Source organism: Chryseobacterium sp. FW101-FHT12H09, assembly GCF_058790395.1.
Map to the genome: position 1 here is coordinate 1 of NZ_JBYTCP010000004.1, position 57671 is coordinate 57671.

General features: G+C 36.3%; 48 protein-coding genes (1 of these 48 running past the window's edge). 14 read left to right on the top strand and 34 right to left on the bottom strand.

The genetic code is table 11. The features are described from left to right. Window positions 1–396: 396 nt before the first annotated feature. Both AC3WRL_RS15605 and AC3WRL_RS15610 read left to right on the top strand, forming a co-directional pair. Window positions 397–1809 carry an aminotransferase-like domain-containing protein gene (locus tag AC3WRL_RS15605; RefSeq protein WP_214824873.1) on the top strand — a complete coding sequence of 471 codons (1413 nt, stop codon included), beginning with the start codon at window positions 397–399 and terminating at the stop codon, window positions 1807–1809. Window positions 1810–2213: 404 nt separating this feature from the next. Beyond that, complete coding sequence (locus AC3WRL_RS15610; protein ID WP_214824876.1) at window positions 2214–2558, top strand: mannan-binding lectin; 345 nt, start codon at window positions 2214–2216, stop codon at window positions 2556–2558. Window positions 2559–2894: 336 nt separating this feature from the next. Here the strand turns inward: AC3WRL_RS15610 and AC3WRL_RS15615 are convergent, their stop codons facing one another. Continuing rightward, window positions 2895–3983, bottom strand: coding sequence for an alpha/beta hydrolase (locus AC3WRL_RS15615; protein WP_492330695.1), 1089 nt, complete (start codon window positions 3981–3983; stop codon window positions 2895–2897). A gap of 201 nt (window positions 3984–4184) precedes the next feature. Between AC3WRL_RS15615 and AC3WRL_RS15620 the strand changes: the two genes are divergently transcribed. Further along, entirely contained in the window at window positions 4185–4718 is a 534-nt protein-coding gene (locus AC3WRL_RS15620) for a carboxymuconolactone decarboxylase family protein (RefSeq protein ID WP_492330696.1), read from the top strand. Between the two features lie 64 nt (window positions 4719–4782). On the opposite strand, the gene AC3WRL_RS15625 is transcribed toward AC3WRL_RS15620, so the two are convergent. After that, window positions 4783–5640 carry a LysR family transcriptional regulator gene (locus AC3WRL_RS15625; protein ID WP_214824884.1) on the bottom strand — a complete coding sequence of 286 codons (858 nt, stop codon included), beginning with the start codon at window positions 5638–5640 and terminating at the stop codon, window positions 4783–4785. A 94-nt stretch (window positions 5641–5734) separates the two neighbouring features. Here AC3WRL_RS15625 and AC3WRL_RS15630 point away from each other — a divergent pair, with 94 nt between their 5' ends. Further along, a complete protein-coding gene (locus AC3WRL_RS15630) occupies window positions 5735–6601 on the top strand; it encodes an alpha/beta fold hydrolase (protein WP_492330697.1) in 867 nt (288 codons plus the stop codon). 115 nt (window positions 6602–6716) lie between these two features. Here AC3WRL_RS15630 and AC3WRL_RS15635 read toward each other — a convergent pair whose 3' ends face one another. From AC3WRL_RS15635 to AC3WRL_RS15645, 3 genes are all read right to left on the bottom strand, one after another. Then, entirely contained in the window at window positions 6717–7895 is a 1179-nt protein-coding gene (locus AC3WRL_RS15635; protein ID WP_261512227.1) for an acetyl-CoA C-acyltransferase, read from the bottom strand. Between the two features lie 41 nt (window positions 7896–7936). Continuing rightward, on the bottom strand, window positions 7937–9478 hold the full coding sequence (locus AC3WRL_RS15640; RefSeq protein WP_214824895.1) for an MDR family MFS transporter: 1542 nt from the start codon (window positions 9476–9478) through the stop codon (window positions 7937–7939). A gap of 307 nt (window positions 9479–9785) precedes the next feature. Then, on the bottom strand, window positions 9786–10124 hold the full coding sequence (locus tag AC3WRL_RS15645) for a winged helix-turn-helix transcriptional regulator (protein WP_214824898.1): 339 nt from the start codon (window positions 10122–10124) through the stop codon (window positions 9786–9788). A 185-nt stretch (window positions 10125–10309) separates the two neighbouring features. Between AC3WRL_RS15645 and AC3WRL_RS15650 the strand changes: the two genes are divergently transcribed. The 9 genes from AC3WRL_RS15650 to AC3WRL_RS15690 all read left to right on the top strand — a co-directional run bounded on the left by AC3WRL_RS15650 (window position 10310) and on the right by AC3WRL_RS15690 (window position 17728). Next, window positions 10310–11764, top strand: a complete 1455-nt coding sequence (locus AC3WRL_RS15650) for an MFS transporter (protein WP_492331020.1) — start codon at window positions 10310–10312, stop codon at window positions 11762–11764. A gap of 9 nt (window positions 11765–11773) precedes the next feature. Further along, window positions 11774–12742: a class I SAM-dependent methyltransferase gene (locus AC3WRL_RS15655; protein ID WP_492330698.1), complete on the top strand. Its 969-nt coding sequence runs from the start codon at window positions 11774–11776 to the stop codon at window positions 12740–12742. A 104-nt stretch (window positions 12743–12846) separates the two neighbouring features. Beyond that, window positions 12847–13422, top strand: a complete 576-nt coding sequence (locus AC3WRL_RS15660; RefSeq protein WP_261512224.1) for a Crp/Fnr family transcriptional regulator — start codon at window positions 12847–12849, stop codon at window positions 13420–13422. 104 nt (window positions 13423–13526) lie between these two features. Continuing rightward, entirely contained in the window at window positions 13527–14072 is a 546-nt protein-coding gene (locus AC3WRL_RS15665) for a YceI family protein (protein WP_214824904.1), read from the top strand. A gap of 18 nt (window positions 14073–14090) precedes the next feature. Continuing rightward, complete coding sequence (locus AC3WRL_RS15670) at window positions 14091–14309, top strand: tautomerase family protein (protein WP_200246236.1); 219 nt, start codon at window positions 14091–14093, stop codon at window positions 14307–14309. Between the two features lie 4 nt (window positions 14310–14313). Next, on the top strand, window positions 14314–15045 hold the full coding sequence (locus AC3WRL_RS15675) for an SDR family NAD(P)-dependent oxidoreductase (RefSeq protein ID WP_492330699.1): 732 nt from the start codon (window positions 14314–14316) through the stop codon (window positions 15043–15045). 71 nt (window positions 15046–15116) lie between these two features. Then, entirely contained in the window at window positions 15117–15491 is a 375-nt protein-coding gene (locus tag AC3WRL_RS15680; RefSeq protein ID WP_492330700.1) for a nuclear transport factor 2 family protein, read from the top strand. Window positions 15492–15521: 30 nt separating this feature from the next. After that, complete coding sequence (locus AC3WRL_RS15685; RefSeq protein WP_492330701.1) at window positions 15522–16595, top strand: NAD(P)H-dependent flavin oxidoreductase; 1074 nt, start codon at window positions 15522–15524, stop codon at window positions 16593–16595. Between the two features lie 350 nt (window positions 16596–16945). Further along, complete coding sequence (locus tag AC3WRL_RS15690; RefSeq protein WP_261512218.1) at window positions 16946–17728, top strand: carbon-nitrogen hydrolase family protein; 783 nt, start codon at window positions 16946–16948, stop codon at window positions 17726–17728. A 504-nt stretch (window positions 17729–18232) separates the two neighbouring features. Here AC3WRL_RS15690 and AC3WRL_RS15695 read toward each other — a convergent pair. From AC3WRL_RS15695 to AC3WRL_RS15790, 20 genes are all read right to left on the bottom strand, one after another. Further along, the gene (locus tag AC3WRL_RS15695; protein ID WP_492330702.1) at window positions 18233–18994 is read right to left on the bottom strand and encodes a porin family protein; all 762 of its coding nucleotides are present in this window, start codon (window positions 18992–18994) and stop codon (window positions 18233–18235) included. 10 nt (window positions 18995–19004) lie between these two features. After that, complete coding sequence (locus AC3WRL_RS15700; protein WP_492330703.1) at window positions 19005–20303, bottom strand: TolC family protein; 1299 nt, start codon at window positions 20301–20303, stop codon at window positions 19005–19007. A gap of 1 nt (window position 20304) precedes the next feature. Beyond that, complete coding sequence (locus tag AC3WRL_RS15705; RefSeq protein ID WP_492330704.1) at window positions 20305–23403, bottom strand: efflux RND transporter permease subunit; 3099 nt, start codon at window positions 23401–23403, stop codon at window positions 20305–20307. Between the two features lie 8 nt (window positions 23404–23411). Further along, window positions 23412–24551 (bottom strand): efflux RND transporter periplasmic adaptor subunit, encoded by a 1140-nt coding sequence (locus AC3WRL_RS15710; RefSeq protein ID WP_251040446.1) that lies wholly within the window; start codon window positions 24549–24551, stop codon window positions 23412–23414. A gap of 69 nt (window positions 24552–24620) precedes the next feature. Next, window positions 24621–27326 carry a magnesium-translocating P-type ATPase gene (gene mgtA, locus AC3WRL_RS15715; RefSeq protein WP_492330705.1) on the bottom strand — a complete coding sequence of 902 codons (2706 nt, stop codon included), beginning with the start codon at window positions 27324–27326 and terminating at the stop codon, window positions 24621–24623. A gap of 125 nt (window positions 27327–27451) precedes the next feature. Then, entirely contained in the window at window positions 27452–28150 is a 699-nt protein-coding gene (locus AC3WRL_RS15720) for an MgtC/SapB family protein (RefSeq protein WP_214824927.1), read from the bottom strand. A gap of 99 nt (window positions 28151–28249) precedes the next feature. After that, window positions 28250–29617: a HAMP domain-containing sensor histidine kinase gene (locus AC3WRL_RS15725; protein ID WP_492330706.1), complete on the bottom strand. Its 1368-nt coding sequence runs from the start codon at window positions 29615–29617 to the stop codon at window positions 28250–28252. Further along, complete coding sequence (locus tag AC3WRL_RS15730; protein WP_214824931.1) at window positions 29617–30297, bottom strand: response regulator transcription factor; 681 nt, start codon at window positions 30295–30297, stop codon at window positions 29617–29619. Before AC3WRL_RS15730 ends, AC3WRL_RS15725 begins: the two co-directional genes overlap by 1 nt. 43 nt (window positions 30298–30340) lie before the next feature. Further along, window positions 30341–32188 carry a chloride channel protein gene (locus tag AC3WRL_RS15735; protein WP_214824933.1) on the bottom strand — a complete coding sequence of 616 codons (1848 nt, stop codon included), beginning with the start codon at window positions 32186–32188 and terminating at the stop codon, window positions 30341–30343. Between the two features lie 179 nt (window positions 32189–32367). Beyond that, the gene (locus AC3WRL_RS15740; protein ID WP_492330707.1) at window positions 32368–33075 is read right to left on the bottom strand and encodes a DUF421 domain-containing protein; all 708 of its coding nucleotides are present in this window, start codon (window positions 33073–33075) and stop codon (window positions 32368–32370) included. A 48-nt stretch (window positions 33076–33123) separates the two neighbouring features. Next, entirely contained in the window at window positions 33124–34044 is a 921-nt protein-coding gene (locus AC3WRL_RS15745) for a helix-turn-helix domain-containing protein (protein ID WP_492330708.1), read from the bottom strand. A 133-nt stretch (window positions 34045–34177) separates the two neighbouring features. After that, window positions 34178–35017 carry an SDR family oxidoreductase gene (locus AC3WRL_RS15750; protein WP_492330709.1) on the bottom strand — a complete coding sequence of 280 codons (840 nt, stop codon included), beginning with the start codon at window positions 35015–35017 and terminating at the stop codon, window positions 34178–34180. Window positions 35018–35124: 107 nt separating this feature from the next. After that, a complete protein-coding gene (locus tag AC3WRL_RS15755) occupies window positions 35125–35880 on the bottom strand; it encodes an SDR family oxidoreductase (protein ID WP_492330710.1) in 756 nt (251 codons plus the stop codon). Window positions 35881–36038: 158 nt separating this feature from the next. Beyond that, window positions 36039–36779: an SDR family oxidoreductase gene (locus AC3WRL_RS15760; RefSeq protein ID WP_492330711.1), complete on the bottom strand. Its 741-nt coding sequence runs from the start codon at window positions 36777–36779 to the stop codon at window positions 36039–36041. A 111-nt stretch (window positions 36780–36890) separates the two neighbouring features. Continuing rightward, window positions 36891–37817, bottom strand: a complete 927-nt coding sequence (locus AC3WRL_RS15765; RefSeq protein ID WP_492330712.1) for a helix-turn-helix domain-containing protein — start codon at window positions 37815–37817, stop codon at window positions 36891–36893. 321 nt (window positions 37818–38138) lie between these two features. Next, window positions 38139–39422 (bottom strand): adenosylmethionine--8-amino-7-oxononanoate transaminase, encoded by a 1284-nt coding sequence (gene bioA / locus AC3WRL_RS15770; protein ID WP_261512204.1) that lies wholly within the window; start codon window positions 39420–39422, stop codon window positions 38139–38141. A 143-nt stretch (window positions 39423–39565) separates the two neighbouring features. Beyond that, on the bottom strand, window positions 39566–40561 hold the full coding sequence (gene bioB, locus AC3WRL_RS15775; RefSeq protein ID WP_492330713.1) for a biotin synthase BioB: 996 nt from the start codon (window positions 40559–40561) through the stop codon (window positions 39566–39568). After that, complete coding sequence (gene bioD, locus AC3WRL_RS15780) at window positions 40554–41162, bottom strand: dethiobiotin synthase (protein ID WP_261512203.1); 609 nt, start codon at window positions 41160–41162, stop codon at window positions 40554–40556. The genes bioB and bioD overlap by 8 nt, the downstream gene beginning before the upstream one ends. 79 nt (window positions 41163–41241) lie before the next feature. After that, window positions 41242–42354, bottom strand: a complete 1113-nt coding sequence (locus AC3WRL_RS15785; protein WP_492330714.1) for an aminotransferase class I/II-fold pyridoxal phosphate-dependent enzyme — start codon at window positions 42352–42354, stop codon at window positions 41242–41244. Between the two features lie 2 nt (window positions 42355–42356). Further along, window positions 42357–42974, bottom strand: a complete 618-nt coding sequence (locus tag AC3WRL_RS15790; RefSeq protein ID WP_214824954.1) for a hypothetical protein — start codon at window positions 42972–42974, stop codon at window positions 42357–42359. Window positions 42975–43039: 65 nt separating this feature from the next. Between AC3WRL_RS15790 and AC3WRL_RS15795 the strand changes: the two genes are divergently transcribed. Continuing rightward, on the top strand, window positions 43040–44527 hold the full coding sequence (locus AC3WRL_RS15795) for an aminotransferase-like domain-containing protein (protein WP_261512200.1): 1488 nt from the start codon (window positions 43040–43042) through the stop codon (window positions 44525–44527). A gap of 325 nt (window positions 44528–44852) precedes the next feature. Here the strand turns inward: AC3WRL_RS15795 and AC3WRL_RS15800 are convergent, their stop codons facing one another. The 9 genes in view from AC3WRL_RS15800 to AC3WRL_RS15840 are tightly spaced (at most 8 nt apart) and all read right to left on the bottom strand, a layout consistent with a single transcriptional unit that may run on beyond the window. After that, entirely contained in the window at window positions 44853–46052 is a 1200-nt protein-coding gene (locus AC3WRL_RS15800) for a PepSY-associated TM helix domain-containing protein (protein WP_492330715.1), read from the bottom strand. Between the two features lie 2 nt (window positions 46053–46054). Further along, window positions 46055–48541: a TonB-dependent receptor gene (locus AC3WRL_RS15805; RefSeq protein WP_214824963.1), complete on the bottom strand. Its 2487-nt coding sequence runs from the start codon at window positions 48539–48541 to the stop codon at window positions 46055–46057. Next, window positions 48528–49916, bottom strand: coding sequence for an AMP-binding protein (locus tag AC3WRL_RS15810; protein WP_492330716.1), 1389 nt, complete (start codon window positions 49914–49916; stop codon window positions 48528–48530). Before AC3WRL_RS15810 ends, AC3WRL_RS15805 begins: the two co-directional genes overlap by 14 nt. Window positions 49917–49920: 4 nt before the next feature. Further along, the gene (locus AC3WRL_RS15815) at window positions 49921–50166 is read right to left on the bottom strand and encodes an acyl carrier protein (protein WP_214824969.1); all 246 of its coding nucleotides are present in this window, start codon (window positions 50164–50166) and stop codon (window positions 49921–49923) included. 1 nt (window position 50167) lies between these two features. Then, a complete protein-coding gene (locus AC3WRL_RS15820; protein WP_492330717.1) occupies window positions 50168–51571 on the bottom strand; it encodes an MATE family efflux transporter in 1404 nt (467 codons plus the stop codon). Continuing rightward, window positions 51568–53382: an IucA/IucC family protein gene (locus AC3WRL_RS15825; RefSeq protein ID WP_492330718.1), complete on the bottom strand. Its 1815-nt coding sequence runs from the start codon at window positions 53380–53382 to the stop codon at window positions 51568–51570. The genes AC3WRL_RS15820 and AC3WRL_RS15825 overlap by 4 nt, the downstream gene beginning before the upstream one ends. Window positions 53383–53390: 8 nt before the next feature. Then, window positions 53391–54710, bottom strand: a complete 1320-nt coding sequence (locus AC3WRL_RS15830; RefSeq protein ID WP_214824975.1) for a lysine N(6)-hydroxylase/L-ornithine N(5)-oxygenase family protein — start codon at window positions 54708–54710, stop codon at window positions 53391–53393. Next, entirely contained in the window at window positions 54703–57129 is a 2427-nt protein-coding gene (locus AC3WRL_RS15835; RefSeq protein WP_492330719.1) for a GNAT family N-acetyltransferase, read from the bottom strand. Before AC3WRL_RS15835 ends, AC3WRL_RS15830 begins: the two co-directional genes overlap by 8 nt. Further along, window positions 57101–57671, bottom strand: the end of a protein-coding gene (locus tag AC3WRL_RS15840) for a pyridoxal phosphate-dependent decarboxylase family protein (protein WP_261512186.1). Its footprint extends 953 nt past the window's final position; 571 of the gene's 1524 nt are visible here — the last part of the coding sequence; the start codon falls outside the window, past its right edge — the gene reads right to left on this strand; the stop codon is at window positions 57101–57103. Before AC3WRL_RS15840 ends, AC3WRL_RS15835 begins: the two co-directional genes overlap by 29 nt.

Below are 57671 nucleotides of genomic sequence, written 5' to 3' on the forward strand. Positions count from 1 at the left end.
ATCTACTACAGGAGCTTCAGTTTTTACCTCTTGTGCAGAAGCAAAAATTCCAAAAGAAATGGAAAAGGTTAATAAAATTTTTTTCATAATTTAAAGATTTGGTTGCAAAAATAGAAATATAATTTTTGTTAAAAATTGTCAAAAAAACCTAAAATCACTTAAAATTAATGTTTTTTATCATACAATTTAATAATGTGATAGAACAATATTTTGCATATTGTTCACTTTTGTATGAAATATACAGTATTGATGGGTATTTCTGATAGAAATCATTTTGTTTATTTGAAATCAATTTAATATATACACCCTCTTTTGTTGGTATCTGGTGACTCTGTAATAATTTCATGGAGAAGGGAATTAAATTTCTTAATTTTAACAGATACATAAAATGATTGAATGAAAAAAGAAGTCCTGTATTTAAAGATTGCCGGAATCATTGAGAAACAAATTCTTAATGGAACCTTAAGGCTTGGCGATAAACTCCCGTCTATACGAACTGTACAGAAAGTGTATAATGTAAGTATCAATACTGTTCGACAGGCATTTCTGGAACTTGAAAGTAAATCATTAATAGAGCCTGTTCCAAAATCGGGTTATTATGTAAGTCGGGCTTCTCAAAGGAAATTTTCACTTCCCTCGGTTATTATATTAGAATCATTACAGAAAGAAAAACATCCTGAAGATCTTTTTAATAAAACTTTTGCTTCATCCGATAATAAAGATATTACCCATTTTTCTCTTGGCTTGCCTGAAAAAAGTCTTCTACCAATTGCTCAGCTTAACAAAAGTGTCGCTACGGTGATGCGCACTTTAGCCAACGGTGGTGCAACCTACGAATCGGTACAGGGTAATCTTAACTTCAGAAGAACCGTTGCCAGATGGGCGTTTATGCTGGAAGGTAAAATAACTGAAGATGATGTCGTGGTAACATCAGGGGCTATGAATGGAATGTTTATGTGCCTGATGGCAGTTACGAAACCTGGAGATAAAGTAGCTATTGAAAGCCCAGCCTATTTCGGAATCCTTAAGATGATAAGCGCCATGGGACTTGAAGCTGTAGAAATACCTTCAGATCCTGCAACCGGTTTGGATCTGGAAGCTCTTAAAAAGGTTTTGCCTACGATAAGTGCATGTTGCTTTATAGTAAATTTTAATAATCCTTTGGGCACTCTGATGTCTGACGATCATAAAAGAGAACTGGTAAAAATGCTTACGGAGCGTGATATTCCACTGGTAGAAAATGATATATTCAGGACAGTCTATTATGGAGCAGAAAGGCCAAAACCCTGTAAGGCATTTGATGAAGCTGGCATTGTAATGCTGGTCAATTCTGTATCTAAAACACTGGCGCCAGGTTATCGTGTAGGCTGGATTATTCCTGGAAAATACAAAGACAGGATTATTCAGCAAAAATTAATTCAAACACTTTCTACACCTGCAATTTATCAGGAAACGATATCACATTTTTTAGAGAACGGAAGATATGATCATCACTTGCGGACTTTCAGAAAAACAATACAGGCTAATTGTCAAAAACTTCAACAAGGAATAGAGGATTTTTTTCCGGATAACACGAAAGTTTCTCAGCCAAAAGGAGGTTTTATGCTATGGTTGGAGCTTGATAAAAAAATTGATACCGTAAAACTGTATGATATTGCCATCCGTCAAAATATAAGTTTCGCTCCGGGAAGGATGTTTACTCAATACAATCAATATAACAACTGTATGAGACTGAATTTTGCAATGGAATGGAATGAGAAAATAAACACTGACCTCCAGACCCTCGGGAAAATTGTTAAAGCCTGGTGATCTGTACCCTAATAAAAAACATCAACTGTATCTGTACCTCTCATACTGATTGCTCTAAATTTGTAAACAACAAAACCAAATGATTTTAAAAATTGACGAGGCTGTAAAGTAATATTTATAGCTTCGTCTTTTTTTATCGTCTCCAATATTTGTTGAGATTCATAATGTCAATATTTTTTTTCTTTTGCTTTCAACTTTTCTATCACTTTCCTACTGTTAAAATACATTTATATCAATTTTAAGAGAAATAATAAATATTGTTTTATCCTTTATTAATCGGATAAAAGCACTGGTCATGGGCATGCTAAGTATAAGTACTGAATAAAAAAAATGGTGCTTTATACTCTACTATTTGTTTTTTTATAATCGCAATTTTGGAATGTTAAACTTTAAAAACAAAAACCATGTCAAAATTCAAAATTAACATCGTAGCAGGTCCGCTTTGGAGCAACGATCAAGCACAGAAATTAGGTGGCCGTATCGCTGCGGCACATTTAGGAAAATTTACTGGACAATGGAGTACCATTGTTGAGGGAGAAATGAGTGTAATTGAAGTTGAGTATGATACTGCTCCTTCAGGGGATACTGAATATACTTTAGACGTTCTTGCAGGACCTATCTGGAGTAATGATGATGCTAAAGAAATATGTCCGTCTATTTGTGCATCTTATGGAGGTACTTGGAATGGACAATGGACAACAGTTGTTGAAGGCAAAATGAGCGTTTGTGGCTGTGTGTTTAAATTTTAGGAAATAAAAAGTTTCAGAGAACCTTCAGGAATTCCTGAAGGTTTTTTTTGATCTACTGCAAGGGAATAAATGCCCGTGAACAGCTGATTTTTTATTAAAGAATAAAAATGTATATTTGAAAATATTTTAATTATATGCATGCATAACATTAATATGTTATTAATAAATAAATTAAAATATTAATAAAATTACAATGTGTTACATAATATATTTTATTATATTTGCACTTCGAAATAATTTTTTTTCATCATTTGTGTTTTTTAAGGCCTCCCTCGGGAGGCTTTTTTTTGGAGCTTAAATTGCTGGTTAAAAAATGAAAATGAATGCTCAAAAAGGCTATTGACAAACAGGCTTAACATCATTTAATAAAGTAACTAACATTTTACCAGGCTCCTCGAAAGGAATTAAATGAGCTGAATTTTCAAACCATATCCCCTTTTTTGTAGGCGCTTTTACATTTTGTATCCATTTTTCGGTTGGCTCAGAAGGAGTTGTATAGTCATGTCTTCCCATAAACATAAAGACTGGAATAGGAAATTTCTTGATGCTTTTGAAATCAACCTGTAGAAATTCAGGAAGAATTTTTCCGAGAGTAAAGAGACTTCCCTTGCCAATCGCTTCGGCATCTATATCAGAGTATTCAGGAGATAACAGTGGAGCCTGGAAGAAATACTTTGAGTTATCTTTAAATGCCGTTAAGCCTCCATAATATTGAGGCCATTTTCTTGCAATAATAATCCGCTGCCTTGTAATGGGAATATTCCCAGGATATGGTGCTATTGAGGCCAGTTCTTTCAAGGCAGTAGTGTTTTTTAATCTGGTAGCTTCCTTTACTGCATAATCAACACTTAACCGTTCGTTATCTTTGGTGTTAATTACTTGCCCGATGCCAACATAAGCATAAAATAAATCAGGCCTTTTTAATGCAGCATTCATGGAAATTACAGTTCCCCAACTATGTCCAATGAGGATCACTTTTTTCTTTTTATATTTTTGTTTAATCAACTCGGCCAACTGTATTGCATCATCAACATACTGATCAATTTTTATAGTATTGTTTAATCTTAATGTATCATTCGCATTATATGTTTTACCAGATGCTCTCTGATCATAGTTGACGACCGTAAAATATTCCTCAATAGGCCTTTGAAAGATCCACATCACCGGAGATATTGGAGATGCAGGACCACCATGCACAAATAAAATCATAGGATTGTCTTTGTTTTGTCCTCTTACATATACCCATTGATCTATCCCTCCAATTTGAGCTTTATATCTTTCCTGGATTCCATTGGGATTAGCAATCGAATCCAAATCTTTAATGATTTCTTTGGCGTTAGCATACTCATCGGAAGGTTGTTTATTTTGCCCAAAAAGAACAATTGAGCATAGTAGTATTATTAATAATGACAGTCTCTTTATCATTTGTGTTTATTTTTTTTAAGAATAATTCCTCATACTAAATACTAATATAAAGAAATAAATTTAGAACAGATTAGCAAAATGTGAATGTACAGGCTTATTTAATAAAAGGGAAAAAAGCATAAGCTTTCGGGAAATTACTCTATTCTTTTTAGGTCAGTGATGGTGCAACTTTGTACTATTAATTTTAAACAATAATTAAAAATGAAAAATTTTCAAATTCCTCAAAAAGAACAACTTTCAGAAGCTAACCAAAGTATTTTCAATCAACTGGAAAAAGGGATTGGATATGTTCCTAACCTTTTTGCCACTTTCGCTCATTCTGAAAATGGATTAAGTACCTATATGGGATTGCAAAATGCAAAATCTTCTCTAAAAGCAAAAGAAAAAGAGGTGGTGAGTCTGGTGGTAAGTCAATATAATAAATGTCTTTACTGTTTAAGTGCTCATACTGCTGTCGCAAAGCTTAATGGATTTAATGATGAACAAATTTTAGAGATCAGAAAACTAAATATTTCTTTTGACTCAAAACTAAGTTCTTTGGCTAATCTGGTTCAGGAAGCAGTAAGTAAAAAAGGAGAAATATCTGATGAAGCAAAAGAAAACTTTTTTAATGAAGGATATACAGAAGGAAATTTAGTTGATGTGATTATTGCTATTGGTGATAAGACCATAACCAATTATTTATATGCTGTCACAAAGATACCCGTAGATTGGCCAATAGCTGCTGAGCTATAGACATTAAGTAATATTAAACAGAAAAGGCTGCCAATTTATGAGGTAGCCTTTTCTGTTTAATGAATTAAGTATGCATTGCTATAAATGCCTCTAAAGCTTGAGATTTTGGAATATTCTTTAAATAAATAAGTGAAGTTGATATGCTGCTTATCTCTTTGTTAAGTTTAAATACCTTTAACTTACGGGACTTATAATATTGTTCGATCAGTTCAACAGGGAGTATGGTGATTCCGAGACCAGCCTCAACAAAATTAATAATACCTTCTATGGAATTCAATACCATACTTTTGTATTCAATGATACCCCTTGAATTAAGCATTGCTTCAAGCCTTGCTCTATACACGCATCCCTGTTCAAATACAACAATACTTAGGTTTTCTTTTTTAAGGATCTGGTTGATTGATTTTTCTTCAAGAGAAGAAACGATAACCAATTCATCCTCCTTAATGTGGACCTGCTCAAGTTGTGAAGAATGAATAGGAACCGAAACAAATGCAGCATCCAGTTTATAATTTAATACATCATCAATCAGTTTGGTACGGGAATCTGATTTGAATTCCAAATCTACATGTGGATATATTTTCATAAAATTTGAAAGGATACCCGGAGCCTTAAATACTAAAGTGGTTTCTATACATCCAATACATAAATTTCCCCCTATCTGATCCGATTTTTTGATTTCTTTTTTAGCTTCATCAATAATATGAGAAATCTGACGCGCATACTGAATGAATGCATGTCCGGATTTGGTTAAAGAAACCTTTCTTGAAGTACGGGTGAAAAGTTGTGCTTCCAATTCTTCCTCTAATGTTTTTATTCTTGCAGTAACATTAGACTGTACCGTACACATCACATCTGCAGCTTTAGTAAAACTTCCGTGAACCGCTACTGCCTCAAATATTTTAAGATCATTTAAATTCATATATCATTTTTTGTGATAGTTGTAATCATAATTAATCGTTTTATGTAATCAAATATATGACGTAATTTTGAAATAACAAAAAACAAAAACAATTATGAACCCAACTATTTATTACAAAAACGTAGATGTTAGCGGCCTGAATATTTTTTATCGTGAATCGGGACCAAAAGATGCTCCAATTCTATTGCTGCTTCACGGATTTCCTACTTCCTCACATATGTTTCGGGATTTGATTCCTACTTTAAATGATAAATACCACATCATAGCTCCGGATCTGCCGGGTTTTGGATTTACCGATGCTCCGGATCCATCGCAGTTTGACTATACTTTCGATAATCTTGCTAAAACTATGCAAGGGTTTATTGATACTCTGGAACTAAAAAGATTTGCTCTGTATATTTTTGATTATGGTGCTCCCACAGGTCTCAGACTTGCCTTAGCCAATCCTGAAAAAATAACGGGGATTATTTCTCAAAATGGGAATGCTTATGAAGAAGGTTTAAGTGAAGGTTGGAATCCTATGAAAAAATACTGGCAAGATCCAAGTAAGGAAAATCGAGAAGCACTAAGCGATTTTACTTCAAAAAAGATGACCATATTCCAATACGAAGAAGGAGTTCGTGATGTATCGCTTATTGCTCCGGAGTCCTATGCATTGGATCAGTATTTTCTGGACCGTCCGGGAAGAAATGATATCCAATTGGATCTGATGCTGGATTATTGTACTAATGTTGCTTTATATCCCGCATTTCAGGAATATTTCAGAAAATATCAACCACAATTATTAGCCGCTTGGGGGAAATATGACCCTTTCTTTTTACCTCCGGGAGCAGAAGCTTATAAAAGAGATATTCCGAATGCTACCATAAAGTTTTATGAAACTGGTCACTTTGCACTGGAAACTCATGTACAGGAAATAAGTAAGGATATCAGAATTTTTTTAGATCAATTACCGGCATAGCTAATTGAATATTTTCATTAATTAAAAAGAAAATGCCTGACCGAATCTGTTGTAAATTCGGTCAGACATTTTTTTCTATTAAGTTAGAAATGATTGATCTTAACAAGATTTCATTCTACCTATTTAAATTTTCAATAACCATCGCTGAAGCTCCCCCACCACCATTACAGATCGCTGCTACTCCATATTTTCCTTTTTCCTGTTGTAACACATTAAGAAGGGTAACCAGGATTCTTGCTCCCGAAGCTCCTATCGGATGACCAATAGCTACTGCTCCGCCATAAACATTAACCTTCTCAGGATCAAATCCCAGGATTTTCTGATTTGAAAGAACTACTGAAGCATAAGCTTCATTAATTTCAAAATAATCTACTGCAGAAAGATCCAGATTAGCACTTAAAAGTGCTTTTGGAATTGCTAACGCTGGCGAAGTGGTAAACCATTCCGGAGCCTGAGCGGCATCTGCATATCCTATGATCTTGGCAAGTGGCTTTAGCTGATATTTTTGTACAGCCTCTGCAGAAGCCAGAATTAAGGCAGCAGCACCATCATTTAAATTGCTGGAATTGGCTGCAGTAAGTAATCCGTCTTTTTCAAAAACAGGTTTCAGCTGAGCTATTTTTTCCGGGATAAGCTTATAAATATCTTCATCCTTATCGATTGTAACCGTCTCTTTTCCTTTGGTGACTTCAACAGGAACAATTTCATTTTTAAATTTTCCCTGAGCCGTTGCATTTTGCGACTTTTGATAAGAAGATAAGGCATAATCATCCAGCTCCTGTCTTGTATGTCCGTATTTTTTTATACCCAGCTCTGCTGCACTTCCCATGTGGAAATTATGATAGACATCCCATAATCCATCTTTGGTCATCCCATCGGTAAGGGTAATATCACCCAATTTCTTTCCGTTTCTTAGAAAAGCATAATGTGGAACATTGCTCATGCTTTCCATACCTCCGGTTACGATAAGATGTTCTAAACCAGTCTGAATTTGCTGTGCTCCCAATGAAGTGGCTTTCATTCCTGAGGCGCATACTTTATTAATTGTTGTGGCATCTTTGTCATAAGGAATATCAGCAAAAATAGCAGCCTGTCTTGCCGGAGCCTGTCCTACTCCTGCACTCAGTACATTTCCCATATAAACACTGTCTAATAATTCGGGTTCCAATGAAATGCTTTTATATGCTTCACGAATGGCTAAAGCTCCTAATTGTGGTGCAGAAAAACCAGATAAATTTCCAAGTAATCCACCTACAGGGGTGCGCTTTGCTGATACAATAAATACTTCTTTCATGATAATTTTATAGATTTTTATTGAATATTATTTAGTTCTTTCTAATGATCTGCCGAAACGATCACTATTTTTTTGTTCTTATTTCTTTTCAGAAAAAATAATAATAAAGGTAATACAAATATAAATGCCAGACCAATAACCATATATGCATCAATATAACTTAAAAAAAAGGACTGTTTTACAACTATTTTTTCCATTAAGGCGATTGCCTTTTGCTGAGCTTCAGGAAATCCAAAACCTTTGCTCTGAAAAAGAGAAGTGTAGGTTTGTAATCGATCCATCACTGATCTGTTATCAGGAGTAAGATTTGAAATTAAATCGGTGCGGTGTAGGGCTACTCTTCTTGCGATATAAGTATTGATGATTGATATTCCAAAAGATCCGCCAAGCTGTCGCATCATATTATTGATCGCTGTTCCCTGTGGCATATCTTCTGGTTTCAAAGAGGAAACAGCAAGAGATGCCAACGGAACCGTAAGTAAAGCCATTCCCAGTGCTCTAAATATTAAATTAATAGAAATTGTTGCAAATGAAACTTCCAGATTCACCTGACCCATAGACCAGTTAAAGTAAATAAAACAGCAAAATCCCAATAATACAACTAAAGCAGGTGGAACTCCTTTTTGCAGTACTTTCCCGGTAATGATCAGTGCAAATACGGCAATGATAGATCCTGGCAGGAGCAAAAGACCTGCCTGAGCAGGATTAAATCCTAAAAATCGCTGAGCAAGTACCGGAGTAAGATAGATGGAAGTAAACATACCAATGCCGGTTATGAAAGTAAGAATAGCCGATATACTGAGTGAAGGATGTTTAAGTACTGATAGTTTAACCACCGGATGCGGGATGGTAAGTTCTCTGTGTACAAATAAAACAAGCGACAAAACAGCGGCAGCAGTGAGAAAAACAATATATCTTGTAGCAAACCAGTCTTCTGTTTCTCCACGTTCCAGCACGGTTTGTAAAGAGCCAATTCCAATAATCAATAAAATAATTCCCCACCAGTCAATCTTTTTAACCTTCTGTCTTGTCGGTGATTCCGGGAGTAAACGGAAACATAAAATCGCAGCTAGAATGCCTAAAGGAATATTAATGTAAAAAATCCATCTCCATGAAAAATTATCGGTGATAAACCCACCTAGTGTAGGGCCAATAGTAGGTCCGATGAAAACTCCGATTCCAAATAAAGCACTGGCAATGTTCTGTTTTTCTTTTGGAAAACATTCATACACCACCATTGCTGATACAGAAAGTAAAGCCCCTCCTCCAATACCTTGAAGGAATCTAAACATCACCAATTCCCAGAGGTTGGTTGAATTCCCACACATAAAGGAACATACGGTAAATAGTATAATAGAACCGATATAATAATTTCTGCGCCCCAGATTATTTACAAGGAAACTGGTCATAGGAATGATGATCACATTGGCGATACCATAGGCTGTAACTACCCAGGAAATATCTTCTAAGGTGGCACCAAGATTTCCGCTCATATAATTAAGGGCTACATTCACAATGGAAGTATCTATCAGTTCCATTATAGCTGCGGAGATCACGGTTATGATAAGAATTATTCTCTTCATTTCTAAAGTTTTTATAATATTTTAATATACCGATCGGTATATTTTATTTCAAAAAAAACACTTAATTATTAAAGCTGTTTTTGTTTTTTTTATTCGTTTTGTGTCGGATTCAATTTTAAGGTGCAAAGATATAAAATAAATATACCAATCGGTATAATTTTTAATATTGAATAATAAAAAAACATTCATTAGTTTGAATGGCTTTTATTTTAAACATTATTAAAAGATCGTAAGTTGCTTTCTGAGTAATCCTTATTCTTTAAAAATCTGCTTAATGATTTTGAACTGACCATCTAAGATTGCAATACTACTTTCCTATCACCTCTTCACGATGAATAAGTCCCCAGTTCCAAAGTTCAAACAATACATTTTTTAATGACATACCATGTGGCGTCATGGTATATTCTACTGTTGGAGGGGAAGTATCGAAGACTTCTCTATTGACTAATTTATTAGCCTGTAAATTCTTTAACTCTTTTGACAGTGTTTTGTCTGTTATTCCAGGGACCTCTCTTGAGAGTTCTTTAAAACGCTTTGGTCCACTGCACAATGAATAAAGGATCAATAGTTTCCATCTGCCCTCTACTGCATCCAAAGCGTCTTTTATAGATAACATGGCTTTTGAACAATCATTATCAGGTATCATAATAGTTACAGTATTTAACTCACTTTCTTTTTGGATAGTGCTATCCAAAGGGGAAGTAATATCATTTGGATAGTAAAGGTAATTAATTTTGTAGCATGAAAGAAAAAGATCTCACAAAACAAACAATTTTTGATGAAGGTAAGCGTCAAAGAAGAATGATACTTATCACAGTTTGCCTTGCGTTAATGGCAGTAATTGCTTCTGTAAGCGGGCTTAATGTGGCACAACCGAAATTGGCAATAGAATTCAATGCATCTCAGACTAATATATTGTGGATGATCAACATTTATACAATAAGTTTAGCCGCTTTACTATTGCCTCTCGGTGCTATTGGCGACAGAATTGGACGCAAAAAAATACTGCTTGTTGGTTTATTTATTTTTGGAATAGCAAGTATGATGTCGGGTTGGGCAACTTCTTCTTTTATGATGATTGTTGCTAGATTTTTGTGTGGTGTTGGTGCGGCAATGATCATGCCCGTGACACTTGCCGTTATTACATCTACATTTCCTGAGGAAGAACGTTCGAAGGCCATTGGTATTTGGACCGGTGTGGCTGGAGGTGGCGGGATTCTGGGGATGTACCTTTCTGCGGTTTTGGTTGACCTTGCCACCTGGCGTCTGCTTTTTGTTATTCCTGTGGTCCTTGCTTTGGTATCAATTGCTCTGGCGGTTCGATATGTTCCCGATTCTACAGAAAAAGCAGAACCGCAGTTTGATCTGGTAGGTTCTCTCCTATCGATAATTGCAGTAATTGGCATCGTTTATACACTACATGAAGCTCCGGTTCATGGCTGGACAGAACCACTAACGTTAGGATCCCTGATTACAGGAGTGATATCGGCTGCACTATTTGTGCTTTGGGAATTGCGCCAGAAAGCGCCAATCCTTGATGTATCTCTTTTTATGGAACGTGGTTTATCCAGTGGATCTATATCATTACTGGCGATTTTTGGGGTACAAGCCGGAATATTTGTAGTGCTCTTCCCCTATTTTCAGGGTGTATTAGGTTGGTCAGGTCTACGTTCTACACTTGCGATGATGCCTATGGCTTTAATTATGATGCTTGCTTCAGGTTTTGCTCCTAAAGTAGCCATGCGAATAGGAAGACGTTTTACCATGGCATCTGGGATTTTATTAGGCGGTTTTGGTGCTGCTCTTATGGCTGTATTTGTATCTGTAGACGGCGGTTATCTGTCGGTACTTCCCGGAATGCTTGCTATGGGATTTGGAATGGGATTAAGTATGACTCCTTCTACCGAAGCTATAACTTCAGCATTGCCTGCTAGTCGCCAGGGAATCGCTTCTGCGCTTAATGATATTACCAGGGAACTCGGAACAGCTCTCGGGGTTGCTTTACTAGGATCTCTGGTAAGTGCAGGCTACAAGAGTATGATCGATAAAAAGTTAAATGGAATTTCTACGCATGCTGCGACGTTGGCTCGAGAAGGCATTTCTAATGCACTTGCTGTTGCTCCGGAAACAGGTGATCAATCTGCTTTACTAATTCGCATTGCCCGTGAATCTTTTGTATATGGTTGGAAACAGGCCATGTGGGTTGGTGCTGTTGTTATGCTGATCCTGTTCATGTATGTTCTTGTGTATGGACCTAAAAGGATAAATAAAGAAATTTTAAGTTAAAAAAATTCGATGGAAAATAGATGGATATTTAAAACAGACCTTCATGGACAAAATGATACAGATCCTATTTTGGAAGCTTTGAAAAATGTTTTGACTGACTGTAATATTGATTTCATTAAACAGAATTCTGAGGTATTGCTTCAGGTTGATGGATGCTCAGTGGACACTGAACTTATTATTTCAGAGGCTGGAAAATTAGGTTTCAACTGTGGACAAATAATAGATAAAATAAATATTGGTGGGATTAATTCAGCAGAAGATATGAAAATATTTTGGGACGACAGTTTTATTAAACATAAGACCATGTGGGGTTTTGAACCTTCACATTCTGCAGTACTGACTAAAGAACTATTTATGGAACAGGATGTGAATAATATTCTTATTCCAGGGATAGGATATGGTAGGAATGCTCAGATCTTTATAGAAAATAAAATTAAGGTAACAGGAATAGAAATCTCTGAAACTGCCATTAAACTGGCTGAAGAGCAGTTTAAAAATAAAATGAAAATTTTTCAGGGATCGGTCACAGAGATGCCCTTTGACCTCCATTTGTATGATGGAATTTTCTGCTATGCACTTCTTCATCTATTAAATGGTGATCAAAGAAAGAAAATGATCAGTGATTGTTTTAATCAATTACAAAATGAAGGCTGGATGGTCTTTTCGGTAATTTCTAAAAATTCTCCAAACTATGGAAAAGGAAAAGGGATCGGAAAGGATACTTTTGAAATTGGAAAAGGAGGACAGCTTTTTTTCTATGACATGGAGGCTGTACAGAAGGAATTTAAAGAATATGGGCTGTTGGATTATTTTGAAATTGATGAGCAGACAGATGCCGTGACAAAATTATCAGCATTCAAATTTATAATGATCATTTGCAGAAAAGAAAATAAAAATGAATCAGTTAAAAATGAGAGTGATTGTAAGTCAAATAGTATTTCTGTTGTTTTTAATAAAATGCTGTCTTACAATTACTAGATGTCACTGGCTATATTCTTTTATTAAAAATAAAAATGAGGTTTAACAAAATCATTTATCAAAACTGTTTACGTTGTATATTTGTAAGAGTATAACAGAACATAATGACCGATCCTAAAGAGATATTACAGCAGCATTTATCACAATTTGTCTCTCTGAACGAAGAGCAATTGGAATATGTGTTTTCCCATTTTACTATGATCACTTTAAAAAAAGGTCAAATGTTATTATCTGAAGGTACTGTCATAGATCAGGAATATTTTGTACTGGATGGCTGTCTGAAAGCTTTTTATGTAAATGATAGTATGAAAATGTTTATCCTTCAGTTTGCCATGCCTAATTGGTGGGTTTCGGACTATAATGCACTCTATAGTCATCAGAAGGCAACGGTAAATATTGATTGCATTACCAATGCAACGGTATTGGCTATATCCAATGCAAACAGGGAGAAAATATGTGGTGAGATTCATGAGATAGAGCATTTTTTCAGGTGGAGAACAAATAAAGGTTATGTTGCTGTACAGAAGCGACTTCTTTCTCTGATGAATAATGATGTAAAATTCAGGTATGAAGAGCTTTTATCAATGTATCCGCAACTGTATAATCTGGTTCCTAAACATCTGATTGCTGCTTACCTTGGAGTTTCCAGAGAAACGCTCAGCAGATTATATCACGCTTAATCTCTTTTAAATATAATTCTTCAGTTGTATAAATAGTGACCCAGGTCACGTAACTTTTTGATGGTCTCAACGGAACTTTGTGTCAACATTTAAACATAGAAAAAATGAATACACAAAATTTTAAAGTAAACAATGAAAAAAGCATTGTAGAATGGACCGGAAGAAAAATAACCGGAGCACATAACGGAACTATTGGAATCAAAGAAGGGACATTCTCTTTTAAGGACAACCAACTCTCCTCTGGAACATTTATTATTGACACCCGTTCCATAAAAATTCTTGATATTGAAGATGCTGAAACCAATGCACAATTTGCAGGGCATTTAGCTTCCGATGATTTCTTTAATTCTGATCAGTATCCTGAATCAATATTTCAGATTAAGCATGCAGAACCAGGAGACGATCATCTGTATTATGTAACCGGTGACCTTACGATTAAAGGAATCACCCACCCTGTTGATGCAGTTTTGAAAATTGCGACTCAGGAAAACACAGCTACTGTTCAAAGCAAAATTGTTCTTGATAGAACCAAGTATAATATGAAATTCAGATCAGGGAATTTCTTTACCGATCTTGGGGATACCCTGATATACAACAATTTCGACCTTAATATTAATTTGGTTGCAGAAGCAGCTGAAAATAATTTTTAACATCTAAAATTTAAAATCATGCCTTACATAAAAATAGAAGTTTTACGTGACGGAGTTACCAGAGAACAAAAACAACTTTTGATAAAAGGAGTAACAGAATTGGTAACATCAGTATTGAATAAAGATCCACACCTTACCCATGTAGTGATTGATGAAAAAGAAGATGATAACTGGGGATATGCAGGAGAACAGGTTTCTGTATTAAAAGAACAAGGATTTTCAACGGAAAAAAAGTAAAGAAATGAAAAAACAAACCGTTATTGTAACAGGAGCTTCATCAGGAATAGGATTGGAAGTAGCAAGATATTTTCTGGAAAAGGGAGATAACGTTGTAATCAATTCAAAAACACTTTCTAAATTAGAACAGGTTTTCAATGAATTGGGAAGTGGGGATAAGCTTGCCATGGTTGCTGGTGATGTTGCTGACAAATCTATTGGTGATTTATTGGTAAAAACCGCTCTTGAGCGATTTGGCTCTGTGGATGTGCTGGTTAATAATGCAGGAATTTACGAAAATAAACCATTTTTAGAAGTAACAGAAGAACATTTGGATAAGTTTTTAAGAACAAACCTTAAAGGAACTTTCTTTACCACGCAATCGGTTATTCCGCAGATGCAAAAGCAGAAAGATGGGGTAATCATTAATATTGGATCACCATTGGTCTATCATGCTATGGCAGGATCACCTTCTACAGCTCCAATATCCAGCAAAGGGGCGATCCATGCTTTAACTCATCAGCTTGCTGCTGAATTTGGAAAGGATAATATCAGAGTGAATACTGTTGCTGCAGGACTGATCAGGACACCAATGCATGATGAAAATATTGATAAAGCTGCGGGACTTCATTTATTGAACCGTATTGGTGAACCGGAAGAGGTAGCACATATGGTGTATAGTATTACTTGTAATAAGCTGATAACTGGAGCTATTATTAATGTGGATGGCGGTATGGGAGCCGGTCATTATCTGTAATGAAAATTGTATTATTAATGGCATGGCTGTTTAGTTTCCCAATAAACAGCCATGCTCAAAAAACCAAAACTATGAAAAATATTACAGAAGAAACCGCTATAAGAACGGCTCTTGAGCAATATTATTTTAAAGGTATTTTTGAGGGCAATACAAAACTTTTGAAAGAAGTATTTTTTAAGGATGCGCTTCTTTTTGGAGATGTAAAAGGTGTTGCTTATCATAAAACAGCAGCACAATACATAGAAGGTGTGGGTAACAGGGTAAGTCCTGAAAAAGCAGGGGCACAGTTTAAACCGGAAATTATTTCTATTGATGTGATCAACTCTATTGCTGCGGTAAAATTAAATGTAAAGATGTACAATTATAATTACTATAATTTTATTACTTTTCATAAAATCAATGGTAAATGGCTGATCGTCAATAAAACCCTTACGGATGTAGAATAGTTATTTAAACCAAATCAAACGTATTTATTTATGTGGAATAAAAAAAGAATAACAGATTTGTTGAGCATTGAATACCCAATATGGCAAGGGCCTTTTGGTGGTGGCTTATCTACTGTTGAATTGACCTCTACGGTTAGTAATATGGGTGGATTGGGAGGATTTGGTGCATATACTCTTAGTCCACAGGAGATCTATGAGAAAGATCAACAGATCAGATCACAAACAAAAAATCCCTATAATCTTAATCTCTGGGTCTCTGATAGGGATTATAGAGATCACGAGGATACTGAAAGAAAATATAAAGAAACGGTAGAGACGTTTAGACCTTATTTTGATCGTTTAGGAATAGAGATTCCTACTCTTCCACCCTCTTTTGAATCCAGGTTCCAGAATCAGCTGCAGGCAGTTCTGGATATCAAGCCCAAAGTTTTCAGTTTTATGTTTGGTTTACTGGATCCGGATATTGTAGAAGAATGTCATAAAAGGGGAATTTTACTCGCGGGGAATGCTACAACATTAGATGAAGCGATAGCTCTGGAGAATATTGGAGTGGATTTCATTGTTGCTTCAGGATTTGAAAGCGGAGGCCACAGACCTTCTTTTCTCGATAAAGCTGAATTTTCCACGACAGGAACTTTTGTTCTGATTCAGCTTATTAAAGATAAAGTGAAAATTCCTGTGGTTGCTGCAGGAGGAATAGCAGACGGAAAAGGTATTGCTGCTGCATTAACGTTAGGTGCTGAAGCAGTACAGATCGGAACAGCTTTTCTGGCATGTGAAGAATCTGGCGCGCTACCTGACCATAGAGAAGCTCTTTTTTCTGAAGCCTCTAAAAATACAAGGCTTTCAAGAGCTTACACGGGACGACTTGGTAGAGGAATTACTACTGAAATACTAAAAGATCTTTCTGAAAAGTCAATCGCCCACTTACCTTTTCCATTGCAGACTACTTTCATGTCACCATTGCGAAAAGCTGCCTTGGAACAAGGAAAGAATGAAATGGTATTTTTCTGGGGAGGTCAGATTGCTCCTATTTTAAAGTATAAAAATGCATCGGTTTTAATGGAGAGCCTGATTGAGGAAACGTCAAAAATATTCTCATGATTTAAATTGGATATTTATTTTCTTTCTCGCAGATGACACAGATCTCTTTGATCGGTGATAGAAAAAAGATCAATAGAAACGGGCTTTAGCCCGTTTACTTTTTTATGCATTCTAATGGCTTTAACCGAAACCAAAAAAAAATCTAAATTTTGGTTAAACCTCAATCCTATGGTATTGCACGCGATGAATAAATCTTGATTGTTTTTATAAATTCATTTTATAGAAACTTGTTTTCAGAAATTTAAAGAATTAAATTTGTGGTACTACGAAACCATATCATTTTTAGCCAATTTCTAATTTGGCAGAATTAAAAATTATATCGGATCCCTTTTACTCTAATACATTTAAATATGAAAGTTACCGTTTGCGAGCTTAGCGATAATAAGCAACAATTTCAAAATGACTGGAAAGATCTAAAGCTTTATCTTGAAACTACATTCTCTGACCTTCTACTATTACCTGAAATGCCTTTTTATAAATGGTTGTCAGCTAGCAATGTTACATCGGATGAATTAAAACAGGAAAGTGTAAAGGAACATCAGTTATGGTTGAAAGAAATAGAAACTCTTGGAGTTCAATACGTAGTGTATTCTATACCGGAAATTGTGGAAGATAGATATCTGAACACCGCTTATGTATTCGAAAAAGGGAAAGGACACCACAGACTTCATACAAAAGCTTATTTTCCTGAAGAAACTCATTTTTGGGAGGAAACATGGTTTGACAGAGAAGAGCCCGCTACTTTTGAAGCATTTGATCTCGGAAATTTTAAAATAGGGATTCTCTTATGTACTGAACTTTGGTTTACAGAAAAAGCCCGTCATTATGGAAAACAGGGAATTGATATTCTGTTCTGTCCGAGAGCAACAGGAAAAACTTCTGTAGAACAGTGGATTAACTGTGGGAAAATTGTCGCTATTATTTCGGGAGCATATTGTTTAAGTTCCAACAGATCAGGATTGGGTGAGAATAACTTTGAATGGGGAGGTACAGGTTGGATCGCAGAACCGATGAACGGAAATCTATTAGGGAGATCTTCTGCTGAGGATAAATTTATAACCCATGAAATTGACTTAGAAAAATCTAAAGAAGCAAAACAGGAGTACCCATTATATGTGAAAAGTGATTTTTAAAAGAATATGGTTTGGTTTATATTCTCAAAGAAATTGAAAGTTCGAGGAAGTCAATGACAAAATGGATGTTTATTTTCTTTCTCGCTGATGACACAGATTGAACAGATCTCTTTGATCGGTGAGAGAAAAAAGATCAATAGAAACGGGCTTTAGCCCGTTTACTCTTTTACATATTCAATGGCTTTAGCCAAAACTTACAAAATACTATAGGTTTTGGCTAAAGCCAATGCATGTTAGATTAAATAAGCCTGGCTAAAGCCAGGCTCTATTGATAATACGGAACATATACGAGTCTACGAATGAATATGGATTTAGTTAGAATTCGTGCGAAAACTGAAAGTTTGAGGAAGACAATGACAAAGTTGGTATTTAAACCCCTTCGTAAACTCTAATAAAAAAATCTATGTCATCTGCTCAATCTGCGAGAGAATAAAATGCTAAATAGAAAGAGATTTTAACCCAGTTCTTAAAATACCTTCAGGCTTTTGAATCTATTTGTATACATTATTCAGCTGAAGAATGATGTGATGCCAGGTCATAGGCCAATGAAAGCATAAACCCCTGGTTATATATTTTAATCTTATCTTTTTTAGAATTTCCATTGGCAGAACTGTTGGCATTCTGAAAGAGATCTGTAAAACCGTGATTATATCTGAACCCAACAGACCATCTGTCTTTTAGTTGATAATCTACACCAAGGTTTATTCCGAAATCAAACTTTTGAAGATAATAGCTTTTACTTTCATCATTAGCAGCATCTCCAAAAATACTCTTATCCCGGAAAAGATCCCCATTTTGGTCTTTCCGTTTTGTGTTGGCAGCTACTAAAACACTTACATAAGGTCCAGCATAGAGCCGGAACTTTGAGAGTTGATAATTGATATTGGCAGGAACAATATCAATATAAGAGCTATTAATGGCCGATTTATAGAGATGATCATCAGTGTCTTTATAAATGACACCTACTCTTCTTTGATTAAAAATCAGTTCATGAGTAAGCCCAATATTTCTGTTGATCTTTGTATTAACGAAGATTCCCACATAAATACCCGGTTTGAATTTCGTATCTGAATCTGCAAAAATAAAGTCTCTTTCTTTACCATAGAAATTATAGTAATTAAGTCCGGCTTTCACTCCCCAGCTTATACGATTTGTATTCAGCTCAAAAGTATCAATTTCTGAAGAACTATTATTTTCAAATATGGTTTGGGCATACGAAAACTGTTGCCCCAATATGATAATAAGTATAATTAATATTTTTTTCATTGTTTTTTTATTACAGATTAATATCCCATATTCCGGCAGCCCTTTCCAGTTCTACCAAAGCAACAGCATAATCGTGAAGAGTTCCATAGTAATCATGTTGAACATCGTTATAGGTACGCTGAGCATTCAGTACTTCCAGTAAAGAAGACTGTCCTCTCTTATAACTGTACATTTTTCCATCAAGGATTGCCTGAGCTTCGGTTAATAAACCTGATTTAAACTGATTTACCTTTTTTTGAGCAGCGATATAGGTATAATAAGCCTGGGTAACTTCGATTTGGATCTGAAGCTCTGTTTGTTTGTAAACAGCATCAGCCTGTAAGGTGCCATATTGTGCGGCACGCAAATCTCCTGATCGGTTGTTGGAGAATTTAAGAGGAATACTTATTCCTGCATTCACTGTGGTCATTGCAGGAGTAGGAGCAATCGTATTTCTTACATAAGAAGCATTGTTGACACCGAACGATAATCCAAGATCCATTGCCCTATCTGCTTTAGCTTGCTTCAATACACTCTGGGAGACATTTTTACTTTGTAATGCTGCTTTTAAGTCGGCTCTGCTGTTCTGTGCTTCAATAATCAGATCCTGTAAAGAAAACTGACGCCCAAAACCGGAAAAGTCACCTTGAGGGTACCATAATGAATCGTTTTTTGTTTTCCCCGACAAGAGCGAAAGATTTGCTAATGAAGTTTTCCATTCTGCTTCTGCTGAAAAAACATCATTTAACATCGTACCCGCTTCCAGTTTAGATTGCCGGGCATCTACCTGAGTGATAACCCCTAATTTAAATCTGATACTGTCAGATTCTGCGAGTTTCTTCATCTGCACATAAGAATTAGCTTCCACATCCAGTACAATTCGACTTTGAAGAGCTGATAAATAAGCTAATGTTGCATCAGCACGAAGGTTACGGAAATAATCATCCAAGAGAAGACGGCTAAGCTGTGCCTGATTACGGGCAACTTCTATTCGTGCTTTTCTCTTCCCACCCATCTCTAGGGTCCAGCTTACTTCAGAATTAAAACCATAACCCATTTTCATTCTTCGCTGTCCGTTATCAAACCAGCCAAATCCAAGTTGGGGATCCGGAAATATTCTGGCTGTTTGTATGGCTGCATCAGCGATGTTAATATTAAATTTCTCTGCTGAATAAGCCAGGTTGTTCTTTCCTACAAGATTGATGTAGGTAGGATAATCAATCGGCTCCTTAGCAAATGTAGTATCTACTTTCTGAGCATTGATAATACTGGAGATACCGAGGATGATACTGCTCAAAAAGAGCTTTAAATGTTTGTTTTTGATAATCATTTTAATTTTCTTTTGGAGCGTTAAAATTTTTCCCCCATTTGTTCTCTATCAGATAATAAAGAGCTGGAAGTGCAAATAAGGTAATGATGGTAGAAAATAAGAGACCGTAAACGATGACCGTAGCTAAAGGTCTTTGTACATCAGATCCGATACCTGTTGCCAGTGAGGCTGGAAATAATCCAAGTATGGCAACAGTAGCCGTCATTAAAACAGGACGGAAGCGGTGTGAAGCTCCTTCAATAACAGCTCTTCTGAGATCATACCCTTTTTTTCTCAAATCGTTAATATGTGAAATCATGATCACCCCATTTTGGATAGCGACCCCAAATAATGCGATAAAACCTACTGCAGATGAAATATTCAGGGTCATTCCGCGGAGATTAAGGGCCAGCATTCCTCCAAAAAGGGCTAACGGAACAATACTTATTAAAAGTCCCGCCTGACGAAATGATTGAAAGGCTCCATAAAGCAATATGAACATGATAGAAAGTGCCAAAGGAACAATCACCGAAAGCCTACCGTAGGCACGATTCTGATTTTCAAACTGTCCACCCCACTTAATGTTGTATTTTTCATGATCATACTGTACATTTTTTTCAATGGCATTTTCAGCTTTAGATAAAAAGGAAGTCAGATCAGTCCCACGAAGGTTGAGGCGTACTGTCAGATGACGTTTATTCATCTCACGGGCGATCATACTTTCCCCGGTATTCATTTGTATATCTGCCACCTGGGAAAGGGGGATTTTCGCTCCAGACTCACTTGTTAGCATAAGGCTGCCAATTTTTTCAGGCGTATTCCGGCTTGTTTCATTGTAACGTGCAATGATATCGTATACCTTAATTCCCTGATAGACTTTTGAAACTGCTTTTCCTCCGATGGCTACTTCTATAAGATCTGATACATCGGAGACATTTAGTCCATACTGAGCAATCTTTTCACGATCCACTTTAATCTGTAACTGCGGTAATGGTGGTTCCTGATCTATCGCAAGATCTACTGCGCCTTTTACCTTTTTCAAAGCCGTCATCACCTCTTCAGCGATCCGCCTTGTTTCTTTGAAATCATTTCCATACACCTTAACAACCAGTTCACTGTGTGCTCCTGAGATTTTGTCCATGACACCATCGATCATGGGTTGGGTGAAAGCAATATTATAGCCGGGCATTGTTGCATATTCAGCTTCAAGTTCTTTGATCAGGCCGGCTTTATTTCTACCCCATTTCCATTCACTATAAGGTTTTAATCCTACACTGACTTCAAAATGTGAGGGTGTCCATGCATCCGTTCCATCATCATTCCTACCCGCCTGTACCATGACATAGGTTACTTCTTTATGTTTAAGGGTTCGTGCACGAAGGGTATCGCTCATTTCCCTCGATTTTTCAACGGTAATGCCTGGTGGTAATGAAACCTGTAACCAGATTGACCCTTCATCCAATGGAGGTAAAAAGTCCTTTCCAACGATTGCAGTTAATACTCCTGTAGTTAACAGGATAACTGTTAAAGGGATAAATATCCTTTTAGGATGGCTCATGATCTTCTGAACCCTGCGATGATAGGCTGCTCCTAACTTTTCTAACCAGCGGTTATGGTAAATTTTACGGGGCTTTCTATAGATCACAAAAGCCAATCCAGGAATCAGAAATAATGCCACAGCTAATGCTCCGATTAATGCATATCCTACTGTAAATGCCATTGGGGTGAATAGCTTTTTTTCAACTCTTTCAAAAGCAAACAATGGTAAATAAGCAGTGATTATAATGATGGTAGCGAAAAATATAGGTTTGGCTACCTCTTTTACTTTCTGGGTAATTGTTTTCTCTTCCAGCTCGTCCTCAGGATGATCTTCCCTTTTCTTTAAAATAGTTTCCAGCATGACAATAGCACCATCTACAATAATTCCGAAGTCTATAGCTCCAAGCGATAAAAGATTAGCTGGAATATTGGTAAAATGCATTAATATAAATGCAATGAGCAGAGATAATGGTATTGTAATGGCAACAAGTAATGCACCACGCCAGCTTCCCAGGAATACAATCAATACAATGATAACCAATGCCATTCCTTCAAGTAAAGTTTTAGAAACAGTATGTAAAGTGTTTTCAACAAGATTTGTACGGTCTAATACAACGTGAATTTGGATACCCTTTGGAAGAATGTTTTTATTTAAATCATCAACAGCTTCATTCACTCCCTTCAATACAACGGATGGGTTTTCACCTTTCAGTAATAAAACAATACCTTCAATGTTATCAGAATAATTAACACCGCGTTGATCAGAATAACCTAGTGCTCCTTTTCGTTCAAGATTTCCGTATTTTATTTTACCAATATCATTCATATAAACAGGTGTTCCATTGACTGATTTTACAACTACGCTGCCCATATCTTCTAAAGACTTTACCAAGCCTATACCACGAATAACATAAGACTGGTCTCCCCTGTTCATTACACTTCCGCCGGAATTAGCATTGTTAGCTTCCAGTTTCTCTGCGACTTCTTTAAGGGAAATATTGTACTGTTCCAATTTTACAGGATCCAGTTCTACCTGAAACTGAGTGGTAATTCCACCAAAATTAGTTACATCAGCGACTCCTGAAACCTGCTTTATTTTAGGAATGATCACAAAATTCTGCAGATCAGTAAGCTCGCGGAGATCATGGGTTTTACTTTCAATAATATATCGGTATATCTCTCCTGTAGGCGATGTTAAAGGATCTAGTCCGGGAGCTACTCCATAAGGAAGTTCCAGATCACCCAGTCTTTCTTTAATTCTTGTTCTTGCCCAGTAGTCATCTACCCCATCGTTAAATACAATAGTGACCATGGATAATCCAAAAGTACTTTTACTCCGCATCACGTGCATTCCGGGAAGTCCATTGATAGCCTGCTCAATAGGAATAGTAATCTGTTGTTCAATTTCTTCAGCTGCTAAGCCCGGAGCCTGTGTTACGACCTGTGATGTAACATCTCCAATATCTGGATAAGCTTCTATAGAGAGTTGTTTCCATGAGTAGTATCCAAAAAGAGCGAGTAGTGCAAACAATGCCAGAATTAGCCATCGTTTAGCAATTATATTGTTTAATATGTTTTTCATTGAGTCTTTTATTTAGCATCTAATAAGTAAAAAGCTCCATCACTGATAATGGTTTCTCCAGAGTTTAATCCATTTATAATCTGAATCTTATCATTTTCTGTGATCCCTGTTACTACATATTTTTTTACATACTCATTTTTTGATGTCTGTACCAGAACATAATTTTTGTCATTGAACTGAAGGACAGCTTTAGCAGGGACAAAGATTTTCTTTTCTGAAGTATTGGTAAATTTTACATTCACAAACATTCCGGGTTTTAAAAGACGCTCGTTATTATCACATTCCACCAAAACCTCTACGCTTCGTGTTTCTTCATTTACAATTTCATTGATATGGTATATTTTTCCTGTAATTTTTTGATCAGGTAAGGCACTGATATTTACTTCCACTCCAGTAAGATTCTGAAGAAAACGGATGTCTTTTTCTTTCACCTGCCCCGCAATCCAGACTTTGGATAATTTAGCAACTACCGCAATCGGAGGTGCATCTTCTTTTAAATACTGCCCTATCACAATATTATTGGTTACGACTTCTCCTTTAATTGGTGATACAACAACTAATGGTGTGTTGGCAGACATTTTACCAGTGTTTTTAAAAATCCCTAATGCTGCAGAAGCGTTGGAAAGTGCTGTTTTTTTTATCTGATATTCAGTAGCAGCTTCTTCAGTTTCTCGTTGTATGCCTACTCCATGTTTTAAAAGATCCTGTTGACGTTTAAGATTAAGCTCCGATTGGTGATATTCCTGCTGAGCGTCACGATAGTCTTTTTGTGCTGCAAAATAATCTATAGAACTTATTGAAAACAAAGGTGATCCAGGTATCACCTTTTGTCCCAGTTTAACGTAGGATCTTAAGATCCTTCCCGCAAATGGGGAAGCTATTTCAGCATAGGTATTGGGAATGGCCTTAACTGTTCCGACCGTGATAAGATTGGGACTATATTCTTCTTCCTTTACCGTATATAATTTCAGTTTAGAAGTAATTGGAGAGTTTTTTTGCAGAGCAATAGTGTCTCCTTTGGTAATATAAGAATTCGTATTTTCAGACGGTTCTTTTTTACCACTGCAGGAGTAAAGGATCACTGAGGCTGTAGTAAGTATGAGCATTGTTGGCATACCGCTCCTCAATCGTTTTGATTTGATCGTCATTACGTTAATATTTTTAATTGTTTATTTTTTAAATGAAACCGTTTTAAACAAAACAGCTTCTTTGTGTGATTATAGCCAGGCATTGAATTTCTTGATGAACCATGTTTTTATCCATTGAGTAAGCAGACAATAACAAGTGAGTATCCCTAATAGCCAAGGGAAATAACTCAGCGGTAAAGGCTGCATTTTTAATGCGGTGGCAAAAGGAGAAAATGGCAAAAGAATTCCTACGATCATAATCAATGAGGTTAAAGCAACCACAGGTGCTGTAGCCCAGCTTTGTATGAAAGGTACTTTTCTCGTCCGGATCATATGGATGATCAGGGTTTGTGAGAGTAGCCCTTCAACAAACCATCCTGTCTGGAATAAGGTCTGATGTTCAGCTGTATTTGCTTTAAATACATAATACATAACCGCAAATGTTGCAAAATCGAAGATTGAACTTATTGGTCCGATGAAGAACATAAACTTAGCCACTCCGCCTGCATCCCACTTTTTAGGGGTTTCTAAAAACTCTTCATCCATTCGGTCCCAGGGAATAGAAATCTGTGAGATATCATATAATAAATTCTGGATCAGTAAATGAACCGGCAGCATTGGAAGAAATGGAAGAAATGCACTGGCTCCCAACATACTGAACATATTCCCGAAATTACTGCTTGCTGTCATTTTGATATACTTAATGATATTTCCAAAGGTTCTTCGCCCATAGATCACTCCTTTTCTTAGTACCATAAGGTCTTTTTCGAGAAGGATGATATCAGCACTTTCTTTCGCTACATCAACAGCAGTATCCACACTGATCCCTACATCGGATTCTTTGAGGGCTGCTGCATCATTAATTCCATCTCCCATAAAACCAACAGTATGTCCCTGGCTGCGTAAAACCTGTACTACCCTAACTTTTTGCAAAGGATTTAGTTTAGCAAATACAGAAACTGAATCCATTCTTTCTGCCAATATTTCATCTGATATTTCATCCAGATCTCTTCCGTTAATAATATGATGTACCGGAATCCCTACATCTTTACAGATCTTGCGGGTAACAATCTCATTATCTCCGGTGAGTACTTTTACACTAACGCCTAATTTTTGTAAAGCCTCAATTGCTGGTTTAGCAGATGGTTTAGCAGGATCCAGAAAACCAATAAAACCTGTTAGGATAAGATCTTTTTCACTTTCTAATGTGTACGTAAGCGGATGTGAAGCGTCAAATTCTCTGATGGCAACCAAAATCACACGTAGCCCTTCTTCATTCATTTTTTTTGAAGTTTTCAAGACGATCTTGCGCATCGCATCATCCATGGGAACAGCTTTATCATTTTCAATATGGATATTTCTGTTGTCTCCAGGGTCAAAAGTTTTGCTGCATAATTCCAGCATTTCTTCGACAGCTCCTTTACAGATAAGTAAATGATTCCCATTATTCATCTTCAGGATAACAGACATTCTGCGGCGTTGAAAATCAAATGGGATCTCGTCTATTTTAAAATATTGTTCTTCTACTTTAAGATAGTCATGAAGTTCAACATGTTCCAGAACGGCTTTGTCTAAAAGGTTTTTCAGTCCTGTCTGATGATAGCTGTTGAGATAAGCCCATTTCAACACTTCATCATCTTCTATTCCATGTACATTTAGGTGTTTTTCAAGAACGATCTTATCTAGCGTAAGGGTTCCTGTTTTATCAGTGCAAAGGATATCCATTGCCCCAATATTCTGAATGGAATTCAATCTTTTTACAATGACTTTACGCTTGCTCATGTTTACGGCACCTTTGGCAAGATTAGCAGTAACGATCATAGGCAGCATTTCGGGAGTTAATCCTACAGCAACAGCAATAGCAAACAATAATGCCTCAAGCCAGTTTCCTTTGGCAAGTCCATTGACTAAAAATATCACAGGAACCATAACCAGCATAAAGCGGATCAATAGAAAACTAACTTTATTAATTCCTTTATCGAAGCTGGTTTCAGGACGCTCTCCAGTGATGGATTTACTGATACTTCCAAAATAGGTATAGCTTCCGGTAACCACAATGACAGCAGTTGCAGAACCACTAACAACATTGGTTCCCATAAAGCAGAGATTGTTCAGTTCGATAACCTGTTTATTTTCAGCACTACGGATAGGAAGATGGTTTTTTTCTACGGGTAATGCTTCGCCAGTAAGCATACTTTCACTCACAAATAAATCTTTACTTACGACAATTCTACAGTCAGCCGGAATCATATCTCCTGCAGACAGATAAATGATATCCCCCGGAACGAGCTCGCTGATCGGTATTTCCTGTTTACCTTGAAATTTTCTAAGAACAGTAGCTGTCGTTTTGACCATACTTTTCAGTTTTTCGGCAGCATTGTTACTTCTGTATTCCTGGATGAAACGCAGCAAAGTACTGATCAGTATCATAATAGATACAACGATCACTGTTTTATAATCCCGTTCTTCTGCAGAAGGTAGCCATACATCAATGAGAAATGATACCGATGCAATAGCCATCAGGATATAAATAAATGGATTAGCAAAAGCTTTTAGCAGCTGTATATACCATTTTGGAGCTTTCTGGTGCTGAATTTCATTATGCCCAAATCTGGCTTTACGTTCATCCGCCGTTATTTTTGTTATGCCTTCCTCACTGGTTTCCAGCATAGCGAATACGAATTTATCATCCTGGCTGGATGCATTCTGCAGCTTGGTAATAGTTCCTACATTCATTCCGTCAGAATTAATCACGGAATGAAATGGATTTTTAATTTTTTCTTTTAGCTTTAACATGATTCCTCATTTTGTTTATGAGTTAAAGGAATAGAATACCCTGCTTCATAGAAGCTGATGTTTGTTGTAATGAATATTGATAAGATTGCCTGAGATGGCAGTATTTCCTGAAGGGTAAAAAGAGATTATAATTCCGATTGGGTTCCTATAATCTCCCAACTGACCTTATGTACTTTTTCTTCAATAGTAAGGCGGCTTGCCGTTCGTTCGATAAGACTGTCCTGGGGTGTTGCTGTTACGATGACCGCGGTGATGATGACATTATTGTCAGTATCGTCGCTCGATAAGGATTTAAGCAATAGTTTTTCATCGTTACCCAGCATTTGCATTAGCAATACCCGGATATGATTTTCTACTTCTGCCGTACATTTTATGGTAAAGAGATAATCGGTTTGTACATTGCCGGATTTCACGAAGCTTAATCTGTTGAGCTGAATCCCTATCGGGCGGAGAATAATGTGAGTAAACATAACGGTAACGGTAACTACTGCGGCTTCCATTTGTAAACCCATGCCGCTTAAGGCACCTACTGCAGCAGAACACCATATCGTTGCAGCAGTATTAAGTCCCTGTACATTGAGTCCGTCTTTCATGATAACTCCGGCACCGAGGAAGCCTATACCGCTCACAATATATGAAGCAATTCTTCCGGTAGCATCGCCACCTATTTTTATAGAAAGAAGAATGAAGGCTGTTGCGCCAAGGGAGACTAAAGTATTGGTACGTAAACCCGCACTTTTTTGACGCCAATGTCTTTCGATACCAATGGCGGAACCTAATAACATTCCGCTTAAAAGTCTTATTGTAAATTCCAGTATTCCCATGAGTCCTCTTCTTTTATTTGCTGGCACAAAGGTCTGTACTATCTGCCTTAGACCCGGTTAGAGAATCTGTAGAAAAAAATTAGAATTTTATTAGAGAAATTATAAATGGGGTAATTCCACAGTAAAAGTAGTTCCTGTGTTTTTTTGTGAAGATACATTGATCGTACCTTTATGAAGATCAACAATCTTTTTGGTAAGCGGAAGCCCTATCCCATTACCATCTGCAAATTCTTTATTTTCCCCTCTGTGAAATGGCGCGAAAATAAAGTTCATGTCTTTTTCTGAAATACCTATTCCAAGGTCAGAAAATGCCAGAATCACCTTATCATCACTGAATATAATGGAGACCGTACTTTTATGATCATCAGAAAATTTACAGCCGTTTTCAAGAAGGTTGACAAATGCTACTTTTAAGAGGTATTCATTACCATTAACTGAAATTTGATTTTCATCATCAATATCAGTTTTAAAATTAAGATCAATTTTATAATTATGGTTATAATTTTGAACCTGTTGGCGGGCATCCAGTAATATCTCATCGATCCTTACAGACTTGAATGAAATTTCGGTAGGATCATAGCTTGCTTTGGCAAAATCTAATAAGCTATTGGATAAGCGAACCAGTCTTTTAGAATCATCCAATACGTTATTGATTACCATTTTGTATTCAGCAGTAGTTCGGTCCTTATAAATAGAAAGTTCCAGCTCGGTAATAATCGCCGCAAGTGGTGTTCTTAATTCGTGGGAAATATTGGATACAAAGTTTTTCTGAGCATCAAAAGAACTTTCCAAACGATCCAGCATATCGTTGAATGTATTGGCAAGTTGGGACAGTTCATCTTTATTTCCGGTGGTTTCTAAACGCAGATCAAGATTGGTCGCTGAAATGTTTCTTGCTTTTTCTGTCATTTCATTGACAGGCTGAAATGCTTTTCTGGAAAATATTCTTCCAGCCAGAAAGATGATAATGATTGAGAATATAAATACAATGACGATTGTTTTTAGTAAATTATTAACCTTACTGTATCCATATTGGTCATAGGCAGCAGCGGTAACAAGGTATTTTTGCCCCTGATGCTGATATACCACTCCAATTACCTGCCAGCTATTCTGATAGAAGCTTATGGAGCCTTTAGAATTGATCTCATTAAGCATTTTTGGAGTTTCTTTTACGAAATCAATATCTACTGCATCATGATACAAAAGTTGATGATCAGTATTATAAATGGCTACCTCTACTTCATTTAATGTTTTACGGTTGTTATGATAGATCTCCTGCAAAGTTCGTTTATCTACCTTTGCCTTGAGAAACAAATTTGCTTTTGTAAAGGCCTCTTTATTTAAAAGTGCATAAAACTCAGTTTCACGACTTTTGCTTGCAGAGAAGTAGATTACAAATGCAAATATCAATAAAATAGTTGCTGTAATAATGGTGAATAATATGGTAAGCCGGGTTTTGATTTGCATTACTCTAATTTAAGGATAAATCCCATACCAGATTTGGTATGGATGAGCTTCTGATCAAAATCTTTATCAATTTTCTTTCGTAAATAATTAATATACACGTCTATGAAGTTGGTTCCGGTATCAAAATGGGTGTCCCATACCTTTTCAGCAATCTCTACACGAGATAAAACCCTGTCTGGATTTTGCAGCATATACTCCAGTAATTTGAATTCTTTGGGAGTAAGATTAATATCTTTAGTATTTCTTTTGACCATTTTGGTATGGAGATTCATTTCAAGATCAGCATATCGCAAAATAAAGCCCAGGTTTTTGGATGATTTATTATTTCTTTTTAATAAAACCCTGATGCGTGCCAATAATTCCCTCATCTCAAAGGGTTTTACCAGATAATCATCTGCACCAGCATCAAAACCTTCCACCTTGTCGTCTGTTGTTCCCAAAGCAGTAAGCATAATGATCGCTAAATCCGGTTTGATCTGACGTATTTCCCTGCAAAGATCAATACCATCCATCTTTGGAAGAACGATATCTGTAATGACCAGAGCATAATCATTTTGTAATGCTAATTTTTTTCCTGAAAGCCCATCATAAGCCAACGTTACCATAAAACCCTGTTCTTCCAAACCTCTTTGCGTAAGTTGGGCTACTCTTTGGTCATCTTCTATGATTAGGATGTTCATAAGTACAAATGTATCAAATATTGTTTCGGTAAATGAAAAAGTTTTAGTCGGAGTATTCTTTTAGTAATTCTCTGTAACTCATTAAAACGGTAGATTTTGAAATAAATCCTATAAATCGATTATGTACATCTACAACAGGTAAATTCCACACTCCTGTTTCATCGAAAACCTGAATGATCTTTAAAGGCTCATCTTCAGGATGAATAACAGCGGGTGGTGCTTTCATGATCTGTTGGATTGTAAATGATACATCTTTGTCCCGGTTAAAAAGAAGTGGACGTATATCATCTAAGGTTAAGATTCCTTTGAGCATTTTTTCATCGTCTACTATTGCGAATATATTCTTTTTCCCATTTTTAATTAATTCATACAGATCATTAATGGGTGCATCATAATTAACGATCTGAGAATCTATATCAATCAAATCTTTTGTACGGAGAGAAGACATCAGGTTTTTATCATGTTCATGCGTAAATATTTTTCCCTCATCAGCCATGTTTTTTAATTCCGGAGATATTGGTGAAAACCATTTTGCCATTAGATATGACATCACAGAAACGATCATTAACGGAATAAATAGATCATATCCGAAACTGGATTCAGCGATAAGGAAAATAGCAGTAAGAGGTGCATACAATACTCCACTCATTGCTCCAGCCATTCCGACAAGAACAAGATTGGTAACAGGTACATCTTCAAAACCAATTTGTTGACAGATCATGGCAAAAAGAAAACCTACTGTACCCCCGGCAAATAACGACGGAGCAAAGTTACCTCCGTTCCCACCACTGAAAATAGTGATAGAAGTAGCAAAAGCTTTTAAGAGGCAGATAAGAACAAGAAATAAAATAACAGTCCAGTTTCCTATCTCAAAATATCTGAAAAGACTATTTTCTATGATCGAGTGTGCATTTCCATTGGTGAAGTCTTTTACAGTTTCATAGCCTTCTCCAAATAATGGCGGAAATAATACGCAGAGTAAAGACAGTGCAGCTCCTCCGATCATAGCTTTACGGATACGGGAAACTTTAAGCGCTTTAATAAAATGCTCGACCTTTTGGGAAATAACCACAAAATACCGCGCATATAAACCGGTTACTATTCCAAGTATTAAATAATATGGAACATTATGATAATTAAATGATTCTCTGGTATGAAATCTGAAAAGGATGTCTTCCTGAAGTAATATCCTTGACAAAAGGCTTCCACATACTGCAGCAACCACTAATGGAATAAAGTCTGAAAAAACAACTCCTGTCAGCAGTATTTCAAATGCAAACATCACCCCTGCTATCGGAGCATTAAATGCGGATGCAATACCCGCCGTAGCTCCCGCAGCTAAGAGTAAAGTTCTTTCTTTGTATCCTAACCGGTAGGTCTGAGCATAATTAGATCCAATAGCGGCACCGGTAACAGCAATTGGACTTTCCAATCCGGCAGATCCCCCAAGTCCAACTGTGATTGCACTCTGAACTATCTGTGAATACATTTTTACAGAAGAAACAATACTGGAATTTTGAGCAATTTCATAAAGAATGGCTCCGATCCCTTTTCTGTCTTGCCCTTTAAATAAGGTAAGTACAATACTCGTTGTCAGTACAATCCCTAAAAAAGGAAAAACAATATAGAAAAGGATCTGATATTCAAAATGAACTTTGTTGACAATGAAATAGTGGATGGTATGGACTAAAGTTTTTAGAATCACGCCTGCCAGTCCGGCAGTACATCCTACTAAAATACCCGAAAGAATAAGAAATTGGCTACGGCTTAACCTGCTACTTAACCAATGAAGAATAAGCTCATAACTGCGAACTTTTTCGAGACCATATTTTTGAAAGTCTCTTTTAAATTTAAGAAAACTAAGGTATTTTCTTTTATTGTGAATCTTCACGGGTGGCTATTGGGTATTTGACTGTTTTTTATAAGTATTCTTCCATTACTTTATACAGAAAGACCATATAAAGATAGAACTAATGTTAAAAAAAGGATTAATAATTAGTGACTTTTTTACGCCGATTTTAAATAGACGTACATAAGAATAACAAATATATGGAAAAAAGCAGGGATTTTTTATGTGATTCTTTTTTTATTGCTTGCCAATACCCATTCATCTTTTTTACAAACAGAACAATTTCCAGCCTTTCCTGGGTGTTTTACTTCTGTATGACCACAAAAAGTACAGGAATAATGACCTTCTGTATCAATATATTTGATTGTTTGTTCCAGGGAATCGGGCATGATCGGAAGCCCATATTTTACATTGATATCTTCAAAATAAAATACACTGATCTCTCCGGAAATTTCTTCTATAGCCATTTCAATCTGTCCAAGTTGGGAGATTCCTTTTAATCTTAATTCAGCAAAAAATTCATCACTGCCCAGGTTTTCTTTTTTGAAATTATCAATTGAAAATTGACCGTTCTGGACCAGACATATAGATTTCCCTTCGATGATCTGTTCAATCTTTTTATACTTCCCTATTAAGAAAGTGACAATGCTGTAAAGCAGAATAATAACTATAAAAACAATAATGGAAGATATAATTCCAACATCTTTATTGAACATAGGGTCACCGGCTGCAGAACCCAAACCAATTATAACAACAAGTTCGAAGATAGAAAGCTGCTTCACTCCTCTTTTACCTAAAATCCGAAGTCCAATAATGATTGTTAAAAACATAATGGCTGTACGCAGAATGATTTCCAGGATAAATGACCATTCTTCGTGTCCCATTAATAATTCTTTCCAGTTAAGCTCTAAGAGAAATATGGATAACATAGAAATTAATTTAGAAGGAATATCCAAAAAATGAGCCACACCCGATATCTAATTCAAAGACTGCCTGTATTGTAGCGGAGACTGTTTTGTTTTTGCTTTAAATAATTTATTGAAAGACTGCGGATGCTCGAAACCTAATTCATAAGCAATCTCAGAAATACTGCGATCAGTTGAAGTTAATTTTTCTTTAGCCTTGTCAATGAGCTTTAAATGAATGTGTTGCTGAGTATTTAAACCTGTGTTATTTCTTAATAAATCTCCAAGATAGTTTGAAGAGAGATTCAGTTTATCTGAGAAATATTTCACACTTGGCAAACCTTTATTTAAAGATATTTCATCATTGAAATAATCTGATAAAAGATCTTCAAATTTTTCGATAATGGTATGATTTACAGGCTTCCTTGTAATAAATTGACGTTTATAAAACCTATTGCTGTAATTAAGAAGTACCTCCAGATAGGAAACGATAAGATCCTGACTTACCTCATCAATTGATGAATCCAGCTCTTGCTTTACATCATCAAAAATACTGATGATTTTTAATTTTTCACGCTCCGACAAATGAAGGGCTTCATTAATGTGATAAGAGAAAAATCCATATTTGGCAATGGTCTTTCCCAATGGATAAGACAGTAGGAAATCTGGATGGAAAAAGATACTCATGCCTTTGCACAAGTCGTTTCCATCGACCACTGATAATGCCTGATTGGGAGCAACAAAAATTAATCCTCCTTCATCAAAATCATAATGTCCCTGTCCATATTTTAATTTCCCTTTAAGGTTACTTTTATAAGATAACATATAAAAATTTGTAACCAATTGTTGCACTTCTGATTCTGAAGAAACTTTGTCATGATCAAACAAAACAATTAAAGGGTGTAATGGTTGTGGAATACCAAAAGCCTTGGTCAATTCTGAAATGGAATCAAAGTAAGTCAGATTGCTCTTTTTTATAGACTGATCAATCATTTTGATAGCGTTTTAATTATAATAAGAAAATGTAATTTTAATCTCATTCCCATTGCAGACTCTACCTACAAAAGTAGGGAAATAAGCTAAAAAGTCTGCAATATGTTTATTGCAGACTTTTATGAGTCTTATATTAATTTTTAAACCCATTAGGCATAAATATTTTTCTAAGATAATCTACATATTCCTGATCCGGTTTGCTGTTGCGGATCTCAAATAATGGTTCGATATCGGGACCTGCAGTATAACGGAGCTGATTGGTGTCATCTGTAATTGCTGTATAGATCACTTTGGCTACATCATTTGATGAGAATAAATTATCACCTCCTTCAAATGATTTAAAAAATGATGCCATTTCTTCAGAGAAATCTTTATAATCTTCCAATGTAGGATCGAATGCAAATTCTTCATTGGCTCTTTCATAAAAGGAGGTAGCAATATATCCGGGTTCTACAATTTTAACTTTAATATTTTGAGAATTAAGTTCAAATGCCAATGATTCTGAAAACCCCTCAATAGCAAATTTTGAAGCACTATAAATAGAAAGTAACGGTGTTGTTACCCTACCTGCTCCTGAGGTAATATTTAGAACGGTACCCGAATTATGGGCTCTGAAATGAGGTAAAATAGCTCTGGTAACATTCATAACTCCAAAAACATTAACATCAAATTGAGCTTTGATCTTTTCTTGAGTTACGGCCTCAAAAATCCCCTGTTGCCCATATCCCGCATTGTTGATGACAGCATCAATTTTTCCAAATTGATCGATTCCTTGCTGGATCGCACTATGAATGGAATCTTCCTCTGTTACTTCAAGCTCAGTAACCAGTATGTTTTCATATAGATTCAGTTCCTTTTCTTTTTCAGGATTTCGCATAGTGGCAATAACATTCCAGTTATTATTTGCAAAATAGTGTGCAGTAGCTTTTCCAATACCTGATGATGCTCCGGTGATTAATACGGTTTTATTCATTTTTTTGTTTTTAAGTACACTGCAAATTTCTATACTTTCACAAAGTCTGAATAAACCGAAATGAGCGAAAAACAAGCCGAAACGGGGCTCTGAAAAAAGTTTGAAAACTACTGAGTAGCTCCTCCGTTTACTAATAAATGCTGCCCATTGACAAATGAGGACATCTCACTGGCAAAGAATTCTGCAGCATTGGCTACATCTTCTACTTCAGCCAGTCTACCCATTGGACAGCTGTCTATTAACGATTTTCTTAATTCAGGATAACTGTTTTTTTCAGCAAAAATACCGGAGTGGTCTACTGCAAAAGGGATAATAGAATTAACGGTTACGCCACGGGGTCCAATTTCTTTCGAAAGAACATCCACCATATATCTTGGTGTTGTTTTACTTCCGCCATACACTGCCATCCCGGGAACAGGAAAAGCTGTCGTACTGGAAGCAATATAAATAATACGGCCATTATTCTCTACACTTTTAGCTGCCTGTTGCATGGTAAAATAAGCTCCTTTTGTATTGATACTGAATAAACGGTCAAACTGCTCTTCAGTAAATTCTGTTACAGGAGTTTCTACCATTTCTATTCCTGCATTAGCAACAACAATATCTATTTTTCCAAAAGCTTTTTTAGCTTCATTGAAAAGTTTTTCTATTTCAGCTACTTTGCTTACGTCTGCCTGTACTGCAATTACGCCTACATTCATCGCTTTAATATTGGAAACCACTTCATCTGCTGATGATTTGTCTTTAGAATAATTGATAACGATATTTGCTCCTAAAGCGGCATATCGTTCTGCGATAGCTTTTCCCAATCCTCGGGCAGAGCCCGTTATTAAGGCTGTTTTGCCGTGTAAATTATTGTTCATTTTTTTATTTTTATATTAATTAGTAGAGAGAATAAAGAATAAAGAATTGAAAGCAGAGGGTTAAAAGCAAGAGATAGTAATTGAAAAATCAGAAGTTAAATATTAATAGATTAGTTAAACCCGGATTCCGAAACTCTTAACTTTCATCTCTTAATTATTTAAGCCATTCCTCCGTTTACTCCAATATTTTGAGCATTGATCCATTTGGCTTCATCACTAGCGAGAAATACAACTACACTTGCGATATCATCGGTTTCTGCAATTCTTCCAAAAGGATTTAATGAAGCAAGTCTGTCGATCACTTCCTGTGGTTTTCCATTAAGAAAAAGTGCTGTCGCTGTAGGTCCGGGAGATACTGAATTAACATTAATTCCCCTGTTTCCGACCTCTCTTGAGAAAACTCTTGTGAGCTGTTCTACCGCAGATTTTGTTGCTACATATGTTGCATATCCTGGTAACATCAATCGGTTAACAGATGTTGAAAAATTGATGATACTTCCGTTGTCTGCTAATTTAGTCGCCGCTTCACGAAGGGTATTGAAGACCCCTTTTACATTGATACTAAATTGGCGGTCAAATTCTTCATCTGTAGTTTCGAGAATGGTTTTAGTGATCATCACTCCTGCATTGTTTACCAATACATCTATTTTACCATAATGAGCGATAGCCTGATCAAAAAGTGATTTTACGTCTTCCGTCTTACTTACATCTGCCTGTATTGCAATGGCATCACCATTATTTTCTTTGATATAACTGACTACAGCTTCAGCTTCCGTTTTACTTCCTGCGTAGTTTACAATTACTTTCGCATTGGCTTCTGCTAGTTTTTTGGCAACTTCAGCTCCTATTCCTTTTGAAGCTCCTGTTACTAATACTACTTTTCCTGATAAATTGTTCATGTCTTTTTTGATGTTTTAATTTTACATGACAAAGGTAGATTGAGAACAAGTGGTATTTGTTGCAAATAATAAAGCACTATTTGCAAATTTCAAATGTGTTGGAAAGTATTATTACCTTACTTTCAGTTCTTTTCGATATTGAACTGGTGTAGTATGGGTATGTTTCTTAAAGTAATTGCTGAAGTGGGCTGTTTCAGAAAACCCAAGTTTATATGTGATTTCCTTAATGGATATGCTAGAGTTTTTTAATAAAGATTTAGCTTCAGAAATTGTCTTTTCAGCAATCCATGTAGCAATAGGTTTTCCTGTTTTGGTTTTAATAACAGAACTTAGATAGTTAGGATGTAGATTTTGTGCGTTGGCATAATCCTGGACTCTGAAGACTGTTTCTACCTGATCTAAGCTTAAGTCCCGATAATGTTTTTCTAAAAGCTGTTTGAAGGATTTTACAATCTGTGAACTTCTGTTACCTTCATAAATAGGATCGTAATCCTGCCAGAAATATTCTTTTATCCTATAAAATAAAACAGCAAGTAAATGACCGATAATTTTATACTTCTCTGAAGAATTGGTCATATATTCAGAGTGAATCTGAAGATAGATATGCTCTGCTTTTTCATAGAATTCATCTGTAACGGTTTTAGGTTTGATCTTTTCAGTCAATAAAAAAGGAAAATAATCGAAGATTTCTTTGCTGATATACTTTTTCAGAAAGGTTTCATCAAAGGTGATCAGGTAGATCTCTTCAATTTTATCCCATCCAAAAGTCCTGTAGTTGCTGGGGTTTGTAAAATATACAGAATGAGGTTTTACTTCAAATGTATATTCATCGATCGTATAATGTCCGGAACCATCTTTTATAAACAGAAAGGAAAAAAAGTTCGGACGGTAGGAAGTTGATTGATAAGGAAGTTTAAAACCAATATCTTTTAAATTAAAAACAGAAAATCCCTCCGTGGCATCAATCAGGTTTACCGTCAGGTTTAAATGAGTATATAATTCAAGTAATGAATTGGATTCAAAATTAAGATCTTCCATAGTCAATCGTTTAAAATTATTGAATTCTGTAGAAAGCAAAATTATGAATATTGTTACAAAGAAAAGGGTAATTGATCAACAGTTATCACGTATTTTGCAGATTAAGCAGGTTTTTAAATTAGATTTCGCCTTGCTTAAGTGTAATAATAGATTGATTTCAATTCTGTGATTTTAGATAAGATCTGCGCCATCTGCAGATCTACAGGAAATAAAAAATAAAGATAAGTTTAAAAATATACTCTCGCAGATCGGGCAGATTGAGCAGATTTGGATTTTGTGTTTTTTAATCTGTTGAGTTTATGCCAGCAGCGAGAGTATGGACTATTTCTGTTTTAGAAATAGGTTAAGGACTTCTACGATATTTGTATAGATGAAATCCAGCTCTTCAGAAGTGATACAATATGGAGGAACCAGGTACATTACATTTCCAAGCGGGCGCATAATAATTCCTCTTGATAAAAACTCATCATACACCTTCTTTCCTATTTCATTAAAATAAGAAGTCTCATGATCTGTACTCAATTCCCAGGCTAAAATGGTTCCAGTCTGACGTACATTTTTAACAAGATGGTGCTGACTAAGGATTTTTGTAAAATCAGTATGTTGTTTACTTATTCTCTGTATCGCAAATTGCGTATTTTCCTGTAATAAAAGTTCCATACTGGCTAATGCTGCAGTACATGCCAGAGGATTGGCCGTAAATGAATGACCATGAAATAGCGTTTTATATTTGTCATCAGATAAAAACGCACTAAAGATCTCACCTGAACAAGTGGTTATACCCATTGGCATGGTACCGCCTGTTAATCCTTTTGAAAAACACATAATATCAGGTTTTTCGGAAAGATGGTTTGCCGCAAACAGCTTTCCGGTTCTTCCGAATCCTGTAAAAACTTCATCCTGAATCATAATAATTTCTTTTGCCCTGCAAAACTTCATCAATTCACTCAGGTCTTCCGGAGAATGCATAAGCATTCCTGCTGCTCCCTGTATTAAAGGTTCATAGATAAAACATGCCACTTCATCAGCGATATGTTCAATCTGATCTTTTAATGCTTCGAGATTTTCAGAATTAGGAGTTTCAATAAAGATAACTTCAAACAACATGTCTCCAAAAGGCTGCGTCCATACACTTCTTCCACTTACAGACATGGCACCGAAAGTATCCCCATGATAAGCATCTTTAAAAGCCAGTATTTTCGTTTTTGCTTTTTCTTGATTATAAGCATATTGGATACACATTTTTAATGCTACTTCTACAGCCGTTGATCCATTATCCGAGTAGAAAACTTTCCCTTGATTTTCAGGAAGCAGGTTTAGTAAATTTTCCGAAAGCTGTATAGCCGGTTCATGAGTAAAACCTGCAAAAATAACCTGCTCTAAGGTATTCAGCTGGTTAAATACACGTTGAGCAATATATGGATTGGAGTGTCCGTGTAAGGTAACCCACCATGAAGAAACTGCATCAATATATTTTTTTCCTTCATTATCATAAAGGTATACTCCTTTTCCCCTGATGATAGGAATAGCATCATCAGCCGTTTTCATCTGAGTATACGGATGCCAGTTGACAGCCCGGTCTCTTTTTTTTAATTCGTTGTCCATTTAAAATGTATTTATGTACTGATGTAAAATGTATTTATGAAAAATTGGAGATATTAGAAGTTAGATTAATTAAACCCTAATGCTCTCAAACCCCGAACTTCGAATCTCGGAATTCTCAACTTTCCACTTTCAATTTTCAACTATTATAAACTGTTCATCCAAACTTCTTCTGCTCTTTTCTTTGGTTTCAGCCCCAGATTATTCAGCATCTGCATATCTTCAGATACGCCTGGATTTGGTGTTATTAGTAACGTTTCTCTTTCTCCTGTAAAAATTGAGTTGGCTCCGGCCATAAAACACCATGCCTGTTCAGATTCTGTCATTTCGATTCGGCCGGCACTTAAACGAACCATTGATGAAGGCATGACAATTCTTGCGGTAGCGATCATTCTTACCATTTCCCAGGTATCTACTTTTGGATTGTTTTCAAGAGGCGTTCCAGGTACTCTCGCTAAAGCGTTAATTGGAACTGATTCCGGGTGTCTGGGCATTGTTGCCAATGTCAATAACATGGAAATACGATCACCATTGGTTTCTCCAAGACCTATAATTCCTCCGGAACATACTGTAATTCCTGCGTTTCTAACGTTATTGATCGTGTTAATTCTATTGTCAAATGTTCGGGTAGAAATGATTTCTTCGTAATATTGTTCGGATGTATCCAGATTATGATTGTAAGCATATAATCCAGCTTCCTGAAGTCTTATCGCCTGTTCTTCTGTGAGCATTCCTAGTGTACAACATACCTCTAATCCCAATTCGTTCACCCCTTTTACCATATCAATAACCCGGTCAAAATCACGGTTATTACGAACTTCACGCCATGCGGCAGCCATACAGAATCTTGAAGAGCCTGAGTCTTTTGCTTTCTGGGCATGTTCAATTACTTTTTCTGTAGGCAATAAAGCCTGTACTTTGATATTGGTATGATAACGTGCTGCCTGTCCACAGTAGGAACAGTCTTCCACACAACCTCCTGTTTTAATAGATAATAAAGTAGATATCTGTATTTCTTCCGGATTATGCCATTCGCGATGTACAGTAGCCGCCTTGTAAATAAGCTCCATTAAAGGCTGATTAAATATCTCTTCTATTTCCTGTTTGGTCCAGTCATTTCTAAGTTCTGTTTTTTTATCCATTTTGTAAATTGTTTGCGATTAATTCTATTTTTTCCTTTGTAATAAAATCTACATCCGGAACTCTGATTATTTTTGTTTTTTTATTCGTGTAATTGAGTATTATTCTTTCAGTATCAGGAGGAAATTCTCCGTTTAGGATTAAGTATTCGAGCAATAATCCTTTTTCTTTCAATGCCATTATTGATAATAAAGTATGGTTGATACATCCCAGATAATTTCTGACGACCAAGACCACTGGAAGTCTTAACTTTTCGATGAGATCAATCATTAATTCATTATCTGAGACGGGAACCATCAATCCCCCAGCTCCTTCTACAATAAGAGAATTTGATGTTTCCGGTAATTGAAAATCATCAACCCGAATTTGTATTCCTTCCTCCGCAGCAGATTGATGGGGTGATGCGGCCAATTGTAAACGATAGGTTTCAGGATGACAGACTACCCCGCTTCCTACCCAATCTTTGATTTTCATACTGTCCGTGTTATGAAGGTCTCCCGATTGTATTGGTTTCCAATAATCTGCTTTAAAATGTTGAGTTAAAATAGCGGAACAAACGGTTTTTCCTATTTCGGTTCCTATTCCGGTGATAAATAATTTCATGTTTCAATATTTTCGTAAATGTGAAATGATAAAAGTCCAGAATTGACCATCTGTTTTATTGTTTCACGATTTTACTTTCTTATATAAATTCTTTAAGTGTTCTGACAAGCTCTATAATTTCTTCTTCGGTATTAAAGCTGTGCAGACAAACACGTAACCTTTCTGTACCTTCTTTTACAGTAGGACTATAGATAGGGTATGTAAGCATTCCTTTTTCAGATAAATTATTTTGTAAGATTTTTAATTTTTGATTATCCCGGATTATAACTGCCTGTATAGGACTGTTTTCTGAAGAAGGAGTTTTAATAGCCTGTGCCCTGAAAATATTTATGTTATACTGGAGCTTTAGTGATAATTCAGGATGCATCTGAAGAAAATCATACCCAATTTTTATGGACATCCACTGTATATCCTGAGCAGAAGTAGTATAGATAAAAGGAGAAGCAAAATTGATAAGATAGGTTTTGACCAGTTCATTGGTCAGTATTGCTGCACCGTGAGCACCAAGTGCTTTACCATAGGTAATTACGGTAGCCAAGACATAATCCTGTAATTGATGTTCTGTAACCATTCCATATCCTAAAACTCCAAAAGCATGAGCTTCATCAACCAATAAACCTGCAGAATATTTTTCAGCGAGTTGAACAATTTCCTGAAGTGGAGCAAAATCTCCTTCCATCGAATACAAGCTTTCTATTGCGATATAACATGTGCCATCAGTTCGTTGAAGTTTATTTTCTAAACTATCAAGATCATTATGTTTGAATTTTGTTTTTTTTGCATGAGACATCATACAAGCATCGTGTACTGACCGATGAATCTGGTCATCAATGATAATCGTATCCTGCCTTCCGGGCAGTGTTGAAAATAACGCCAGATTAGCATTATATCCGGAGGGGAAAAGCAATGCTGAGTCATATTGATGTTGTGCGGCAATAAATTCTTCAGTTTCTGCAGCTGTTATGCTATTGCCACTAATCAGCCTTGATCCTGTACTTCCAGATAATAATGCTGGATTGTCCTGAACTTTTTCAAGCAATAATTGTTGAAGCTCCTTATTTCTGGCTAAACCTAAATAGTCATTAGAATAAAAATCAACTCCTTCAGTTCTATTCTTTAAAGACCTGAAGATTCCCTGTTCCTTTCTCTTATCTAATGCCTGTTGCCATTGAACAAACTGACCTGCTGACATTTCTAATTAAGCTGTATTACTTCTTTAGCAATAGAATTAATCCATTGATCGTGTAATTCATGTTCTATTTTCAGGATATTTTCAGCATGAGCCTGCCAGTCTTCTGAAAATTCATTCAGCTGATTGATCATTTCTTCAAGATGCCCTTCTTCTTCCAGAATAATAGATTTTACCATAATTTTAGAAGATTCTTTAGTAAGGATATCCTGATATACGGGATATAATTCGTCGGCGCGTACCTCTATCGCGTAGGTCACAAAAAGGTAAGCAGCATATTTAAGCTCTTCTTTATTTAGCGTAAATGCTTTCTGTAAATATTTACAGGCTTTAATATCCAAAGAATGAAGATACTGTCGTGTAGCTAATGAAGCCAATAGCTCTTCTTTTTCATAAGTTTTACAATAATCAGGATTCAGTTTTCCAATCTGCTTTTTCAGGTAATAAGCATGGCGGTGCTCCTCTGCAGCATGTTTTAGCTGGATCTGACTAACCTGTGTGGGATGTTCGCAGCTGGAGATTTTTCTGGCCCCTGCATTCTCCATAAAAGATAATGTGTTCAGCCATTTGGCGTGAATCTCATTATTCTTTACAATGCTTTCTAATAGATTGTAAAATTCCATGTATTTTTATTTTGGATCAAATGTAGTATATTGCCGGATGGTTGAATGGTGCCAGTTTTAATATTATGGATAGTCCGGTTGAAATTCCGTATCAAAGTTTTGTAAAAATCAGCAGAACCTCAGATACTTCAATTTATATGCAGATTGCAAATCAGCTCATTAATGCAATTCAGAGAGGTTTTCTTCCTTTTGGAACTAAGCTTCCTGGAACCAGAGCTTTAAGTCAGACCCTTGAGGTTCACAGAAATACGATTGTAGCGGTCTATGATGAATTATTTTCCCAGGGTTGGGTAGAAAGTATTCCAAATAAAGGGACTTTTATTATCGGGAAAAATCATGATGAACCTTTACCTTTTAAAGAATTCGGAAAAAATGATCTGGAACATTATCCTAAAATAACCGGTTTTTCTTTTAAAACATCCAATATTCTGGACAATCCATTTGAACATTCTGCCTGTGAATATCTTTTTAATGATGGGGTGCCGGATATCAGACTGACACAGATTGATCAGCATTCTAAGATATACAGTGCTATTTTGAAGCGAAAAGCACATCATAAAATGCTTGGCCATTACAACCATGACGGGAGTGAATTTTTTAAAAAGAATCTTTCCAGATATCTGAATCTTTCGCGGGGCTTGCCTATTTCAAAAAATAACCTGCTCATTACAAGAAGTACGGAGATGAGTATTTATATTGTTTCAGAAGTTTTGCTGTCACAGGGAGATACTGTATTGGTAGGTGCTTTGAGTTATTTTTCCGTTAATATGATCTTTCAGAAAGCAGGTGTAAATATTGTTTCAATACCGATTGATGAAGAAGGTATTATGGTAGAAAATGTACGGGAAGCCTGCAAAAAACAAAAGATACGCATGCTGTATCTTACACCCCATCACCACTATCCTACCACAGTAACATTGAGTGCACAGAGAAGGCTGGAATTGTTGAACTTAGCGAATGAATTTGGATTTATTATCCTAGAAGATGATTACGATTATGATTTCCATTATGATAAAAGTCCTATCCTTCCATTAGCCAGTGCAGATACGAACGGAATGGTGGTCTATATCGGTTCATTTGGGAAATCATTGGCACCGGGATTTCGAACCGGGTTTATTGTAGCACCAGAAAATCTGATGGCAGAACTGCGGAAATATTTAGGAATTATAGACCGGCAGGGAGATATTCTGATGGAACAGGTTTTGGGAGAAATGATTGCCGAAGGCGAAATTCATCGTTATCTTAAAAAATCAGTTAAAACTTATCAGGAAAGACGAGATCAATTTGCTCTTTTACTGGAAGAATATTTAGGAGAATTCATAAAGTTTCAAAAACCATCAGGTGGTTTGGCAATCTGGACAGAATGGAATATTTCGATGAACCTGATGCAGCTAAGCCGAAATTGTGCTCAGAACAATCTTTTTATCCCTAAAACTTTATTATATCAGAGTAAAGATCTTACTGCAATGAGATTGGGTTTCGGTAATCTGGATTTTGAAGAAATGAAACAAAGTATAAAGATATTGTCTGAAAATGTGAGAAAGCTTATTTAAACGTGGAATTCTTTGTATTTAAATAATCTCTCACTGTTCCTTGTATTTTAATTGATCTGCGTAATCTGTAAAATCTGCGAGAGAAAAAACTATTAATTTTTAACGCAAAGATTTATAATTGATACTTTTGAATTTAAGAAGGCAAAGATGAATCAACAAGTTGATTGAAGAAGCGAAAATGCAAAGTTTTAAATAAGTATATCTCACAGATCCGGCAGATGTTTGTGTTTTATAAATCTGCATAATTAGAGAAATCTGCGGGAAAGAAAAATAAAGATTAAGAAGAAAAGCGCAAATCTAATTTTGCGCTTTCCTGGTTCTTATTTTATTTTGAAAAAGAATATCTTCTCTTATGAATCTTTGTGTGATTTCTTTTTTGAGGTTTCTTCTTTTTTCTATTTAAATAAATGATGAATCCTGTGATAGGAAGTGAAGCGGCAATCATTCCCGCAAAGAGAAATAAAAATCTGCCAACAGTTCCGAAAATACTTCCGGTGTGCAGATCATAGTTTCTTTCTCTTAATGCAGTTCCATAGCCTATATTCTTGTCTTTATAAGATTGATGTTTTAAAATTTCTCCGGAATATTGATCAAAATTGAATTGCTCATTCTGGTATTGTTTATTACCGTAAGTCACTTCAGCATAATAGGTTCCCTCCTCTTTCTTAGGAAAGGTGATAAGTGCTGATTCTTTACCGGCTAAAGTTTTTTCTACTTCACTTCCAACAATATTTAAAATGTCCTTTTGATTTGAAAAATCTCCAGATGGTATTTTACTTTTAGCTTTTTGTTCAGTATGGGTTTTTCCATTCAGTGTTTTCTTTACCCATTTATCAATATCTTCAAAATTCCATATTACTGCGGCATATGAAATAAGAAGCAGAGGAATAACAGCATAGAAACCGAGAACATTGTGACTGTCGTAATTAATTCTTTTCCAATTGGCAGATGTTTTAATAGAAAACATACCTTTTAAAGCATTCTTATTCATCTTTCGGGGATACCAGATCACCAGTCCTGAAAAGAGCATAATCACTAAAATAAGTGTTGAATATCCTGTAATGGTCTTCCCTATTTTCTCTCCAAGTAAAAGTCTTCGATGAAGGTCCATGACGATCTCAAAAAAATCTGTTTTTGCATTTTCAACTTCTAGAACTTTTCCGGTGTAAGGGTCAATATAAACCCTGTAATAATGAACATAAGTACCCCAATAAGTCAAGGCTTCATTATTCATTTTTAAAGAACGGAATGCATAACTTCGGGATGGGTCTGAAGATATTTCTACCCTGCTGACTTTTAGGCTGTCTGGCAATGCTTGCTCTGCTTTTAATTTAAGCTCAGAAAACTGTAGTTTTTCCTTCTTTATATTTTTTACGAAATACTTTTCCGGATAGAATGTCTGTTTTAATTCTTTTTCAAAAGCGAGAATACAACCTGTGACTGCCATTATTACAACTATAAGCCCGGACGTTAGTCCGAGCCATAGATGTATTTGATATGTAATTTTTCTAAATCTGGGATTCATTGTTAAAACTTAAGACTTACCTCTGCAACAAAGTTACGAGGCATTTGAGCTACTACAACGCCCTGTCCTGAAAAATACTGTGCATTTCCTAAATTATTCATTTTAAATCCTAATCTGTACTTCTCTTTTTCAAGAGATATAGAAGCGTTGACCAAAGTATAGGCCGGGAATATAAATTGTCCTGTAGCTGCATTATCGACAGTGATCTGTTGACCAACACGGTTAACTCCAAAACCTACGCCTAGCCCTTGAAGTCCGTTGATTGGAAGTATATAGCTGATCCATGAATTGAATATATTAGCTGGGCCTGCAGTTGATGGACGGCGACCTTCTGTAGCAGCAGCTGATCTTACAAATTTACTGTCATTATAGGTATATCCTGCCATAATATTGAGACCTTGAATCGGATTCAGGATAGTTTCAATTTCAATCCCTTTACTTTTCTGCTCTCCATCTTGTGTTGTGATTCTATAATCGGTTCCATCACGATTCACTACAATTTCCTGAGGCATATTGTCAACAAGAATATCATAATACCCAACTGTGAAATTCACTTTATTTCTCCACAAATTTCCTTTTACTCCTACTTCCCATTGTTTAGCCATTTGTGGCTTCAAAACACCACTGTAATCAGGTAATGGCTGTGTAACTGGGGCTGTATAGCTGAAACCGTTCATATAGTTGGCATAAGCAGATAAACGATCTTTAAAGACCTGATACAATAAGCCTACTTTAGGAGACCAGGCATTCTGATTAAAGTCTCCCGTACGGGTATTATTGTTTAGGTTAAGTTGTCCTTTACTTTCATAATGATCAAAACGTAAACTAAGCAAAGTAATCAAACGGTCTGTAATATAAACCGCATCTGAAACATATGCCCCATAAACATTAGACATTGCCGTATTTCTGATCATCGGTGATTTGTTAAGTTTGATAGCAGCATCAGTAAATTCTTGTATTTTTTTAAGTGCCAGATCTTTAGATATACCTCCATATGTCCCCGTTATTGTTACTGGCGGTGACCCTGGCGTTTGCACTTGTACTGGCGCTGTAAGATTTTTACCATCAATTTGATCAAATACAACAATTGGAGAATTATTATTGTTTAAAGACTGATTCAAGTAGTCTAACCCAACAAGTACTTTATTTTTGATGTTACCAATTTTAAATTCTCCATTAAAGTTCTGTTGAATGCTGGTAGATGCCCCTTCAGAATTCTGCCACTGTACATTTCGTTCCAATAGGTTATCAGTATTTCCTCTCATGAACTGATACTGGTATAATCCTTCTGTTTTTCTGTAGTTTCTTGAGATCAAAGTCTGAGAACTCCAGTTATCAGAAATTTTATAATTCACCTCAGCTTTTACATTGATTGATGGAGCTTTTAAGGTCATATCATTGTTTGAATAAGACTTTTTCCAGTCAAACCCAAGTTCATCTGGAGTCCTCGAGGTAAATTGTCTGTTTCTCGGCAAAAAGATGATCGGCGTGTTAGTTCCTTCATAGGTGTAAATTTGTGCACCCAGATTGAACTTTAATCTGTCATTTACCTGGTAGCTGAATGTTGGAGCTACAAACATTGACTTTCTGAACTCAGAATCTCTGAATCCATTTTGATACTGATAAGCAGCATTCAAACGGAAAAGTGTTTTTCTGGAGTCAGTAATAGGGCCATAAACATCCGCTGTAACACGGTTAAGGTTATAGCTTCCTAAAAGATAAGAAACCTCACCTCCGAAATAATCTTTCGGTTTTTTTGTTACTACGTTGATCAATCCTCCAAAAGAGGTAACCGCACCACCATACAATGTTCCGGAAGGTCCTTTAATGACATCGATACGCTCAATATCAGCAGGATCAATTTCCGAGTTAGTTGTTGCTGGAACACCATCTACCATAGAAACCCTTGTAGGGAATCCTCTTAAATTATAATAGAAACTACCATCTCCTGCTCTTCCCGGGCTGCCCTGCATTTTTACAATACCCGGAACATTTTTTAAAGCATCCGATACATCATAAACAAGCTGTTCTTTCAGGATCTGCTGATTGATACTGGTGTACATCTGTGGATTTTCCAAATTCTTCAATGGCATTTTTGAAATTGAGGTACTGTCTTTATCCAGAAATTTATTTCTGCTAAAAGCATACACCGTAATTCCTTCAATAACATTGTTTTCTACTGCGGTGTAGATCACCGGGATTTCGTAGACATCTTTCTCAATACGGATGGGTTCACGAGTCAGTTCAATATCATTTAAAACCACCTGAAGCGTATAGTCTCCAGCGGGTACATTTTCAAAATAGTATTCTCCTAAATTATTGGTTTTCGCCTGATATGGCGTATTTACTAATCTTAAAAGTGCATTTTTTACAGGCGCTTTATCAGACAGCATGATCTTGCCGTTTACGCGTTCACTCTGCTGTGCAGAGACAATAAGAGGAAAGCTGACAAGAAGTAAAAGTAATATAAGGGTTCTAAATGTTTTCATGCTGTAAGTTTTGTAACAGTGGATAGTTTATTTTGCCGTTTTGTGATAATGGGAATGATTCTATGTGTTCGGTGCGTACGTACTGCGGATTGATACGAAGTTTATTCTTAATGGTATCCGTAATGATCTGAGGATCGATCTCATTGTTGTCATAAAGAACAATGATCTTTTTGTCGTTAGAATTCAGACATACAAACGTATTTCCTTCCAGTTCATTTTTAAGGATAAATTCAACCTCATCCAGGTTAAGACGAATTCCGAAAAGCTTCATGATCCTTTTTATCCTTCCTGTAATATAATAAAGTCCATTCTTTCCTCTTTTTGCTGTATCTCCTGTACGAAGAACTGAAGGTTGTTCATAAGAAGAAAGGTCTTCGAGTTTGTTGGCATAACCGCCACAAATACTTGGGTGAAGAAATAGAAGTTCATCCGTTTCTTCATCGATCTGAAAACTTCCACCTTGTACTGGAATACCAATAGAAGTTTCCTCTTCAAGAAGGCCTTCTGTTGTAAGATAGGCCATTCTTCCACCTGCTTCAGTCTGTCCGTATTGGGCGTAGAATTCTTTTCCAAACTCCTGGCAATAATTGAAAATGGTCTTTCTCAATTCACCATTGATCACTCCTCCCGTATGGGTCATGTATCTCAGGCTGCTGCTGTCTTTTCTAAAGAATCCTATTCTGTTAAGATTTTCATATAGATAAGGAACACCACCCAATGTACTGTATCCATATTCTTCCATTTCATCCCAGAATGCTTTCTGCATGATATCTTTATCTGTACATACTATTTTCGCAGCACGCATACAGTTGGTGGTAAAAATAGAAAATCCGTACACGAAATTAATCGGTACGTTTAATGGGACAACATCAGTTTCGAGAATGGGCATATACTGAAGGATGCTCAATGCGTTCTGATAAAGATTTTCATCAGAAAGCTTAACCAGTTTAGGAACTCCTGTTGTTCCTGAGGTACTCAAGAGGATCTTGATGTCAGGATGAATTGCAACTTCGGGTTTATAATCTTCTTTAACAAAGATCTTTACCGTTTCTGAGAATTCCTTTAAAACATATCCCTCAATCTCTTCCCTTGATGGGTCAAAGATGTATTTCGGACGATACTCTGTTTCCAGACGGTCTTTGAAATCTGTATGCAGTTTTTGTCCTAAGACTGCAATAGCATGTGCTGTACCATAAAAATTGAGAAGAACCTCAATACTTGACAGCTGATTGTCATTGTATAAAAAGACCAATCCTTTTTCTACAGGATTTAAACCCAATGACCGGTATAGTGTTCCTATCGGGACACTTTTGCCGCTGGAAGCCTCCGTGAAAGAGAGGCTTCTATTGGCAATTACATTTTCTAAAATTTTCATATACTTAGTTTTCTACGAGTACATCGTATTTTTTCATTTTTTCACGGATTTTACCGACCGTTCCCATTTCAAGAATGTCATTAAAATCAAACTTTACCTGATAGAACTGCTCCAATGCTTCTACGATAAGTAAGTGAGACATAGAATCCCATTCAGGGATTTCCTGATACGTAAGATTTTCATCTACCATTTCTTTCTTTACCGCAATTGCTGAAGCAATTATTTCATAAAATTCGTCTGTTGTGTGCATTTTAAATTTTTATAGTTTTCCATTTACCATTTTTGAAGATCAATAAGAATAATACAGCCAATACGATTTCTGAAGAAACGATTGCTGTAAATATTCCTTTCAGTTCCCAGTGAAGTCTTACTCCAAGGAGATAAGCTAAAGGAAGCTGAATAACATAGAACATGATCATATACAGCAGCGTTACCTGCATAATATTGCCGGCTGCATTTAGAGCACGGCTGATCACCATTGTAAAGCCAAGTAATAAATAAGCCATAGAAACCACATGGATGTACTGTATTGCATATCGTGCGACTTCAGTTTCGGAAGTGAAGAATGTTACCACATACTCTGCTGCAAACTGCCAGAATAAGGCAACTGCCACCAGGTAAGTCATATTGATCCCTCCAGCTCTCCACACCGTTTTTTCTGCACGGTCCGGATTTCCAGCTCCTAAATTCTGTCCTGTAAGAATTCCTGCAGCGTTTCCTATTCCCCAGGCGGGCATTGTCGCTACGGAAGCAATCCTTTGGGCAATGATGTAGCCTGCGAGAGCAGTTGTCCCGAAAGTAGCTATAATTTTAACCATGATCAGCCAGCTGGAAGCAGGAATAATGTACTGCACCAGTCCTCCAAAGGTGATTTTTAGTATTTTCTTTATTAAAGGCACATCAAAGTGAAACTTTACCAGAATATTGATACTGGTTTTGCCTGTAAGAAGAATAAAGAATTGGTACAAAACAGCTAATAGTCGGGATAAAACGGTAGCATAAGCTAACCCCATCAATCCGTAAGCGGGAATAAAACCAATTCCAAAAACAAAAATCACTGCGAATACCATACTGGAGATATGACAAAGCCAAAGGGATTTCATCGCAAGAGCTGCATCACCGGCTCCCCTGAAAAGTCCATTAATAGAAAGACGCAGGATAACCAGGCCAATACTTAAAAATACGAGCTGGGAAAAAAGTAATCCATGGTCAACACTATTGGGTTTAATTCCAAGAAAACTGATGATATCGGATGCAAAAATAAAAGATAACCCACCTATTAACAATGCGAAAGCTGCTGCTAATAATATGATATAATGAGCGGTTCTGCTCATGCCTTCTCTGTCTTTTTCTCCGGCTCTCCTTGCTGTTAATGTTGCAGCAGCGATACCAAGGCCAATGGCAATAGCATTAGCAAAATTGATGTAGTTATCTGTGATCCCTACAAGCCCAAGGACCTTATCTCCTAGCCTGGCAATAATTAAAAGATTGATACTGACAAAAAGAGATTCCATTACAAGCTCCATGACCATGGGAATGGCCAGGCTAAAGATAGAACGGTTGATGCTTCCGGTTGTCAGTTCGGTTTTTTTTCCGGCTAATGCTCCATACGCAAATACAGAACCATCTTTTACAAGATGCAGAAACTTTCTCATATTGCCGCGACAGAATTTTTATTCGCTATCTGATACAGTGGATTTGGTAGTGCTCCATCTTTCTTTGGAATAGCAAATGCTTTATTTTCACTGTATCCGTTATTTTTTAAACGCAGGCTGTTGATATAGAATCTTTTGAATGTTGGAACATAAAGATCATATTTTTCGTAACGTTCCTGCAAATGAGGATTGTCATTTTTATAGCTTTCAATACATTCGTGAACAAGGGTCCAGAATTGATTTTCTTTAAAGTCTGAATGCGTGTGCAGGGCATCCGATAAATATCTGAAGAAAGCATCAAACACACCCAGAAGAATAAATAACGGAATATTCTCTTTATTTGAAGACTGGATCAATCCATCTGCCAGATGATCCGGTAATTTTTCTCTTGCTTCTGTAGTTAAAACAATATCATCTACAAAATCTTTGATCACGATTCTTTGTGGAAGTCCATTTTTCAGTACTACCATGATATTCTCTCCATGAGGGGTAACACATAAAGAATGGGTATAATAGATATGAAGTAATGGAGTAAGATAAGCATCAAGATAAAGGGTTATCCATTCTTCAATACTTATTCCCGCTTTTTCAGCAAATGCTTCTACCAGTGAATTTCCTTCCTCATCTACGTACAGCAAAGAAGCCATGGTTACCATTTCTTCATCTCCTTTTAAATAATTAGATGCACTTTCACGCCATAAAGCACCCAGGAATTCATTATACTGATAAGGAACATTCTGAATAGCTCCATATTGTGGATGTAAATAAGTAGTTGCTGCTTCTTCTCCCAGGAATATAGTTCCCTTATCTGCTAAATATGTATCATCTTTGATCAATCCTTTTACCCAGTCTGTAATAGAAGGTGCAATTTTCATCTGTTTAGGGGAAAGTCCACGGATGTTTCCTGTACTCAAAATAGATACTGCTGTCTTTAAATATCTTTTCTCAGGATTTTTAGTATTGAATAAAGTACGGATACTTTGCTGTGCACTGTATTCATCATTACCTTCTCCCAGAGGAATAAGAAGTCCGTTTGCGATATCACCTGCATAATGGATCTTTAATTTATTTTCCCATTGCCAAGGGTGTACAGGAATAAGATTAAAGTCACTAATTGATTTTCCACTTTCAGAAAGTTTTTGCTTAAAGCTTTCATACAGTTCATGACCGACTTCTGAACGGTAGAACTCTTCTTTTTGAATGTTTTCCAAAGCCTGGAAACTCGATCTGTCCTGATGTGCAGCAAACCATAGAACTTTTAAAGGCTGATCAGCTTCAGGAGAGTAAGTTTGTAGATCCGTAGGAGAAAAACCCAGACGGCTTTTGTTAACGATCACCCAAGGATGTCCTTTCATATGGTGCTCTATAACCTGATAACCGGCTTCAGCTAAACCTTTTGAGGACATTACTCCTTTTTCAAGGATCAATGCATCACAGTATAAAGTATGTAAAAGCTCTTCTGTATATCTTGCTAACGTATTGGAATCAAGATCGAATACTGGCTGCATTTCCAAAAAGAACTGAGGAACATCGATTGACGAACTTACATTCCCGTTTTCATGTCTTTTAATGCTGTTTTTATCAATAAACCAGTAATCCATAAGTCTTTCCTGGCCACGGAAACTGTAAACTACATTTTCATTTCCTGTTTCAAGTCTGAATACAGTATATCCTTTTTCATCTTCAAAATCGGCTGTTGGTTTTAAGAGTTCTTCATGCATTAATTCTGCAATGGTCTTAGCCATAAGATCTCTGTTAGCTTGCTTCCAGTTTTCCTGGCTGATTATTGTATTGTTTAATGTGTTGTTCATAATAAGTATTAAATAGTGGCAGTTGTGGGTATAGTAGAATATTTTTCGACGTCAAAATCCTGAAAAGCGATTTTCTTTTCGACTTTGTAATATTCTCTTCCGAGAATATCGTTGATGATGTAAGAATTTCGGTATGCAGCCATTCCAAGATCCGTAGAAATATAGCTGTGAGTATGAACTTCTGCATGAAGTACATAAATTTCACCACCATTATGATCTATAGAATAATTTCTGTTGACAGCGTATAAACCAGATGAATCTCTTTTAATTCTAGATTCAATATTCTTTAGGAATGAAGGCTCTTGATAGCGGTATCCTGTTCCTATTACGATGTAATCAGCTTCCTGTTCGTAAGGAATCCCTTGTTCTTTCTGTGTAAATTCAAGGGTAAGACGATCCGGACTGCTGTTATCTACCCTATCCAGCTGACTGTTTGGAATAATCGTGAGCTTTGGATCAGCATTATCAATGTTCAGGTCATAAATAAAATCATAGATCTGATTGATCAGGTCATAATTGATGCCTTTAAACTGAGCCTGTTGCTTGCTTAAAATTGATTTTCTTGCTGCTTCATCCCTGCCGTAAAAATAATCTACATAGTCAGGAGAGGTTAGCTCTAAGGTTAGTTTAGCATATTCCATTGGAAAGAATCGATCTGGTCGGGAATACCAACCTAGTTCTGTATTTTCGTTACGGCTCTGAAGCAGGTCATAGAAAACCTCTGCTGCACTTTGTCCTGAACCTATCACAGCTATTTTTTTTCCTTTTGCCAAAAGCTCCTCTTTTCGGTATAAATAAGAACTGGTATGAAGGATGCGTGAATCTTCTTTTGGAATAAACGAAGGAATATGTGGCTGTGTTCCTGTTCCAAGGATCAGTCTTTCTGCTTTATAAACTACCGCTTCTTTAGTTTTGGTATGAACTGTTGTGATGAGATAAAGTCCATCTTCATATATAATATCCACTACCTGTGTTGAAAAACGACACTGCGGTAACTGGCTCACCACCCATTGGCAGTAACGGTTATATTCCTTACGAGGGATGAAGAAATCTTCCCTGATAAAGAATTTATAAAGCCTGTTCGTTTCTTTAAGGTAATTCAGGAGACTTAAAGGATTCGTAGGATCGGCCATGGATACACAGTCGCATAAAAAAGGCGTCTGAAGCGTTACATGATCGATCATCAACCCCGGATGCCAGTCGAAACCGTCTCTCTGGTCAAGGAAAAGTGTTTTTAATTCAGAAATTGGATTGGATAAAGCGGCAAGACCCAGATTGAAAGGTCCGATACCTATTCCAATTACATTATATATTGTTTCGTTATTCATTTTCAGTGATTGTTGCATTGATTTGTACATCTTTGTTTTGAGGGAATTTTTCCCAGTACCATTCTCTGTAGCAGAAATTAAGGTTGGCCTTTTTATGAGGCATTTCAATAACTTTCTCGACTTTAAAACCTACATGTGCTTTATTCATCATCGACGCCAGAGAATCTACAGAACCTTCACCAACCATTTTTCCTACCTCTGATTGAGCAAATACGTAATCAACCATCGATTGTGTGGAAGGAGAGACATATTTCTTTTTAGGATCTGTAGGGGCTATGAACTGGTGTGTTCCATAATCTGTAGGAAGTACTTCATAGTAATCTCCTACTATGTCTCTGCATGGCCAATATACTTCAATATTACATGAAGGTTCGCCATTGCTTAATACGATATAACTGTGTCCTTCCTCGCTTGGTAACATCAGACGGTAATAGGTTTCCAGTTCATCAATCGGCCAGTTCATTTGCCATACTTTTACTGCATGTTCACGGTTGAACCATTCATGAAGCATTTCAAGATCCTCATCAAGATCAATCGGACGCATGGTAATGGTAACATCTTCTTTCTCAAAATAGCGTCTGAAGAAAACCTCTTTTCCTTTCGGATTAATCAGCTGATCTGAAAAGAAGTGCTTATGAAGCAGATTGGGTACTCTGGCGTATGAAAGAGAAGAAGCATTGATGCCACCATCCATATCAAGAATGGCTGATTGTAAATTGGCTTTTGTTCCCCAATAGCGATTTGTTAATGCATAGCGGGTGATATCAGATGGATCTTCATGATTCAGCTTTACAAATTCCTTATAAACCTTATCGATAAGATCTCTTTCTTTTACCCATCCTGTTTTACCCAATGATGTAATCAGTGCAGATAAATTACTTACCAAAAGATGATGTGAAATAATATCAAGAAGTCTTTCATCTCTGATAAAAAGTTCTTCAATTTCAATATGATCTTTTAAAAGATCCTGGTATTGGTCTCTTGCGCTTTCTCTCAACAGATACCCTTGTCCGTCTCTTACAAAAAGAGTTTCAGGCAATAGATTATCATTCAATCCAATCAGTAAATTCTGCTGATGGGCTTCAGGAGCCATGCCATATTGACTGTAAAGGTGGTTTAAAGGCGCAATAAGAAGCTTGATATAAGCCTCAAACCAAACGCTGATAGCTTCTTCCTTGGTAGTCTCCAGACGATCTGCAACATCTTTGAAAAAACGTTGTACAAAGCTGGATTCATCGGCAGGTTCATCCTGACATAGCCTTGCCAGTAATAATACTTTGTCCTCTGGTTTAAAGGTATTTTCACGGAGTAATAAGTTTAGACTTTCTATATTTTTTCCGTTATGATGTACACTTAATGAAGCAGGTTCCAATAATAATTTAAAATGACTGAAGTTTTTCTCAAATGAATGAGCTACGGTCTTCCACCATAAAGAAGAAGCGTAACCTCTTTTAAGATCTTTAAAACTATTTATTCTTATAGACCCTGTCATCAGAACATGCAAAGAGAACTTAGGCATCCAGGCACTATCCAGGTTGTAAAGAGTTCTTATAGAAGATGTAGAATAGAATTCATCTCCTAATGCTCCGATAGGAATTAGTTTTCGGAGTTGTACCATTTCTTCTCCTTCCTTGGTTGATAGAAAGTACTTTCCTTCCCAAGGGTGGCATGGGGCAATATAAAAATCAGAAAGCACTTCCCCATCCTTTAAATATTCTTTTCTAATGTTTTCAGGTAATGAAACCATACTTTTCAATAATTCCTTGCATGATATTTCCAGGACAGAATTCTCTCGTACACTATGTTTATCGATCAAAAAATATTCAAGTTGGATCGCTTTACCGAATTCAGGGCCGTAGTGAAGCTGCTCTCCTTCCGAAAATCCCATTCTTGATTTTGTAAACGGATGCAGGTTATGACCTATAGGAAGTTGCTGCTCAGATTCTAAAAAAGAGTAGGCTGATGTTTTATTATTTTGTGAATTGGCAGCAATAGTCAGTTCCATATTTTTTAAACTGCTGTGAATTCTATCAATGAACTTATCGAATCCTTTTTCATTAAAGCTTTCTGAAAATTCTTTATATACAAATGCCGTCAGCTGATCCAGATCTACTTCAAAAACCTTTTGGTTTTTATGATCAACAGCCCATATTGGAAATCCATAATCATGGAAAGAACTTTCAGAGCGGTAAGAAACAGGAGCAAATAAAAATAGTTCGCTTTTCTTTAAGTCGAATCTTAGATATAATGGATAATTAGTGTTTTGGAGTGCTTTAGCTGTGAGCGTATCATATTTTGGAATCCCTTCGTAGAATTTTCCATTTCCAAGTTCACGAAACATTCCGTTTAACAGGATTCTTGCAGTAATTTCCTGCGCTTTTTTTGCAAACTTAGTTTGTTGTTCCAAAGTCTTCTCCATGAGTTTTTATTTTATTTAAAATTTGATGAACATCCTCAGTTGTAGTGATCGGATTAAGGAAGGTAAACTTGAGGTAGAAATTACCATCAACCTTGGTACTGGCAACAAGGATTTCTCCACTATAGAAAAGTTTCATTTTAATATGCAGATTCAGGGCATTCAGATCTTCAATATCAGATCTCAGATAACGGAATACCAATACACTAAGGTCTGTATGAGATAAAAGTTCAAATTCAGGATCTTCCGTGATCATCTCTGCTACATCTTTAGTAAGATCGATTACTCGGTCTGTGTATTCAGCTAATTGTTCCTGTCCCATCATTCTTAAAGTGAACCATAATTTTAATGCATCAAATCTGCGGGTACTCTGTATGATCGACTTATTGATTTGTGCAGGAATTTCCTCCTCATCCATTTCTGCTGGATTCAGGTAATCTGCATGATGTTTCAGGATTCGCAATTCTCTCTTGTTTTTAACGATAAAAGCACTGCTGCTGATCGGCTGGAAGAATGATTTGTGATAATCTATAGTCACAGAATCT

Coding starts and splice junctions, on each gene's coding strand:
- AC3WRL_RS15605 (WP_214824873.1), top strand. CDS start 397: ATGAAAAAAGAAGTCCTGTATTTAAAGATTGCCGGAATCATTGAGAAA.
- AC3WRL_RS15610 (WP_214824876.1), top strand. CDS start 2,214: ATGTCAAAATTCAAAATTAACATCGTAGCAGGTCCGCTTTGGAGCAAC.
- AC3WRL_RS15615 (WP_492330695.1), bottom strand. CDS start 3,983: ATGATAAAGAGACTGTCATTATTAATAATACTACTATGCTCAATTGTT.
- AC3WRL_RS15620 (WP_492330696.1), top strand. CDS start 4,185: ATGAAAAATTTTCAAATTCCTCAAAAAGAACAACTTTCAGAAGCTAAC.
- AC3WRL_RS15625 (WP_214824884.1), bottom strand. CDS start 5,640: ATGAATTTAAATGATCTTAAAATATTTGAGGCAGTAGCGGTTCACGGA.
- AC3WRL_RS15630 (WP_492330697.1), top strand. CDS start 5,735: ATGAACCCAACTATTTATTACAAAAACGTAGATGTTAGCGGCCTGAAT.
- AC3WRL_RS15635 (WP_261512227.1), bottom strand. CDS start 7,895: ATGAAAGAAGTATTTATTGTATCAGCAAAGCGCACCCCTGTAGGTGGA.
- AC3WRL_RS15640 (WP_214824895.1), bottom strand. CDS start 9,478: ATGAAGAGAATAATTCTTATCATAACCGTGATCTCCGCAGCTATAATG.
- AC3WRL_RS15645 (WP_214824898.1), bottom strand. CDS start 10,124: ATGATACCTGATAATGATTGTTCAAAAGCCATGTTATCTATAAAAGAC.
- AC3WRL_RS15650 (WP_492331020.1), top strand. CDS start 10,310: ATGGCAGTAATTGCTTCTGTAAGCGGGCTTAATGTGGCACAACCGAAA.
- AC3WRL_RS15655 (WP_492330698.1), top strand. CDS start 11,774: ATGGAAAATAGATGGATATTTAAAACAGACCTTCATGGACAAAATGAT.
- AC3WRL_RS15660 (WP_261512224.1), top strand. CDS start 12,847: ATGACCGATCCTAAAGAGATATTACAGCAGCATTTATCACAATTTGTC.
- AC3WRL_RS15665 (WP_214824904.1), top strand. CDS start 13,527: ATGAATACACAAAATTTTAAAGTAAACAATGAAAAAAGCATTGTAGAA.
- AC3WRL_RS15670 (WP_200246236.1), top strand. CDS start 14,091: ATGCCTTACATAAAAATAGAAGTTTTACGTGACGGAGTTACCAGAGAA.
- AC3WRL_RS15675 (WP_492330699.1), top strand. CDS start 14,314: ATGAAAAAACAAACCGTTATTGTAACAGGAGCTTCATCAGGAATAGGA.
- AC3WRL_RS15680 (WP_492330700.1), top strand. CDS start 15,117: ATGAAAAATATTACAGAAGAAACCGCTATAAGAACGGCTCTTGAGCAA.
- AC3WRL_RS15685 (WP_492330701.1), top strand. CDS start 15,522: ATGTGGAATAAAAAAAGAATAACAGATTTGTTGAGCATTGAATACCCA.
- AC3WRL_RS15690 (WP_261512218.1), top strand. CDS start 16,946: ATGAAAGTTACCGTTTGCGAGCTTAGCGATAATAAGCAACAATTTCAA.
- AC3WRL_RS15695 (WP_492330702.1), bottom strand. CDS start 18,994: ATGAAAAAAATATTAATTATACTTATTATCATATTGGGGCAACAGTTT.
- AC3WRL_RS15700 (WP_492330703.1), bottom strand. CDS start 20,303: ATGATTATCAAAAACAAACATTTAAAGCTCTTTTTGAGCAGTATCATC.
- AC3WRL_RS15705 (WP_492330704.1), bottom strand. CDS start 23,403: ATGAAAAACATATTAAACAATATAATTGCTAAACGATGGCTAATTCTG.
- AC3WRL_RS15710 (WP_251040446.1), bottom strand. CDS start 24,551: ATGACGATCAAATCAAAACGATTGAGGAGCGGTATGCCAACAATGCTC.
- mgtA (WP_492330705.1), bottom strand. CDS start 27,326: ATGTTAAAGCTAAAAGAAAAAATTAAAAATCCATTTCATTCCGTGATT.
- AC3WRL_RS15720 (WP_214824927.1), bottom strand. CDS start 28,150: ATGGGAATACTGGAATTTACAATAAGACTTTTAAGCGGAATGTTATTA.
- AC3WRL_RS15725 (WP_492330706.1), bottom strand. CDS start 29,617: ATGCAAATCAAAACCCGGCTTACCATATTATTCACCATTATTACAGCA.
- AC3WRL_RS15730 (WP_214824931.1), bottom strand. CDS start 30,297: ATGAACATCCTAATCATAGAAGATGACCAAAGAGTAGCCCAACTTACG.
- AC3WRL_RS15740 (WP_492330707.1), bottom strand. CDS start 33,075: ATGTTATCCATATTTCTCTTAGAGCTTAACTGGAAAGAATTATTAATG.
- AC3WRL_RS15745 (WP_492330708.1), bottom strand. CDS start 34,044: ATGATTGATCAGTCTATAAAAAAGAGCAATCTGACTTACTTTGATTCC.
- AC3WRL_RS15750 (WP_492330709.1), bottom strand. CDS start 35,017: ATGAATAAAACCGTATTAATCACCGGAGCATCATCAGGTATTGGAAAA.
- AC3WRL_RS15755 (WP_492330710.1), bottom strand. CDS start 35,880: ATGAACAATAATTTACACGGCAAAACAGCCTTAATAACGGGCTCTGCC.
- AC3WRL_RS15760 (WP_492330711.1), bottom strand. CDS start 36,779: ATGAACAATTTATCAGGAAAAGTAGTATTAGTAACAGGAGCTTCAAAA.
- AC3WRL_RS15765 (WP_492330712.1), bottom strand. CDS start 37,817: ATGGAAGATCTTAATTTTGAATCCAATTCATTACTTGAATTATATACT.
- bioA (WP_261512204.1), bottom strand. CDS start 39,422: ATGGACAACGAATTAAAAAAAAGAGACCGGGCTGTCAACTGGCATCCG.
- bioB (WP_492330713.1), bottom strand. CDS start 40,561: ATGGATAAAAAAACAGAACTTAGAAATGACTGGACCAAACAGGAAATA.
- bioD (WP_261512203.1), bottom strand. CDS start 41,162: ATGAAATTATTTATCACCGGAATAGGAACCGAAATAGGAAAAACCGTT.
- AC3WRL_RS15785 (WP_492330714.1), bottom strand. CDS start 42,354: ATGTCAGCAGGTCAGTTTGTTCAATGGCAACAGGCATTAGATAAGAGA.
- AC3WRL_RS15790 (WP_214824954.1), bottom strand. CDS start 42,974: ATGGAATTTTACAATCTATTAGAAAGCATTGTAAAGAATAATGAGATT.
- AC3WRL_RS15795 (WP_261512200.1), top strand. CDS start 43,040: ATGGATAGTCCGGTTGAAATTCCGTATCAAAGTTTTGTAAAAATCAGC.
- AC3WRL_RS15800 (WP_492330715.1), bottom strand. CDS start 46,052: ATGAATCCCAGATTTAGAAAAATTACATATCAAATACATCTATGGCTC.
- AC3WRL_RS15805 (WP_214824963.1), bottom strand. CDS start 48,541: ATGAAAACATTTAGAACCCTTATATTACTTTTACTTCTTGTCAGCTTT.
- AC3WRL_RS15810 (WP_492330716.1), bottom strand. CDS start 49,916: ATGAAAATTTTAGAAAATGTAATTGCCAATAGAAGCCTCTCTTTCACG.
- AC3WRL_RS15815 (WP_214824969.1), bottom strand. CDS start 50,166: ATGCACACAACAGACGAATTTTATGAAATAATTGCTTCAGCAATTGCG.
- AC3WRL_RS15820 (WP_492330717.1), bottom strand. CDS start 51,571: ATGAGAAAGTTTCTGCATCTTGTAAAAGATGGTTCTGTATTTGCGTAT.
- AC3WRL_RS15825 (WP_492330718.1), bottom strand. CDS start 53,382: ATGAACAACACATTAAACAATACAATAATCAGCCAGGAAAACTGGAAG.
- AC3WRL_RS15830 (WP_214824975.1), bottom strand. CDS start 54,710: ATGAATAACGAAACAATATATAATGTAATTGGAATAGGTATCGGACCT.
- AC3WRL_RS15835 (WP_492330719.1), bottom strand. CDS start 57,129: ATGGAGAAGACTTTGGAACAACAAACTAAGTTTGCAAAAAAAGCGCAG.